This is a genomic window from Gilliamella sp. Choc5-1, from assembly GCF_001690595.1.
Classification (GTDB): Bacteria; Pseudomonadota; Gammaproteobacteria; order Enterobacterales; family Orbaceae; genus Gilliamella; species Gilliamella apicola_M.
Genome location: NZ_LZHH01000124.1, coordinates 1 through 44,056, shown reverse-complemented (window position 1 = coordinate 44,056; position 44,056 = coordinate 1). Strand labels below are relative to the sequence as shown.

Here is a 44,056-nt window from a genome sequence, read left to right as displayed (position 1 = left end):
AGCGGATTGTTTTAAGACATTTAATATCACGCATTCATTAAGCAAGAAAGGGTGTCCATATGACAATGCGGTAGCGGAAGCGACATTTAAAACAATTAAAACGGAATTTGTAAAAGGCCAACGTTTCAACTCAACGGCTGAGTTACAACGCGCTTTTTCGGCTTATGCTTATTGGTATAATCATAAACGATTACATTCTTCGTTAGGCTACTTGCCTCCCGTTGAATTTAAAAAACACTTACCCCTTAATTTTTTTGTTTGAAAATGTGTTGCCATTCCAGATTGATTTATCACCAATATAAGGAAATAAATGTAACTCTAACGATTCCCACGTTCTTTTTAAGGTGCTTTCAGTTAGTCCTTTGCCACTTTTAACTTTAAACCAATCAGCGGCTACCTTTTTAAAGGTGCTAGTAATTTCGTCATGCTTACGTTGTTCTTGTTCTGCTTTGTGCTCTTGAGGATCTCACCTTGCTTTATTAATTCTCGCGCTTCATCTCGTTGTTTTCGCGCTTGCTGTAGTGAAACTTCAGGATAACTACCGAAGCTAATTAATGCGCCCTTTTTGGTATATGGACGCGTATACTTAAAACGCCAGATTTTAGAATTATTCGATTTAACTAAGAGATACATACCACCGCCATCAAATAAAGAGTAATCTTTATCTCTTGGTTTGGCGGCTTTTATTTGGGTGTCTGTTAATGGATGTGTTTTCCTTGCCATAATTATTTTAGGTATACGATATATAGGTATATTGCGTCTGTATACCTAAGCATATACCTAAAAATTATGGTTGTAAATGTACCTTACTGATACTTAATGGGCAATAAAATAGACTTTAAGGCTTGTTATTACTGGGTTTGGTGTACTTTATAGGGTTTAAAAGAATGTTACTGATTATTGAATTGGTGGAGCCAAGGGGGATCGAACCCCTGACCTCAACGCTGCCAGCGTTGCGCTCTCCCAGCTGAGCTATGGCCCCAAATAGAATGGGATAAAACCGTGACTAATAATATGCAACTAAACAATAAGTGTCAATCAGTTCAGTACTATTTGTTTGAAAAATAGCCTAATAAAACTCTGCCAATCAATGGCAGAGTTAATATCATTAACGCAATATTGAAGGTTGATCTGCGCCTTCTGCTTCAATTTTAGGTGGCATAAAGTGTTCACGTTTTACGCCCAATTTAAGTGACATATACGCAGCCACATAAATTGATGAAATTGTTCCAAGCACAATACCAACACCTAGTGTTTCAGAAAAGCCTTTTAACATTGAACCACCAAAGATATACAGGATAATAACAACAACAAGTGTTGTGCCTGATGTCATTAATGTTCGATGCAATGTTTGTGTTAACGAGATGTTGATAACATCATAAGGGTCTGCGCGTCGAATCTTTCTAAAATTCTCACGAATTCGGTCGAAGACGACAATAGTATCGTTAAGTGAATAACCAATAATTGATAACATTGCAGCGATGATTGTTAAGTCTAATTCTCGCTCAAATAGTGATAAGTAACCTGCTGTAATGATGACATCATGCGCTAGGGCAACAACGGCACCCGTACCAAATCGCCATTCAAAACGAAAGGCAATATAGATTAAAATACACACTAATGCGGCACAAATTGCCAATATACCATCTTGAGCAAGTTCAGCGCCTACCGTTGGACCAACAAACTCAATACGTTTAATTTGTGCATTGGCATCAATATCTTTATGTATTAAGTTAGAAATTTTTGCACCTAATGCATTATCAATCGTAGATGAAATACTACCATCTTCTTGCTTATCTGAAGGTAATCTAATGATGATATCTTTACTGCTGCCGTAATACTGTACTATCGGTTCATGATAGCCTGCATTGCGTAAGCTGTTACGAAGGTCATCAAGGTTAACCACTTTTGTTACGGTGAGTTCTACTGTCGTACCGCCAGTGAAGTCTTGTCCTAGGTTAAAACCTTTAACAAAAATAACCACAAAAGAGGCTACCACTAATAACATTGAAATAACAAAAGCAATAAAGCCAAATTTTAAAAAGTCGAGGACTCTGCGACCATGATTAAGTTCTCTAACATCATGATTTTCTTTTTTATTAATAATCACAATAAACCTCTAAATTGATAACTTATTAACACGGCGTCCGCCATAAATAAGATTGGCTAATGCACGAGTACCAACAATTGATGTAAACATTGATGTTACAATACCGATGCCTAATGTAATGGCAAAGCCTTTAATTGAGCCTGTACCAACAGCATAAAGAATAACCGCTGTAATTAATGTGGTTAGGTTGGCGTCAAAAATACTGCTCCACGCCCCTGCATACCCTTCATTAATCGCATGTTGTACTCCTCGACCGTTGCTGAGCTCTTCTTTTATCCGTTCATTGATAAGTACATTAGCATCAACAGCCATACCAACGGTTAATACAATACCTGCAATACCTGGCATGCTGAGCGTTGCGCCAGGAAGTAAGGACATAACACCAACAATTAAAATTAAATTAGCAACCAGCGCAAGGCTTGCAAATAGACCAAATAGGCGATACATCACTAACATAAAGATAACTGAAACCGCTAATCCCCAAGCGCAAGATTCTAACCCTTGGGTTATGTTTTCTAGTCCCATTGATGGCCCAACAGTGCGTTCTTCAATAATTTGAATCGGCGCAATTAGAGCTCCTGCTCGCAATAATAACGATAAATTTTTAGCTTCATCAATACTGCCAATACCCGTTACCTGAAAACGGTCACTAAAAATACCTTGAATTGTTGCTACGTTGATAACACGTTCTTGCTTTTCAAGAATTGGTTTGTCGTTTTCATCACGTTTACCCGTGTCTTTATATTCAACAAATAAGGTTGCCATCGCTTTATTAAGATTCTTTTGGGTAAAATTCAACATTTTTTGACCGCCAGAGCCATCAAGCGTAATTGCAACTTCGGGTTGACCATATTGATTAGCACGATATGAAGAATCAGTTATATGATCTCCTGTTAATACAATACGCTTATAAAGTAGTACTGGGCGGCCACTTTCCATATATTGGATTTCAGAACCATAAGGAACACGCATGTCACCATTTAGGATGGCAGGCAAGTTAGGCGTACTTTCTTCATTAACTTGTCTAAATTCAAGTGTTGCTGTTGCTCCTAAAATACGTTTAGCTAATGCGGTGTCTTGTATACCCGGTAATTCAACAACTATGCGATCAGCACCTTGGCGTTGAACTATTGGTTCAGCAACACCCAACTGATTAACACGATTGCGTAAAATTGTCGTGTTTTGTTGTACAGCATCATTTTTGGCTTGTTGTAACCGTTGTTCACTAACATTAATTACAATAGCATTGTCACTTTGAGAAACAACTTTGAAATCTTGTATACCGTTGATCTTAGTGATGGCTTTATTGCGATCTTCAGTATTGTCAAATTGTATTATAATTTGATCATGACGGTCTTTGTTGATTGTTTTATAATTTAATTTACTAGTTGTAAATTCAGATTTTATGTTTTCAATAGATTGTTCAGTGAGCTTACTTAATGCTGTTGTCATATCAACTTCCATTAAGAAATGAACACCACCACGTAAATCAAGCCCTAGTTTCATAGGTTCAGCACCTAACATTGTAAGCCATGCGGGTGTTGCAGGTGCTAAATTTAATGCAACAATATATTCTTCACCTAACGCTTCAGATATAAGCTCTTTTGCTTTAAGCTGTGTATCGTTATCACTCACACGAATTAAAATCGATTTATTTTCATAAACTATTGATTTAAATTTGATATCATTATCAATCAAAATTTCTTTGACTTTATCTTGTGTAGTGACATTGATTTCAGCAGTAGTTGAGCCTGAAATTTGTATAGCAGGATCTTCACCATAAATATTTGGAAGTGCATAAAGTAGGCCGAGGCAAATGACAACGACCAACATAATGTATTTCCACAAAGGATAGCGGTTTAACACGACATATTCTCTTGTAGGATTAGGTAATTAATACAATGAATATAATAGATAAAACTCTATTATAGTGATTTCATTGTTCCTTTTGGTAAAACTGATGTGATAAAGTCACGTTTGATTACAATTTCAGTTGTATCATTTAATTCTAAAGCGATGTAACCATTGTCGTTAACTTTTGACACACGACCAACAATTCCACCACTGGTTAATACTTCATCACCTTTTGAAATTGACGCCATTAAATCACGATGTGCTTTGGCACGTTTTTGTTGTGGACGCATAATCATAAAATAGAAAAATAAACCAAACACAATCAGCATAATCATCGGAAAGTAATCACCACCTAGTTGATTACCATCTGCGGCATAAGCATTAGAGATTAAAAAGTCCATATAGGTCCTCTTGATTTAAATAAAATATTAAAGTTTGGAATTATAACACAATAAATAAGTCTATTATTAACTATTTCTTATCAAAAAGTTTTAGAAAAAATCATATTTAGCATAAAGTAAAGGTTTTAGCATTTTAATTAATATCTATCTGTTAATAACCTAATAAAGGTGAATAAATATTAATTATGTAGTTAAATATTGCGCCATACTAACTAAGTTAAATAACCATTTTGGATAAACTCCGCAAAGCATCGTTAGTAATGCACATAGTACGATAATTAATTCACTAATTCTAATATTAGTCCATTTCAATTTAATTGAAGAGCCAATTATCACTTGATCATCACGACTGATTGGCCTGATATAAAGATTGATAATTAAACGAGCATAAAAGTAAAGTCCTAATGAGCTGCCAATAACAATAGCAGCAACTAACCACCACAATTCAGCTGTTACACCTAATAACACCAGTAAAAATCGCCCAATGAATCCTGCAGTTAGTGGAACACCAGCTAAAGATAAAAAACCTACCCCCATAGCTAATGCTAGAATTGGCTTTCGCCAAAATAGCCCTGATAGGTCGATTTCATTTTCATGATCTTGAAGCTCATTAGAATGAGAATCTAAGCTGATTGCTCCTAAAATACAGATATTAGCTAAAATATATCCAATTAGGTAAACGCCAATGGTTTCTAATGCAAGTACTTGATATTGCACAGCAATGAGAGCTGTTAATAAATAACCAAAATGTGCTATTGATGAATAAGCAAGTAATCGCTTTAAGCTGCTTTGTATTAGCGCTAATAAATTACCCCACAAAATAGAGCAAAAAGCAACAATGACTAAAATAATACGGATGGTTTCATTGTTAACTATAGGCGCTAATAAAAATAGCCTTGCTATAGCACAAAAAACGGCAACTTTTCCGACTGTTGATAATAACAAAGCAACAACTGTTGGCGCACCTTGATAAACATCAGGCAACCAAAGTTGAAATGGAACGAGTGACAACTTAAAACCAATACCCACTAGCATTAAGCAAACACCTATCAATAATAATGTGCTTGGATAAGACATTGTTGAAAGTTGATAACTTAGCCCACTAAAAGTTAGCTCTCCTGTGGTTGCATAATAAAAGGCAATCCCCATCAATAAAAATACACTAGCAACAGCAGATAATATCATATACTTAACGGCTGCTTCTAATGAATGTGTTTGCGTATATTGATAACCAATTAATCCTACAAATGGAATTGATAACAATTCAATTCCAATAAAAAATGCAATCAAATGGCTTGAGTATACGAGTGTTACACCGCCTAATGCCATAAAAAGTAGAATTAAATAAAATAACCCGTGATGAGTTTGTTCTTGTTTAAACCAACGAAAAGAAAAACATGCAACAGCAATGGATATTATTAAAATTAAGCTGGTATAAAGTAATCCGTAGCCATCACAGGTAAATAGCGCTGTGATATGTCGAGCTTTCCATTCATCCATTGAAGATGCATCTATGTTTGAATTATCATCAATATTAGAATTAAAATTATCTGTGATACTTGTTGTACCTGTGTTTATGCTTACATCTGTATTTTGGGTCTCATTTGCATTATTGCTGTTATTATTATCAATACCTATGTTTTCGTTCTCATTTGGTGACTCAACTGATTCAGTAGGCACAGTATCAACAGCTATTGTTTTTTCGCTTGATGGATCAGTATTTTTTGTAGGATCTAAAGCTGGCACCGATATTTGCATATTATCATTACTGATATCAGTAATAACTTGAGTACTAAATGAAATTTTATAACCTACTGTTACAGCGCAGATCAAGGCACAGGTTAATCCACATATGGTTAAAATAGTACAATATTTGGTATTTATTTTTAGAATAAACAATGAGAATAACAAAGCAATGATGGCAAAACTTAATACAAAGATTGGTGATAAAGCTATCATAATTGATTATTCTCCACTCGCTCTGTGGCTATATATTGTTGGGTTTGATTCACGACAGAATAAGACATATCTAAGACCAGTTGAGGATACAAACCAATAAAAATAAGGACAACAAAAATGCTTGATAATAGTAAGAGATCTTTTTTTCTAAGCTTATGTTTTGTTGTATTTTCTTTATCAATAGAGCCATAAAAAATTGGCTGCATACGAACAATAAATGAAATAGATACCAATAATAAGCCAATGACTAATAAAATAGTATAAAAAGAGAAAGTATTATAACTACCAAGTAACATCATATAATTGCCAACAAAATTTGCCGTACCAGGAATACCTAATACAGCCAAAATAAAATATAAAGTAAACGAAGATAGGTAAGGTACTCGCTCTTTAAGCCCTACAAATTGGTTTATATTTCGTGTTGAATAACATTCAACTAATAATCCACTAATTATAAACATACCAACTATTGCTAAATTGATAGCTATCATTTGAATAACAACACCTTGATAAGCAATCATTGAGCCACTATAAATAATTGCTGTAACAAAGCTCATTAATGCAATATGAATATAAGCAATAAGTTTTTTAATATCAGTTTGATTAAATGCCAGTAAAGCTGCATAAACAATAGTAAGTACTGCAAAAACTAACATAACTGGCATAATTATGATTGATGCATTAGGAAATAGCGGTATTACAAAACGTAATAAACCAAATGCAGCTGTGTTAAGTAATAATCCACTAATCATCATTGACCCAGTTGTTGAGGATTCAATATGAGCTTGAATAAGCCAACTATGAAAAGGCACAAAAGGTATGCGTACAATAAAGGCTGCTAAAAAACCTAACATAAGTAAAAATTCAGTATTACTTGAGATAGGTGTTTTAGTTAATATTTGATAATCAAACGTCCAATGTCCTGTTAAGTTCCAATTAATCAAGGCTAATGAAACAATTGAGATTAGCATGAGTAAACTACTTAGTTGGGTGTAAATTAAAAATTTACTAGCACCATTAAAACGCAATTGTGAGCTTGAGTCCCGTCGCCCCCATAAAGAGATTAAAAAATAGATGGGAATTGCCACTGCTTCCCAAAATAAGAACATTAAAAATAAGTCAGTAATGACAAACAGCATTATGATGGCTGATGTCATAAATAATAAGCATAGGTAAAATAAGCCAAGATTATTTAGGTTTTCTTTACTAGAATAGACAATCGTCAATAGCACAATAAATAGGGTTGAGATGATAACAACCATAGATAGACCATCTAAAACAAGATGAAAATGAATACCTAGTAAAGGAATCCATTCTAGATTCACTTCTTTTATCCAATTTTCCCCTCGACTTAATGCATTTACGGCATCTATCCATAATATTATGGTCATTAATAATGTAAGACAAATAGTAATAAATGCCACAATGATTGGTAATTTTGACCAACTAGCTTGTACATTAACGGAAATGACTCCTCGTTGAAAACATACATGGCATAACCAACCAATAAATCCGCCTATTACAGGTAAAAAAACAAGCCATAATAACATGAATGATTACACCTTTATTAAATAAAAATCAGTAACATTAATATGATAATACTACCTATTACCATTGAAACCAAATACCATCGAATTTGCCCATTTTCTAGGTTAACGATAAATGAGTTCACTTTTTTGATTCCTCTCATTATCCAATCATCCCATAAAGCAAGAGGATCTTTTTTCAATAAACGGGCTAAATAGATATAAGGATTAACAAATAGCGTATGCAATAAATAGTTATAATGCCAATCACTATTACATAAACGTAAAAAAAACTTAAACATTGGTGCCTTTAGAACCTCTTGTACCTCGCTATTTGGATGAGCATATAAAATATAGGAGATAAGAAAGCTCAATAATATTACCGCAGCTAATAATAAGCGAAAATACGGTTGACCGTTAGTTTCAAGTTCAGCAATAGGAATAATACCTTGAACAGGTAAAGGGAAATAAATAAATATGGCTGTTGTAAAAACCACTAATATAAAGATTGGGTAATAACTTATCGGTTTAGTTTTAGCGAAATCAAAAATTTTTGGTTTGTGATGAAATACTATAAAAATTAAGCGCCAAATACTTAAACTAGATAGCAAAATACCTAATAATCCTATAGTTCCTGCCATTAATCGCTCTTTCGCCATTAATCCCCAAATAATATCCCCTTTGATATAAAATGATGCTGAAATCCATGGCATAGCACTTAGGGATAACATAATAAACAAAAATATTATATACAGTTTTGGGAATGATTTTATTAAGCCACCAAGTCTATTGATATTTCTTTCACCTTGACAATTTCTGATTAAAATTGCAGATGCAAAAATGAGTAAAGTACTTGTTACAGTATAATTAATTAAACAATTAAGTGATAAATTCCAATTTTGACAGGAAAAGGCATAAAATAAATAACTAATTTGTGCCAAATTGATATAAGTGACTATTCTTTTTATATCATTTTGTACTAAGGCTATTGAGCTGGCAAATAGTACAGTTAATGATGAAATGACAGTCATTATGGATAATGTATCGTTAGACATCATAAATAAATTGCTTAGCCTTAATATCAAATATACACCTGCAAATATGACTGTAGATGATTGCATTAAAGCTACTGCAGGCATTGGTGCTAATGTTGTTTCTGAAAACCATGAATGCATAGGGAATAGTGCTGACTTGCTCATTGCTCCAAGGAATAACATTAACGTTATCCAAAATATAATGTCTGAATCTACCGCCAAGTTATCATGCGCCCTAGTCAAAATATCACCAATGCTTAACGTTTCGGCGGTTTGATACAGTAAAAATATACCAATAATTAAAAAGATATCAGTTAAATGCATAATGATAAATGCCTTTACTGCTGCATAACCATTACGAGCCTGTTTATAGTAAATACCGATAAGCAAGTAAGTGCTTATACTTATACCCTCCCAACCAATTAACATTACAAATAAATTATCAACTAATATTATAGTTAAGATGCTAGCAATTAATAAATTACTGTAAGCGTAAAATGTGTAAATATCGTTTCTTAATGTTAAATAGCAGGCGGCAAAAAAGTAGATTAGAAAACCAAAGAATGAGATTAAAACTAAAAATATTAGTGATAATCCATCTAAGGTTAAAGAAATTGGCACAGTAAAATTATCTACAGAAAACCAATTCCATAATTGTCTAGTGTAAATTAAAGTGGTATCTGGTACTGTGTTTGAACTAAAATCAACACAACAAAATACTGCAATTAATGCAATGATTAGCATAGTAGTAACGCCAATAATCATCACGTTAATTGAGCGGATATACCTCCCAAAGCAAACCAATATTAAAAAAGAGATTATAGGAACAATAATAGTTAAATAAAGTAAATTCATCCTTTCATTTCGCTCAATGAATCAATATTAAAGATTTTTCGACGATAAAATAGTTTCATCATTAATGCAAGACCTACACAAACCTCTGCTAAAGCAGTTATTACCGCTAATATTGCAAGGACTTGCCCATCAGATTGCTGCCAATAGTTACTGGCAGCAAATAATGCGACTATTGCACCATTATTCATAATAATAAGACTAAGTAATAAAAAATAGAAATGTCGTCGGATCATTACTCCTAACAGGCCAATTACAAATAAAATAGAAGATAAAATGAGATAATGCATGAGTGGAATCATATTATTTCTCCGATATAAGCCTGTGCATAAAATGATAAGCAATCACGGCTGCACCCAATAATAAAAATATAGCTAATTCTGCTATCAAAAAATATGCGTATATAGACATTTCATGCATTAGTTCATGAGACTCTTTCAGTTCTAAATAGTTAGTATTTACTACACCATAGATAAGGGCGACTAGTAAAATAAAAGCTAAAATTAGTGGGCCTAACCAGATTTTAGGACTAATACCACGAGTTTTGTTTTCTACATTATCTACACTAATTTTCAAAATTGATGCGATAAGTAAAAATAGAGTTATTGAACCACCAACAAATAATAAGATATATAAAACAGCAGAAAAATATGTGTTGAGTAAAATAAATATTAATGCTGATGCAAAAAGTGAAATAATAAGGTATAAAATTGCTTTATCAATTCGTAAGCTGCTAATCGCTTTTACACTGGCAACGACAGCAATAATTGACGCAATATAAAAAACAGCGATCATTAAATAATCCAATGTATATTTATAATATTATTAGTATATACCCAAATGTTAGCAAGATACAGCATGTAAATATGGTGTGTATCTAAAATTAAAGTTTCCACTAGGTTCTATTGTTCTTTTTAATAGAAAAGCAATAATAGAAGGTATAAAGATGTTATTATAATATAATTGTGATAAAAATAATAATAACAATGCATTATACCTAAAACAATGTTAACAGATACTCACCGAAAAAAGCGACAAATCTTGGATAAATACCATCAAAACCAGTAAGTCACCTAAAAGTTTAAGCCTATTTCCTAAGTAAGCTAATTATTGTTACATTTTTTGGGGAGTAAATATTCCATAGTTATTACAAAGTTGTATGTAAAAGAAAATTATCCATTTATTTTTTAGTTATTTTATGACCAAAATTAATTCCTATTCTTTCAATGAAGTAGTAGGTAAAAATGCTAATTAACAATGTTATCAACATCGATACAAGGCTATTTAATAAAAAGTTTCCACTTTTCATTATTACACCATTTATTAAGAATAAAACAAGGCCATGTATTAAGTATAAACTGTAACTTAATTTTCCTAATGCTATGAAAATTTTTGATTTGAGTAAGCCAAATACACTGTTGTTGTTTGCAATAAGAATAAATATTAATCCTAATGCACTTTGAAATATTAATCCTGTATATCCAAATTGTAATTTAAATACAGTAAAGAGGAAAAAAATAAATATAAATAGTGAGGTAATAGGTGATTTGATAATACTTGATTTTAATGGAATTAAATAGTTATTAACAAATAGGCTTGCTAGCATTCCAAAGAAGAAGGGCAAAAATAATCTAATATCTTTTATTTTGCCGAAATTAAATAAAATAATTGTGATAGTTATTCCCAAAAAAACAAATAAAATTGCTGTTAATCGTGTTCGGGTGAATATACTTAAGATAGGTACACATGCGTAAAATTTCCATTCAATGGCTAATGTCCATAATACGCCAGCAACAACTAATGATGTAGGTATTAATGCCGATATGGTTTTTATATTTGATAGCCCAAATGTTGTCCATGATAAAAAAGCCTGGATTGCTTTTTTAAGTGTGGGAAACTCTGGAATCCCTGTTAAAAAAACCGTGATAAAAACGAGAGTTATTACTGAGTAATATAAAGGAGCGATTCTAAAAAAACGTTTAATAAAAAATTGGATTATATTTATTTTTCCTTTATTTCGAAGCAATTGATCAAAAAATAAGAATCCGGTTATCATGAAGAAAAAACTTACACCTATTCCACCTAAAGATAAAAAACCGATTGCAATTTGTTCATTTAAGTTTTTATCAAAAATTAAAAGTGGGGTATTATTAATCCAACCTCCATCCACAAAAAAATATCGCCATGATAATAATGAATGGGATATAAATACAAAAATAGCAGAGATTCCACGCAAACCGTCGATAGAAGTGTATTTATTATCATCTGTGCTTAAATTATCTTTTATACTTTTGGGTAATAACAATTTAAGTAAAGCAATAAATAAAAATGGACTTAAAATTATTGCTAATAAATCATAAAAATGGATAAAATCTTTCATTAAATTAAACCTTAATGATTTTTAAATCTGTACAAAATGTATAAATACTAAATTTTGATAGAATTGTTCATAATTAGTTAAGCGTAAGTACTTAACTATTTTTTAGTATCGAATATGATACAGGTTTTGGGTATATTATCTATAGGTATAATTAAATTTACTTAGTTAAATAGGATAAAAAAGCCTCATTTTTAAATTTTTTCCTATTCCTAATTAGGTAGATAATTGTGATATATGTTAATAAAATCAGAAAAAATAGCGTACAATGGTGCAATATTAATTATATGATAAATAGCTTGGGAATTTAGTATGGCAGGCAAATTTATTGTCATCGAAGGACTTGAAGGGGCGGGTAAAACGACTGCGATTAATGCCGCTGCCCAAATTTTAAATCAACACAATATTAACGATTTGCAATTTACTAGAGAGCCAGGAGGCACACCGATTGCTGAAGCATTACGCAATATAATTAAAAATGGTTTAGATAACGAACCGTTGACGGATAAGGCCGAATTGTTAATGCTATATGCAGCACGTATTCAACTGATTGATAATATCATAAAACCTGCACTTAAAGCCGGTAAATGGGTGATTGGTGACCGTCATGACCTATCAACACAGGCTTATCAAGGCGGTGGGCGTCGGTTAGATACAACTTTTATAACGACATTAAAACAACAAGTATTGGGTGATTTTAAACCTGATCTTACGTTATATTTAGATGTAGATCCTGAAATTGGCTTAATGCGCGCAAAAGCTAGAGGAAAGCTTGATCGTATTGAACAACAATCACTGCCATTTTTTGAACGAACTCGGCAGCACTATTTGGAACTTGCCAAGCAAGATAAGACTATTATAACCATTGATGCAGCTCAATCAATTGGCAATGTAACCAAACAAATTGAACAAATTTTAACAAAATGGTTAACAAAATAGGTTTAATATTCAATGATCTTAAATGACTATCCTTGGCTTTCACAACCTTATCAGCAATTAGCATCAGGAATTATAAACAAGCGTTCTCATCATGCTTTGCTAATTAATTATGTTCAAGGTAGTGGTGAAAACAAATTTATTTCAAAGCTCGCAAATCGTTTATTATGCCAATGTTCACAGCAATTAGAGGCGTGCTTAAGCTGTCATAGCTGTCAATTGTTTTTAGCTCATCATCATCCCGATTATTATGTAATAACTAATGAACAAGATAAATTGTCAATCGGGATTAATCAAATCCGTAATATATCTAGCAAAGTTTACGAAAAATCCCAACAAGGCGGTAATAAAGTCATTTGGATAAAACATGCTGGTTTAATGACCGAGGCTGCGGCCAATGCATTGCTTAAAACGTTAGAAGAGCCGCCACAAAATACCTATTTTATTTTAAGCGATGAACATAATAGTCAATTATTGCCAACAATTTATAGTCGTTGTTTTTCTTATTTTTTACCTGTTCCGAAATTGGAGCAGTCCATTAAGTGGTTAAAAAAAATACACAATCAGCAATGCAGTGATAATGAGCTTGCTTCGGCGTTATTATTGAGCGAAAATGCACCATTAAGAGCAGCTGTATTATTAGCACCAGAAAAGTGGCAAGAGCGAAAAGCATTTTGTGATCATCTATTAGATGCTATACCACAAAATAATTATTGGCAGTTGGCTAAAACCTTTAATAATGAAGACTTCATTGAACGAATCGTTTGGTTTTGTGCATTACTAAGCGATGCGCTAAAAGCAAAGCAGAAAGTAGGCCGCTTTATTGTTAATCGTGATCAAGTTTCTTTAGTTCGATTACTCGCAACTAAAAGTAATGAAAAACTTTGTGCACTTTATAATTTATGGTTGCAAGCAAGAAATCAGTTATTAACTGTTACTGGATTGAATAAGGAACTTATTATTTATAATGTGCTTGCTCAATCTGAATTAATTAGCGAAACGAAAAGTTAAAAAATTTATAATGGGTTTTGTTAAAAACTTTCAGGAAAGTATACCGTTAAGTAAAAAGGATTGCTGTGAGTTATTTATCTATTGAATTTGGTTTACTCTTTATTGCTTTTTTTGCCTTGTATTGGGGATGCTACCGATCACCTAAAATACAAAATATCCTACTTTTAGTAGCAAGCTATCTGGTTGTTGGTAGTTATAGCTGGCAGTTTTCGCTTATTCTTTTTATTTATACCTGTATGATTTATTTGTTTTCGGTGATGATTGTTGCATCGGAATATCATGCAAAACGATGGCTAGCTTTTGGGATATGTGTATCGGTCTTAAATCTTGCATTGTTTAAATATTTTGATTTCTTTCGTTACGAGTTGCAAGCTCTTCTTGATTTATTGAATGTGTCTGTTTCATTACCAGTTATGACCGTATTAATTCCTATTGGCATTTCATTTTATACATTTCATTCGGTAAGTTACTTAGTTTCAGTAAAAAAGAAAGAGCTTACGGTTGCTAAATTTTGGGATTTTGCGCTATTTTTGTCGTTTTTTCCTAGTGTTATTGCAGGTCCAATTAATCGTGCTAAAGACTTTTTACCGCAAATTAATGTGATTCAGCCTCGTCAAATTTTAGAACCATTTCGTGCATTTACATTAATTATTTTAGCAGTGACTAAGGTTTATTGTTTAGGTGGTTTAATTAGTGAATATTGGGTAACCCCCATATTTGCCAATCCATTAGAATTTAGTGTAATCGATTTATTAGTTGGACTTTATGCTTATGCAATACAAATTTATTTAAATTTTTCAGGTTACACTGATTTAGTTACAGGCATGGCTTTATTGTTAGGGTTTCGTCTACCAATTAATTTTAATTTACCATATTTAGCGTTGAATTTAAGAGACTTTTGGTCACGTTGGCATATTAGTTTATCAAGTTGGATTCGCGACTATATTTATATCCCTCTTGGTGGTAATCGCCGAGGTTTTACTCGAACTCAAATTAATGTCATTTTAGCTATGTTATTATCAGGATTATGGCATGGTGCAGGCCTTAATTTTATTATTTGGGGGGCATGTCACGGTATTGGTATTGTGGCACTTAATATAGGTGATCGCTATTTGGGTAAAAATTGGATAACGCTACGTTCACCAATAGTTGCTCGGTTATTAACATGGCATTATGTTTGTTTTACATGGCTCTTTTTTTATTGTGACAGTATGTCTGATGCATTGGATTATTTGACAGCATTATTGAATAGCTTTTGGATAGAGCCTCAATATGCAGGAGCTTTTTTGGTTATTGCTTTCATCTACTTTGCCTATCCAATATTTAAAAATTTTACTGCGTGGTTTATTATGCAGCTAAGCAAAATACCTCATTCATATTTACCATTGGTATTTATCTTCATTTTGTGGTTAGTAATTTATACAGCACCATCAGGTGTGCCAAACTTTATTTATGCTAATTTTTAATAATACTTAATATGATGATATCTAACAAAACGTTGTCAAAAAATCATAAAAAAAATAAATTGAATTTGAAACAGCAACGCTATAAAGAATTCAATAAAAATACGATTAAAAAAGAGCTTATAAAAAAAAAGAAAACAAAAAGAGCTCATGTTATTGCTAATGCTCCTTTATCCGCTTGTTATATATTTGTAATATTTTTTGTTACTGCCACTACATTAATAGCGATATATTACAAGTCAATATTGGTTTATTGCGAGCAAGCATATCATACTGATTTGTTTAATAGTAACACACTTGCAGTAGAAGAACTTTCAATACAAGAACTTGAAGAAAGCAAAAAATATGAGCAAGATACTCAAGAAGATGTAAATGTACAAATACTATCTTCATTGGCACAACCAATTGATGTTGCACTACCCGTTACTGAAAAGATAACATCTAACTCAGTAGTAACTGAAACTGAAGAGATAAAACCAAATAAAAAAATAGAAGTAGTAACAGGTTCCGAATTACAAATCACTCAAAGGGTAAATATAGAAAGTGGCGAAATAACCTCTGATCTTAAACCACATTCTGAACCTACTAATTATAATAAGTCCAAAACTGAGTTAATATTACAAGATGATCCTAAAAAAATACAAGAGGATACTGAGCAACCCCATGAGCTACTACCTATTATATTAACAAGTAATGATAAAGTGTTATTTGCTGGTGATTCTTTAATGCAAGGTGTAGCCCCATATGTTAAAAAAATGCTTTTCAAGCAATATAAAATAGAAAGCCTTGATTTAAGCAAACAGAGCACAGGGCTTGCTTATCCAAATGCTTTTAATTGGCCAAAAACAATTAATGAAAATTTAATTGCTGACCCTTCAATTAAACTACTTGTTATTTTTATTGGCGCTAATGATCCTTGGGATTTTCCTATTAAAGGCTATGCTAAATACGCTAAATTTAAATCTGCATTGTGGGAAGAACACTATCGTTTGCGTATTGAATCTATTTTAAATAGTGCTATAGAACATGAGGTTCAAGTGCTTTGGCTTGCAGCCCCTTGTATGCGTAAATCAAAATTAAACGATGGAATGGTTTACTTAAATAATTTATATGAATCTGAAATAGAAAAAGTCCAACAACATTTTTTATCAACAAACGAATTATTGGGTTGTACCTACGAAAAATTTAGCAATTTTACAAAAAGTGATAAAGCAAAAATTAAAGTAAGGGTTGATGATGGGATTCATTTTACACCAATTGGCCAGAAGATTTTGGCAAAGGCCATTATGGAGCAAATAATTTATAAAGAATTAGAGGATACCCATAGTGATTAAATTTTTAAAATATATTGCAGTCATAATAGTAATAACAATTACTGTTGGATGTAATGTAGCTGAAAGTAAAACTACTACTGCATCAGCGATAGTTGATTTTGGTGATCCTAATGCAAAACAATTTGCAACACGTTTAAAATCATTAGCGGATAAAAAAAAGGCTAATCAAGTGATTAATATTACTCAATTTGGTGATTCACATTCTGCAGCTGATTTTTTTACTGGCGAATTTAGAACATTAATGCAACAAAAATACGGTAATGCAGGCATTGGTTGGGTAACACCTGTAGCAATAAAAGGGCAAAACCATGCCGCTGTTACATGGCGAACTAAAAACTGGGATGTATTAAGTAGCCGGACTTTAAGTAATTTAGATTTTCCTATGGGTGGCTTCATTGCTAAACCAAGTAAAGATTTGGCCACTATCCAAATTATTCCAAGGACATCTAATAGTAAATATTGGCAAGTTACGTTAACTTTTAAAACACTTAAAAATAACTCAAGTTCGCTCGCAATTTATGATAACAGTGATAAAAAAATTAGTTTTAATTACAAATCAACTCCAAATGTTTGGCAAACAGCTTCGATTGTGTCGAAAATGCCTTTTGTAATAAAAAGTCAAAAAGATATAGAGCTAGGAGGAATTTGGTTAACTCGCTATAAACAATCAGGCGTTATTGTTTCATCGATTGCCACTAATGGTGCTAAACAGACAATTTGGCAGAAATGGGGGAAAAATTGGTTTAAAGAACTAGCCTTATCGCAAAGTGATCTTGTCATTCTTGAATATGGAACAAATGAAAGTTTTGATGAAACATTAGACGCTAGTCAATATAAAAAAAACTTAGTGAATAATATCAGACTGATTCGCAAAACATTACCTAATGCTACCATTTTAATAATGACGCCTCCAGACACTATGGTAAATGGAAATGATATACCCAAATCTTTTGCAAAAATAATGAATATTCAAAAACAAGTCGCTAAATCTGAAAAAACCCTATTTTGGGATTGGCAAGTAGCGATGGGGGGTAAGTTTTCAATTAAACAGTGGCAACAACAAGGGTTTGCCCGTCCAGATTTAGTTCATCAAACCATAAAAGGTTATAAAGAAAGTGCTCGTATTTTTTATGCTGATTTGAACGAATTTATTAGAAAAAATAGCTAAAACTTTTGATTAAAAGGAATACATAAGTCATGGTATCACCAATTATTGTTGCAGTTGATTTTGCGGATCTTAAATTAGCATGGAATTTTATTGATCGAGTCGATCCTAAAGATTGTCGACTTAAAATCGGTAAAGAGCTTTTTACACATGCTGGCCCTGGTTTTATCAAGCAGATTATGCAAAAAGGATTTGATGTCTTTTTAGATCTTAAATTCCATGATATACCTAATACCGTTGCAAAAGCAATTGCAGCTACAGCCGATCTGGGTGTTTGGATGACCAATGTACATGCTAGTGGTGGTTCGCGAATGATGACAGCAGCTAAAGATGCGCTTTATTCATATGGTAAAGATGCGCCAATTTTAATTGCAGTAACTGTATTAACTAGCATGGAATCAACAGATCTTCAAGAAATTGGTATTAATGTATCGCCCTTAGAACAAGCCACTAGATTAGCAATACTAGCTAAAAACTGTGGGCTTGATGGAGTGGTTTGTTCAGCTAAAGAAGTACAAAGTTTTAAAATACGGTTAGGCAGTGATTTTAAATTAGTGACACCAGGCATTAGACCTGCTGGTACTAATCCAGATGATCAGCGTCGAATTATGACTCCTCAGCGAGCTCAAGCTGCAGGCTCTGATTATTTAGTTATTGGACGTCCAGTAACTCAAGCAGAAGATCCCGCTAAAGCGCTACAAACAATTTTAGCAACACTTGAACCAAGTAAGAGTTAAAGACATGATGTCAGAAAATTTACTTGTCTATTCAACCGATAAAGGTCGCATAAAACCTAGTCAATCAGTGGTACCACGCCCTAAAGGGGACGGAATTATTCGAATCCAACGACAAACCTCAGGTCGTAAAGGTAAAGGCGTTTGTGTTATTACGGGATTTGATATGAATGATGCTCAATTATTACAGCTAGCTACCGAATTAAAAAAACGTTGTGGTTGTGGTGGAGCGGTTAAAGATGGTGCTATTGAAATTCAGGGGGATAAACGTGAGTTATTAAAATCCTTGCTAGAAAGTAAAGGATTTAAAGTAAAACTAGCTGGCGGATAATATTATTTCATAAAAATAGCGTCCTTAATAAACTAGACGCTATTTATAATACAATAGATTTTAACTAGATCGATAACTACGCATTTTTTTGCTAATTTCACGGCGTTCTTTAGAGATTTCAGCATTTTTGATAATATAATCATCAACACGATCATCATAATCACTTTTCATATTAGCAATAATGGCTTGAAGTTCTTCATAAGTCATATCTGGTTTAATATATTCACTTAAGTTTTCAAGTAAAAGTACGCGTTTTTGGTTATCACGAATTTTTTTCTCGTTGTCTGATATTTCACGCTTTAATTTATTTAAACGACGTGATAGACGAATATATTCTAATACATCTTGAAATGATGATGCGCTTGCTTTTTCCTTGTCCATCTATAACCCCTTATCTTAAAAAATGGAAAAATAAACTTTTACCAATTATATACTAATAATTTTTTTAGGTCATATTAATTATATTTTTAAACTATAGATGATATTTCTCGTATCCGGCATTTTGTGTTAACTGTTTAAAATTGGATTTTAAACACAGCCCTTTACTTGAAATTTTTTATTTAGGTATTATAGATTTTTGCAAAGTTGATTTACAAAATAAGATAAAAATAAAAACAACTATTAAGAATTGATTCAAAGTATTGTACAATAGCTCCAAATTTGTAAAGAGTGCCAGAATGAGAGAATCATAATGAGCTGGATTGAAAAAATTCTTAGTAAAAATAATATATCGTCAGATCATAAAAAGGCGAATATTCCTGGTGGTGTTTGGACAAAATGTAGTAATTGTGAACAAGTTATCTATCAAGCTGAACTTGATCTTAATTTAGAGGTTTGTCCAAAATGTGACCATCACATGCATATTCCTGCCCGTGTGCGTTTATACCGTTTTTTAGATGAAGGTTCAGATGTCGAAATTGGCACAGACCTTATGCCTAAAGATATCTTAAAATTTAAAGATACTAAAAAATATAAAGATCGCTTAACCGCGGCACAAAAAGATACCCATGAAAAAGAAGCAATGGTTGTCATGAAAGGGACATTGCTTGGCGTACCTGTTGTTGTAGCTTGTTTTGAATTTGCGTTTATTGGTGGTTCAATGTCTTCTGTTGTTGGAGCTTTATTTACACGAGCAGCAGAGCAAGCTATTGAGGATAAATGCCCTTTAATCTGTTTTTCAACAAGCGGTGGTGCGCGAATGCAAGAAGCATTATTTTCATTAATGCAAATGGCAAAAACCAGTGCTATTTTAGCTAAAATGCAAGATGAGGGTTTACCGTATATTTCTGTCATGACCGATCCCACAATGGGGGGAGTATCAGCAAGTTTAGCAATGTTAGGTGATATTAATATAGCTGAACCTAAAGCGTTAATTGGTTTTGCAGGCCCACGAGTGATTCAGCAAACTGTTCGTGAAACGTTGCCAGAAGGGTTTCAACGCAGTGAGTTTTTACTCGAAAAAGGCGCAATTGATATGATCATTCATCGCAAAGAAATGCGACCTAAAATTGCGAGTTTAATAGCTAAACTAATGAACTTACCCGATCCATTTAATAATGTTGCTCTTAACGAGACAGTTTAATCGAGTATGCAAAATAAACAACCAGATGCCGTGTCAGATTTAAATACATGGCTTTGTTATTTAGAGCAATTACACCCGACAACTATCGATTTAGGTTTAGAGCGAGTAACAGCAGTTGCTCAACGCCTTAATTTATTGCAACCAGCGCCTTATATCTTTACTGTTGCTGGCACCAATGGCAAAGGAACTACTTGCCGAACGCTTGAAATGATATTGCTTGAGGCAGGTTTACGAGTTGGTGTTTATAGCTCCCCGCATTTACTCCGTTTTACTGAGCGAGTACGAATTAATAATCAAGAGTCAAGCGAACAAGAAACCGTAAAAGCCTTTGTTGAAATAGAAAAAGCTAGAACTGATATATCACTTACTTATTTTGAATATGCAACGCTTGCCGCGCTTTATCAATTCAGACAAGCAAAATTAGATGTAGTTATATTAGAAGTCGGTCTTGGTGGACGGCTAGATGCAACCAATATTGTTGATGCTGATGTGGCAATCATTACAACTATTGGTATTGATCATGTTGATTATTTAGGTGATACCCGTGAAAGTATCGGGCGAGAAAAAGCAGGTATATTTAAATCTAAAAGTATTGCTGTTGTAGGTGAACCCAATATGCCTGAATCCATTTTAAATGTGGCAAAATTAGTTAATTGTCCGATCTATTTGGTAAATTGTAATTGGCATTATCAACAAGTTAATAACGATTCATGGATATTTCAATCGCCTAAAAAACAGTATAAAAACCTACCTATTGCCCATGTTCCTTTAGCTAATGCAGCAACTGCAGTTGCTGCATTAGGTTATTCATCAATTAAAATAACACAACAGCAAATAGTTAATGGATTAAAAAAGTCTAATTTAACAGGGCGTTTTCAAATCGTTAATACTTCACCACTAGTTATTCTTGATGTAGCACATAACCCACATGCAGCAGCCTATTTAACACAACAATTAGAAAAGCTAAAGGCAGAATATTTACATATAGGTAAAGTTAGATTTGTTGTTGGTATGCTTAAAGATAAAGATATTAAAAGTACCTTAGCCATCTTAAAAGGTGATAAATGGTATTGTGCTTCACTTTATGGTGAACGAGGTTGTAGCGCTGAAGTGTTAAAACAACACTTATTAAATAAAGGTGAACTTAATGTATCAGCATTTGATACGGTTTCTAAAGCTTATCGGCAAGCAATGCACGATGCTAATAAGGATGATATTATCGTGATATGTGGTTCATTTCATACGGTATCTGATGTTTTAGCTGAAACTCAGCATTTAAGTGGAATTAATCATGACGGGCAAACAAAAAATTAATTCAATAAATCAAAATAAAGTAAGAAATCGTCTTGTCGGTTTTGCTACATTATTGCTTATTATCGCAGTAATTGCACCATGGATCATAACCGATAAACCAAATTCACGAATACCAACAACGCCCATATTCCAACCAGAGGATGCCACTCATCAAGAGCAAGCTGTAATATCACCTAATGATGTTGATGATAATAATATTTCCAGCAATGTATCGGAAGTTCCTTATGTACCTGATTCAAATCAAAACACAAGTATATCAGTTTTACCTGATATTATTGATGATGTTGATACAATAATGAAGCCAGCTGCATCTGGACAAGAGACTAAATCTTATATGATCCAACTTACTGCTTTAAAAAATAGACAAAAAATAGAAGAGTTGGTTGCTTTGTTAAAGTTAAATAATTATAGCGTTAGAACATTACCTCAAAATCCAGATCCTAATCAATTAATCAAGTTACAGGTTGGTCCTTATGCTAAAAAAGAGCAAGTAGAACAAGTGCTTATTGACTTAAATAACCTAACAAAATTAAAAGGTATTGTTGTTGCTAATTAATCGCTATTTTATTTTTCGTGTCACAAACGATAATTAAGATAAAATATTTTTATATAAAATTATGAGCTATTATGATGAATTGGGTTGATTTTACAATTATTGGTGTGATTGCGTTTTCTGCATTAATTAGTCTTATACGAGGCTTTGTACGCGAAGCATTATCGCTCATTAGTTGGATTTTAGCTTTTTTTATTTCTAGCCAATTTTATAGATATGTAACTGATTATTTAACTTATTTTGATAGCGAGATGATGCGTATTGCAGTAGCAATTGTTATTCTTTTTGTTGCTACATTATTAGTATGTACTGTTATGTCTTATGTTATTGGTCAATTAATTCAAAAAACAGGCTTATCCGGTATTGATCGTGTATTGGGCACTTGTTTTGGTGTGCTACGAGGAATTTTAATTATTGCGGCAGTTCTTTTTTTGCTTGATACCTTTACGCCGTTATCTCAATCACCGTATTGGATTCAATCTTTGCTAATTCCGCATTTTCATTTTATTATCTGTTGGTTTTTTGATTTTATACAACATTCTTCTTCGTTTTTAGGTCAGTAGATTTGAGGTAACCATAGTATGTGTGGTGTTGTTGGTATTGTAGGATGTAGTGCTGTTAATCAATCTATTTATGATGCATTGACGGTTTTGCAACATCGAGGTCAAGATGCTGCAGGTATTGTAACTATTGATAATCAAAATCGCTTTCGTTTACGTAAGGCAAATGGTTTAGTGAAAGATGTATTTCAAGAGCACCATATGCAGCGGTTGCAAGGCAATTTGGGGATAGGGCATGTTAGGTACCCAACCGCAGGAAGTTCTAGCCCGTCTGAAGCACAACCTTTTTATGTCAATTCGCCTTACGGCATTACGCTTGCTCATAATGGAAACTTAACTAATACTGATCAACTTAGAAATAAAGTGTTTCAGCTTGCAAAACGTCATGTTAATACAAATTCTGACTCAGAGGTTTTACTCAATATTTTTGCTAATGAACTAGATAAGTTTCCTACTTTTCCATTGACTGCTGACAATATTTTTAGCGCAATACATAATGTTCATAGCATCATTAAAGGCGCATATGCTTGTGTTGCAATGATTATTGGTCATGGCCTTGTTGCTTTTCGAGATCCTTATGGAATTCGCCCTTTGGTAATAGGTAAACGAGTACTTGAAAACCAGAAAGTTGAATACATGGTTGCATCTGAAAGTGTTGCCTTAGATATTCTTGATTTTGAGCTGATACGTGATGTTGAACCGGGTGAAGCAATCTATATTACTCAAGATGGGCAATTACATTCTAAGCAATGCTCTGATAATTATAAATATTATCCATGTATTTTTGAATATGTTTATTTTGCAAGACCCGATTCGTTAATTAATGGTGTATCGGTTTATCAATCACGTATTGAAATGGGCAAAAAACTAGGAGAAAAAATAGCTAAAGAATGGCGGAATGTTGATATTGATGTAGTTATCCCTATTCCTGAAACATCTTGTGATGCAGCTCTTGAAATTGCACGTATTTTAAACAAGCCTTATCGACAAGGGTTTGTTAAAAACCGTTACATTGGTCGTACATTTATTATGCCAGGACAAAGTATTCGTAGATTATCAGTAAGAAGAAAACTTAATGCTAATCGTATTGAATTTGAGGGTAAAAATGTACTTTTAGTCGATGATTCCATTGTAAGAGGTACAACTTCAAAAGAAATTCTTGAAATGGTGCGTTCAGTTGGTGCCAAAAAAGTTTACTTAGCGTCAGCTGCACCAGAAATTAGATATCCAAATGTTTATGGTATTGATATGCCTGTTGTCGATGAGCTTATTGCTTATAACCGAACAGTTGATGAAATTGCCCAAGCTATTGGCGCGGATAAACTTATTTTTCAAGATTTATCTGATTTAATTGATTCAATCACAGAACAAAATCCAAATATTCACCATTTGGAGTGTTCTGTTTTTGATGGAATATATATTACTGGTGAAATTGATGATAACTATTTATCATCATTGGAAAAAAAAAGAGGGGAAAGTAAAAAATTCTTGGCTTCTAAAGAGTCAGAAAATTTAGAAATTTACAATGAAGGTCAATAACCTGCTATAATTAAAGAAAAAATAAAAATATAGAGGCCTAAAATACCAAATTTAGGCCTTTTTTACTAATATAAAGTAAGTTTCTTTAGCTCATTGTCTGTATCACTTACCAACACAAATAGAAATACCATTCAAATTCATTCACCACAATATAAAATTAAAAAAATGACATTTATTTTAATTTTATTAAATTATTGAATAATATAAAAAAAACATTATTAAAAATAAAAAAGGTCAAAAAAAAGTAATAAATTATTTTGATATATTACTTTTTTGTAATAGAATCACAAAAATCAAAATACTTTGTAAAGAAAGTTAAAGAAAATTAAAGGTTAAGAATAAATGGATTTTTTAAAATAAGTAGTCATATTGATATTAAATAAAGATTAATTGACATTAGCTATAAATTTTATGTTATGTACTTTGATTGGTGAAATATAAGGAATATTAAGATGAGAAAGGATCTTAATTTAACAATTATCTGCACATTTGTAATCGCTACGTTAGGATTGCAATCTGCCTATGCTAGCGAATCTCAGGTATCGCAAAGCTCTGTAAATAGTAAAAAGGTAATTGAATTAAAAGATGGTTTAAAAGTATGCGAGATGATTAACAACCAACAGCGTAGTCTTTATCAAGTTGCACTTTTAAGTGGTATCTCTGTTTCTGAATTACGGGCAATAAATGTAGGGCGTTTTGATAAAAAGGATTTTGTTGATGTTGGTGAGCGTATAGTTTTGCCAGAAAACTCCCCTTTATTGCCTGTAATTAAGATGCAAGATGACAAAAATGATAAACATGCTAGTTTGCCTCAGTTAGGGTCAGATGATAACTATGATGTAAAAAAAGACAAAGATGCACTTGCAAGTCAAATTGCTTCAACATTACAAACCTTAGCTAGCCAAGATTGGAAGCAATTAACCTCGTCAGATAATGGTGGTTTATCTGGGCAATTAAAAAATAGAGGTAAAGATTACGCAGAAAATTATGTACGTGATAGTGTAAAAAACCAAGTTGTTGAACCGGCTCGTAATCTTGTGCAAGACTTTTTAGGGCGTTTTGGTACAGCTCAGGTGCAATTTGATATAACTGATAAAGGCGAATTTAATAATGTTAATTTGAAGTTATTTAGCCCATGGTATGATACTGAAAACACATTAATATTTAGTCAAATATCATTTCAAGAATATGAACATAATCGCCGAATAGGTAACTTTGGTATTGGTCAGCGTTGGGATGTTGCCGATAAAAAATGGTTAATTGGTTATAACGTATTTCTTGATCATGATTTCCAACGTTCACACAATCGTTTAGGTATTGGTGTTGAAGCATGGACTGATTATATGAAGTTTGCGGCTAACTACTATCACCCTTTATCTGATTGGAAAGATTCTAAGGATTTTGAAGATTATCTAGAGCGAGCAGCAAGAGGATTTGATATTCGATTCCAAGGTTATTTACCACAATATCCGCATTTAGGTGGATCTCTTATGTATGAACAATACTTTGGTGATAAAGTTGCTTTATTTGGTAAAGACAATCTACAAAGAGATCCTAAGGCCATTACGGTAGGTCTTGATTATACACCTGTTCCTCTTTTCACTATTAAAGGCGAGTATAAACTAGGTCAAGATAATAAAAGATCAAGTAAAGCTGAATTAACGATGAACTATCGTATAGGCACGCCATTAAAAGATCAGTTAGATCCAGATATGGTTCAAGCTGCGCGCTCTTTAAAAGGTAGCCGTTATGACTTAGTCGACCGTAATAACTATATTGTTCTTGAATATAAAGAGAAAAAAATGTCTGTCGACTTAGGGCTTGAACAACCCCAATTAATTGAAGGACAAGCTTACCCATTAACTATTAGTGTTCATAACGCTAAAAAATTATCAAGTTTAGTATGGTCAGGTGACATGTTAGAAATTGATGCTAATGGCGGTTTTTTATGTGTAACAGCTGGGGTATGTAATGCTTCATCATGGCTTAATCCTCCTGTTAATACAAGTAATTGGCAAATTGTTGCACCTAGTTATGTTGACCAAAATGGCCAACGCCATCCAGTTAGCACAAATGGTAAATATTCTTTATCAGTATCGGTTACAGATTCGCGTGGTAAATCAGCAACGTCTAATGCAATTATTTTTGAAGTATTGCCAGATCCTGCTATGCGTAAAGTGGGGGTATGGGCAGTTGATGCTTCAGGTAATAAAACCACAATGGCAACACAACAAGCAGATGGTTTGAGTCGAATAACTGTATTAGCAAGCCTTGTTAAACCTAAGATTTATAATGGTGCAATCAACACCGCTCAAGATGTACACGGCTTTAGTGATAGTGAGGTAATGAATAGTGTACCTGACTCATTTGAAGGTTTTGCTGCGCTATGGACAGCAACGAGTAATGGTAGAAATATACCATTAATTGATGGTACTTCTGGTTCGGTTAATCAATGCCCTGGGCAACAGCCTTGCGTTATTGTGAGATCATTCGAAAAAGTTGCTCAAGGCCAAACCGTTTCCTCAAATGCTTCAACTGCTGCAGGTCTAGATATGATTGGTGACAGTTACGTACTTGATGTTGCTTCAAATGTTTCAGGGATGATTAATTTTTCAATCTCGTTAGATAAATATGGTTTAGGAAAATCATTTAATGAAGCATCAATTGATTTTGTTGGTGGTAGTGCAGGTAATATCGAGGTTTGGAATGCTAATGGAGTATTAGTTGCGCAAAGTTCTGGCTCTTTACTTCAATTTGTGCCTGGCGGTCCAAATGAATGGCGGGGAGATAATGAATATTATGTCAAGGCGTTTTCTGTAGACGGCACACCAATTGCTAATCCATTTGTGATTTGGTCATTAGTCGGTTCAAATACAGAGGCTTGCCATGGTGTAGTCACTTCATTACCAAATGATGCTATTAATCATCCTAATGGGCCATGGTTTAACGTCGCTATGGGTGAGAATGCTCACTATACCATAAAAGGTAAAAAGACAGGTAACTACAGTTATGCAACATCAGGCAGTAGTATTGCAGCAGTTGCAGATGCACCAAGCCATTTGGATTTAACTCCACAGTCAGTTTCTGTTCCTGCATGTGCAGGGGATCAAGGATTTAAATTACAAGTTGCAGTTTATAATAAATAAAGGGGGTGATTACCGATTAGTATCGGTAATCTAAAAGGGATACACAACTTGATGTTGTGTTTATGTAAAATACAAAACGTTAGTTTGTAAAAAAATTAGGAAGTTAAACGTGAAAAATCTTACAATTAAAAAGGTTGCATTAGGTTTGTTTTTAGCTGGTTATGCAGCAAGTAGTGCGTTTGCAGCATTAGAAGCAAGTTCTGTAAATGTTATCAAGGGTAACGCACCAGCTATAAAAGCTAATAGCGGGGCGAATGAACATACCATGACCCTTACTGTTACAACTGATCCTACTGGCAATAGTCCTATTTCTTCAGATAATGGTCGTCAAAGAGTTCAAGTTGGTGATTATATTCACATAACTTATGATTTAGTGGATAATGATGGTGATACAGATTCTACTGGGGCGATCAAAAGTACTTTAAAAGTTTATAAAATTGCGCAAGATGGAACACCTACTCAAGTGACAACAGTTCAGGTGCAAGATGATAGTACTGCGTCACAAGGGCACCTTTCTTTTAAAATAACAGATGCGTTTGCAGGTGCTAAAACAATTGGTTATACTCTTCAAGAGAAAACTAGTTACGGTTTACCAGATTATGGTCAATTTTTAATGGTAAGTGATATTTTTTCTTCTACATCCCCTGCCGGCTCTGATAGCGAACCGACACCAACGGGCGATCATGGTCCAGGAGTTACACCAAATCCAAATATCGTGGGACCTATTACGCCAAGTTCGAGATTCGTTGGTATTTTTGGATATGACCGTAATGGTGATTTAGATTTAACGATAAACTACGCTAATACCACAGACCCTGATGTGTATCCTAAATATGGCCAAACCTATGAGGCTTATGCCTGGGCTGGTGATGCCGCCGACCCAGAACATGGAATTAACATAACTGGCGATTTTGCTATCTATGAATGGAATCTAGATGGTACATATGGAACTGTTACAGCTCAAGATAAAGTTAATGGTATAGCACGTGGGCTTACAATTACGCTTGCGAATAATAATGCAGCTAGTATGTACCAACATCCAAGTGTAACTTACAAAGCTGGTGGTCAAGGTTATAAACTTAAGATTACTGCAAAAAACCCATAATTTTAATTTTTTATACGTAGTATAAACCACTCTTCGGAGTGGTTTTTTTATTAAATATAAACTATCACCTGTTATGCTTCATATTATTTCAGCTTTATTATAAAATAATCACAATCTTTATTTTACCTTTATAAATATGATTATTCCTTGGCAAGATCTTGATCCACAAACATTAAATAATCTAATTGAATACTTTGTATTGCGCGAAGGGACTGATTATGGTTTACAAGAAATATCACTACAAGAAAAGGTTAACAATGTTAAATTTCAATTAGCAAATGGAACGGTAGCCATATTTTGGTCCCAATTACATGAAACAATTGATATTAAGCAAATTAAATGATAGCTAAAATGATTGTTTATATATGATTTATTGCGTAACTTTGTTATAGTGTTATTGTTGTAAATAAAATGGAGAGGTAAGCGTAATGATTGGTAAACAACAATCGGATACAACGTTAGAATGGTTTTTATCTCATTGTCATATTCATAAATATCCAGCTAAGAGTACCCTTATACATCAAGGTGAAAAAGCAGAAACTCTCTATTATATTTTAAAAGGTTCCGTAGCGGTATTGATTAAAGACGATGAAGGTAATGAAATGATTTTGTCATATTTAAATCAAAATCAGTTTTTGGGTGAATTAGGTCTTTTTGAAGAAAATACCGAGCGAAGCGCTTGGGTTAAAGCAAAAACAAGTTGTGAAGTGGCCGAGATTTCATACAAAAAATTTAAACAACTTATCCAAGTCAATCCCGATATTTTAATGCGTCTTGCTAGCCAAATGGCAAGCCGATTACAAGTAACATCTGAAAAGGTGAGTAATTTGGCATTTTTAGACGTAGCAGGGCGCATTGCGCAAACGCTTTTAAACCTTGCTAAACAACCTGATGCAATGACACACCCAGATGGTATGCAAATTAAAATTACACGTCAAGAAATAGGGCAGATTGTTGGCTGTTCACGTGAAACCGTTGGACGAATTTTAAAAATGCTTGAAGATCAACATTTGATTTCTGCACATGGTAAAACGATTGTTGTTTATGGCACACGTTAATTGACTGAATAATAAATTGATAAAATGATTGATACAATACGAGATATTGCATGACTCAAGAAAAAAGATGTATTCCAAGTCATGTTGCTATAATTATGGATGGCAATGGTCGTTGGGCGCAGAAACGTAATCAATTGCGTGCTATCGGTCATCAAGCAGGCTTAAAAGCTGTGCGAAAAATTGTTGCTTATGCTGCAAGTTTAAAAATAAAAGTTCTTACTTTATACGCTTTTAGTAGCGAAAACTGGAAACGCCCACCTAACGAGGTTTCAGCCTTAATTTCTCTGTTTATTTATGCGTTAAATCGAGAAATAAAAAAATTGCATAAAAATAATGTTCGTTTGAATATTATAGGTGATATTTCTTACTTTAGTGAGCATTTGCAAAACTTGATTGTTTGCGCTCAAAATTTAACTAAGAATAATTCTGGTCTTGTACTTAATATAGCCGCTAATTATGGTGGTCGTTGGGATATTTTACAATCTGCCAAAAAAATGGCTATGCAATTTAAAAACGGAGAAATCACTTTAGATGAAATGACAGAAGAACATTTTAGCTCGGCAATGAGTATGAGCGAATTTCCTGAAGTTGATTTAGTTATTCGTACTGGTGGTGAATACCGAATCAGTAATTTTTTGTTGTGGCAAATTGCTTATTCTGAACTCTATTTTACTGATACTTTATGGCCTGATTTCGACCAAAATTTATTTGATGAAGCAATTAATATATTTAATACTAGAGAACGACGTTTTGGTGGTATTCATAATAAGGAACTCTCATGTTAATCCATCGTATACTTGCAGCAATAGTACTAATTCCTCTTGTAATAGTGGTGCTTTTTTTTGTTCCATTATCTGTATTTTCTTTAACAGTTATTTTAGTTTGTGGATTAGCAGCGTGGGAGTGGACCCAGTTTTTGAATATTAGTAACAAGTATTTAAAGTCAATATTTGCTCTTTCAATCGTTATTTTATTAAGTTTACTTTATTTTATTCCAAATTCAGTTGAATTAAAAATAAAGCTATATACAGTTATTTTATTTTTATCAGTCATATGGTGGTTAATTGCTCTGTTTTTAGTGGTTAGTTATCCAGTTACGGCTAAATATTGGGGTAATTCAGTTGTTATTAAATTATTGTTTGCTTTTTTTACACTAGTGCCATTTTTTATTGGTATGGTTAAATTAAGATCAATTAACTATAATTCTAATTTTTATACAGGCGCAATTTGGTTGCTTTATGTCTTTATGCTAGTATGGGCAACAGATACGGGGGCTTATTTTGTAGGGAGAGCGTTTGGTAAGCGCAAATTAGCTGCAAAGGTCTCACCAGGTAAAACGTTAGAAGGCTTTATTGGTGGGTTTATTTTTGCAATAGGGCTTAGTGTAATAGTTTATATGATAAACCAGTTTGATATCGCATTTAGCGTATTTTTTATTAGCTCTTTGTTAGCAATTTTAGTTTCAGTATTAGGTGATTTAACTGAAAGTATGTTTAAGCGTGAAGCTGGTATTAAAGATAGCGGTCATTTAATTCCAGGACATGGCGGTATTTTAGATCGTATTGATAGTTTAACTGCAGCTGTTCCTGTTTTTGTTGCTTTGTCTTTTTACTTATTATAAAAGGTAATAGATTTTGTTGTGGTCACTGTTATTATTTATTGTTACCATGGGTATATTAGTTACCATTCATGAGCTTGGACATTTTTGTGCTGCTCGCTTATGTAAGGTCCATGTCGAATGTTTTTCAATAGGGTTTGGTAAAAAACTGTGGTCTCATAAATTTTCAAGTGGAACTGAATTGGTAATTGCTATAATTCCACTTGGTGGTTATGTTAAAATGCTCGACGGTAGGGCAACAGAATTATCAAGTCATAATGAAAAGTTTGCATTTGATAGAAAAAAGATTTGGCAAAAAGCTGTAATTATTGTTGCAGGTCCATTTGCTAATTTTGTATTAGCCTTAATTGCCTATTGGATTATTTTTTTAATGGGGGTAGCGGTTTACCCAGTAAAAATAAAAGATGTAATACCTAACACGCCAGCTGCTACAGCAATAATTCCAGCAGGTGCTGAATTGAAAACTATTGATAATATCAAAATAGAAACATGGAATGATGTTAATTTAGCTTTAATTACAGCAATGGGGAAATCTAATGTAACTTTATCTTATATTGATAATATAGATAGTAGTGTTCAAAAAGAAGTTAAAAAAAGTATCGATATTAACAGTTGGCATTTTGATATAGAAAAAAAATCGGCTATTACTGCATTTGGATTTGTGCCTAAGGAGCAGGAAATTTATCCAATTGTGAGTAAAATTGTATCAAAATCGGCTGCAGAGCAAGCTGGTTTACGTGTTGGCGATAAAATTATTGGTTATAATGAGCAACCATATGTAGATTGGAACGATTTTTCCAATACCATTAAAAAAGCTCAAACAATGACGTTACAGATTAATCGAGAAAATAAAGATATTTATCTTAAACTTGTGCCAACTATTGGTATAGATGGAAAAGGCGTTGCTGGTTTGTATCCCACAACCGATACAAAAGTTGTGCAGTATGGTTTTTTAGAAGGTTTTAATAAAGGTATGGCGCAAACAGTGTTAACCACAAAGTTAACTGTTCGTTCGCTTTATCAACTAGTAACAGGTGTTATTGGCTTACAACATTTATCAGGGCCAATAACAATAGCAAAAAGCGCAGGACAAACGGCAAGTTATGGTATTACCCCTTACTTATACTTTTTAGCTTTTATTAGTATAAGTTTAGGTGTTATCAATCTTGTTCCATTACCTATATTAGACGGAGGACACCTTGCTTTTTTATTATTTGAAAAGATAAGAGGTGAAGCTTTATCAAATAAATCACAAGAGCGTTTTTTTCGTATTGGATTTGTTTTATTAATGGTAATAATGGGAATTGCGCTATTTAATGATATTTTACGATTGTGATGGGATGAGGTTATAAAACATTTACGATGAAAATAAATAAATTACTAATAGCATCTTTGCTGTTCAGTGCTACAGCTGTATATAGTTCCAATGCATTTTGTATTGATGATTTTGTAGTAAAAGATATTGAATTTGAAGGTTTACAGCGTGTCACTCTTGGAGCTGCATTACTTGAAATGCCAATCCAAGTTGGTGACTATGTTAATGAAGCTGATTTAGGCCGTATCATCAAATCACTTTATTCTAGCGGTAATTTTGATAATATTACCGTTTCTCGTGATGGGAATAGGCTAATTATTCATGTTGAAGAACGCCCCACTATTGCAAGTATAACGTTTTCTGGTAATAAATCAGTTAAAGATGACATGCTTAAGAAAAATTTAGATAGTTCTGGTATTCGTGAAGGCGAAGCGTTAGATCGCACTATGCTTTCAGGCATAGAAAAGGGCTTAGAAGATTTTTATTATAGTGTTGGTAAATACAACGCTCAAATTAAAGCTGTTGTAACTCCTTTATCCCGTAATCGTGTTGATTTAAAATTAGTTGTGGCAGAAGGGAAATCGGCATTAATTGATCAAATTAATATTGTTGGCGCTAAAGCTTATTCGTCGGAAGAACTTATTTCGCGCTTTACTTTGCGTGATGAGGTACCTTGGTGGAACATACTTGGCGATCGTAAATACCAAAAACAAAAATTAGCTTCTGATCTAGATGAATTACAAAGCTTTTATTTAAACCGTGGTTATGCTCGTTTTAATATAGAGTCAACACAAGTTAGCTTAACGCCAGATAAAAAAGGTATTTATGTTACAATCAATATTCATGAAGGCGAACAGTATAAATTATCTCAACTTGAATTGATGGGTAATTTTGCAGGTCATAAAGATGCGATAGCCAAAATTGCTAATGAAAAAGTATCAATTGGTGAGCTTTATAACGGTAAAAAAATTACCGAAATTGAAGATAATGTTAAGCGCTTGCTAGCTAATTTTGGTTATGCATATCCTAGAGTATCAATTCAACCTGAAATGGATGATACAGAACATACTGTTAAGTTAGTTGTTTTTGTTGATGCTGGTGAACGCTTTTATGTTCGTAATATTAAAATAGTCGGTAATACCGTAACAAGCGAAAGCGTAATCCGCCGTGAACTTCGACAAATGGAGGGATCTTGGTTAAGTAATGGATTAGTTGAGTTAGGTAAAGAACGTTTAAGTCGACTAGGTTTTTTTGATACAGTTGAAGCAAATACTGAACGAGTAGCTGGATTTGATGATCAAGTTGATATTATTTATAAAGTTGCTGAACGTAATACAGGTAGTATCAAATTTGGTGTTGGTATAGGCTCTGATAGTGGTGTTAGTTTTAATGCAGGTATTTCTCAAGACAACTGGTTAGGTACAGGCAATAGTGTTTCATTTGATGTTAACACTACAGATACTGATAAAACTGCATCTGTTTCTATCGTTGATCCTTATTTTACCGTTGATGGTGTAAGTCTAGGTGGCAGTATTTATTATAATACCTATAAAAATGACGATAAAGATGATGAGTCAGAATATTCAAGTAAAACTTGGGGGGCATCGGCTAATTTAGGATTCCCAATTAGTGAAAATAATTTTGTTCGTTTTGGAACTGAATATGCCAACCATAAGTTATCCGATATGCAAGCGCAATACGGCATGTGGCGTTATTTTAACTCTATGGGTGAAAACCTTAAAGATAAAAATTCTGTTTCTTTTAAGACGGATGATTTATTATTAAATGCTTATTGGACATATAACTCTTTAGACCGTGGATTTTTTCCTACTGATGGACTTAAAATGACTACGAGTGCTAAAGTTTCAGTTCCTGTGTTTGATAATCGATTCTATAAATTAGTTTCAGATCTATCTTACTATTATCCTATTGATAATGACCATAACTGGGTTTTCTTAACTCGTGCTCGATTAGGTTATGGAGGTGGTTTCGGTGGTAAAGAGTTGCCTTTTTACGAAAACTTTTATGCGGGTGGGGCATCAGTGTTACGTGGGTTTAAATCAAATACTGTTGGTCCTAAAGCTGTATACCTTAATAAAAGAGGCGTTTGTGATAGCTTAGATAACACATTAGGATGTACAAAATCAAAAGATGCGGTAGGTGGTAATGCAATAGCCTTTGCAAGTACAGAGCTGATTGTTCCAACGCCATTTGCTAGTGAGAAATATGCTGATAATATCAGAACATCACTGTTTTTTGATGCAGGTACTGTATGGGATACTAAATGGAATTTGAAAGGTAATAATATTCCTGATTATAGTTCTCCATCAGATATTAGAATGTCCACTGGGCTTGCTGTACAATGGATGTCGCCATTAGGTCCTTTGGTCTTTTCTTACGCTCAACCACTTAAAAAGTATAATGGTGATTCAGCGCAACAATTCCAATTTAATATAGGCTCTACATGGTAATTCCATGTTATAAATAAAAATAAATAGGTGATTAAAGTGAAAAAAATTATATCTGTTCTTGGCGTTAGTCTAGCATTGCTTTTTTCAAGTTTTGCAAATGCTGAAGTGAAAATTGGAGTAGTTGATGTTATGTCAGTATTACAACGCATGCCTCAACGAGAATCTGTCGCTAAAGCATTAGATAGTGAATTTGAAGCGAGAGCTAAGTCGTTACAAGCTGATGAAAAAAGGGCTAGTGAAGCGGCTGCCCGTCTAAAAAAAGATGGTTTAACATTATCTTCTTCTGAAAAAAGTAAATTAAATAAGACAATTTCTGATTTTGAAAATAAAGCTAAGGCATTTTCTGCAGATTATCAGAAACGCCAAAAAGAAGAATTTGGCAAATTATTAACTAAAATCCAAGAAGCTGTAAAAGATATTGTTGAAACAGAAAAATACGATATTATCTTAAATGCTGAAACAGTACTATCTGCTTCAGATGCAGTTAATATTTCAGATAACGTACTGGAACAGGTTAAAAAATAATGTTTTCCTTTCGTTTAGAGCAGTTGGCTAAGCAACTAGATGCTAAGTTACATGGTGATGGTGATTTAACCATCACAGGTATAGCATCGATGAAAAGTGCAGTATCAGGGCAAGTTACTTTTTTGTCTGACAAAAAATTACAAAATCATTTATTAGAATGCAAAGCATCTGCTGTAGTTTTAACAGAAGAGAGCCTTAAACATTGGCATGGTGCGGCACTTATTGTAAAGGATCCATATCTTGCCTACGCAAAATTAGCCCAGTTTCTTGATAGCACACCAAATCCAGCTAAAGATATAGCTCCTTCATCAGTAATTGATCCAACAGCACAATTGGGTGAAAATGTTTCAGTAGGTGCTAATGCAGTTATCGAAAGTGGCGTCGTATTAGGCGATAATTGTATTATTGGCGCTGGTTGTTTTGTTGGTAAAAATACAACAATTGGTGCCGGTACAAAATTATGGGCTAATGTCTCTATTTACCATAATTGTATTATTGGTGAAAATTGTTTAATTCAATCTGGAACCGTAATTGGTGCAGATGGATTTGGTTATGCTAATGATAAAGGTAAGTGGATTAAAATTCCTCAATTAGGTCGTGTTGTTATAGGTAATAATGTCGAAATTGGGGCATCAACAACAATTGATCGTGGTGCTCTTGATGATACTATTATTGGGAATGGCGTTATTATTGATAATCAATGTCAGATTGCTCATAACGATATTATTGGTGATCATACCGCTGTTGCTGGTGGCGTTATTATGGCGGGAAGCTTAACTATTGGCCGTCATTGCTTAATTGGTGGTGCTAGTGTTATAAATGGGCATATGGAAATATGTGATAAAGTTACTGTAACTGGTATGGGAATGGTGATGCGTCCAATTACACAGCCAGGCGTTTATTCATCAGGTATTCCATTGCAGGAAAATAAAGTATGGCGAAAAACAGCGTCATTAGTTTTACATATTGATGAAATGAATAAACGTTTAAAGGCACTTGAGAAGAAACAATTAAATGTCTCGACGTAAAGGATTGTGGTCGGTATAATGCATGCCTATTTTTTAATTTTTTAGCTCAGTTATCGTTTTTATATAATTATGGGCAGATAATATACAATAATTTCGAGGTATAAAGATGCAAGTTTCGGTAGAAACAACACAAGGGTTAGGTCGACGTTTATCAATTACAATTGAATCAGAAAGCATTCAAAAAGCGGTTGATAAAGAGCTTATTAATACTGCCAAAAAAGTGCGTATTGATGGTTTTCGTAAAGGAAAAGTTCCTTTAAAAATTGTTGAGCAACGTTATGGTGCTTCTATTTTGCAAGATGCATTAAGTGACTTAATGCAGCGGAATTTTATTGAAGCAATTATTCAAGAAAAGTTAAACCCAGCGGGTGCCCCAACTTATATTCCTCAAGAATATAAAAATGGTGAAGATTATACTTTTACTGTTGAATTTGAAGTCTATCCAGAAATCAAAGTTGAAAATTTAGATAAAATTGAAGTTGAAAAACCTGTTGCCGAAGTTACAGATGCTGATGTTGAAACAATGATCGAGACTTTACGTAAACAACAAGGTATTTGGAAAATCGTTGATCAAGCTGCGAAAGAACAAAATCGTGTAACATTAGATTTTTTAGGAAAAGTTGATGGTGTTGAATTTGAAGGCGGTAAAGCAGACGATTTTGCACTAGTGTTAGGCCAGGGTCGAATGATTCCGGGATTTGAAGATGCAATTATTGGTCATAAAGTAGGTGATCAATTTGATATTAATGTGACTTTCCCAGAAGATTATCATGCTGAAAATTTAAAAGGTAAACCAGCTATATTTGCGGCAACACTTAAAAAAGTCGAAGAGCTTCAATTGCCAGAGCTTACTGAAGAAGTTATTAAACGTTTTGGTATTGCTGATGGTACGATTGAAAGTCTACGAACTGAAGTCCGTAAGAATATGGCAAGAGAGCTTAATGCAACAATCCGTAATAAAATTAAAGTACAAGCAATTGATGGTTTAGTTAAAAATAATCAAATTGATATACCTAATGCACTAATTGACCGTGAAGTTGACGTATTACGCCAACAAGCAGTATCTCGTTTTGGCGGTAATGTAAAACAAAATATAGCGTTGCCAAAAGAATTATTTGAAGCTGAAGCTAAAAAACGTGTTGCTACAGGCTTATTATTTAGTGAAATAATTAAAAGTAATAAATTAACTGCAGACGAATCGCGTGTTCAAGCATTAATTGATGAAATTGCGACTGCATATGAAGATCCAAAAGAAGTTTCAGAATATTATCATAAAGATAAAAAAGCGATGGAGAATATTCGAGCTGTTGCATTAGAAGATCAAGTTGTCGATCTATTATTAGCTAACGCAAAAGTAACAGAAAAGAATTATTTATTTTCTGAATTAATGAACCAGCAAATAGCCTAATTCATTTGCTTTTCTATTTAATTTTAAAAAATTACTTTAAAGCCCAAATAAGGATTGTCTGTTTGGGCTATTTTATTTAATTAGGAGATAAAAATGCCTTTAGAATCATATATGGGTGTTATTCCAATGGTTGTTGAGCAAAGCTCTCGTGGTGAACGAGCTTACGATATTTACTCACGATTATTAAAAGAACGAGTTATATTTTTGACTGGTCAAGTTGAAGATAATATGGCAAATCTTATTATTGCTCAAATGCTATTTCTAGAAGCGGAAAATCCTGATAAAGATATCTATTTGTATATTAATTCACCTGGTGGTGTTGTGACAGCAGGCATGGCTATTTATGACACAATGCAATTTATAAAACCTGATGTTAGTACAATTTGTTTAGGTCAAGCGTGTTCAATGGGTTCATTGCTTTTAACAGCTGGTGCTAAAGGTAAACGTTATTGCTTACCTAATGCGCGAGTAATGATTCATCAACCGTTAGGTGGTTTCCAAGGTCAGGCTTCAGATATCCAAATACATGCACAAGAAATTTTGCAGGTAAAACATCGTTTAAATAATATTTTAGCAATGCACACCGGTCAAGATATCAGTGTGATTGAAAAAGATACCGACCGTGATAATTTTATGTCAGCTGATAAAGCGGTTGAATATGGTTTAGTCGATGCCATATATAGTAAACGATCTTAATTTTGGATAGGTGGTAAAAGTGAATAAAAAAAGTTCAGAAAAATTACTCTATTGTACTTTTTGTGGTAAAAGTGAGCATGAAATTCGTAAACTTATTGCTGGCCCGTCATCTATTTATATTTGTAATGAATGTATAAGACTATGTAATGACATCTTAAAAGAAGAGACAAAAAGTTTTCGCTCTCATGAAGAGTTTATTAGTAAACCGTTACCGACTCCACACGAAATTAGAGAGCATCTTGATGAATATGTAATTGGTCAAGAACGAGCAAAAAAAGTTTTGTCTGTGGCTGTTTATAATCATTACAAACGATTACGGAGTTATGCGAGCCACAGTGATGTTGAATTGAGCAAAAGTAATATTTTGCTTATAGGACCTACAGGTAGCGGTAAAACATTATTAGCTGAAACATTAGCTCGTTTTTTAGATGTGCCTTTTGCAATGGCAGACGCTACAACATTAACTGAAGCTGGTTATGTCGGTGAAGATGTTGAAAATATTATTCAAAAGCTATTACAGAATTGTGATTATGATATTGAAAAAGCACAAAGAGGCATTATTTACGTTGATGAAATTGATAAAATTTCACGAAAATCAGATAATCCATCTATCACTAGAGATGTATCAGGTGAAGGAGTGCAACAGGCTTTATTGAAAATTATTGAAGGGACTATTACTTCAGTTCCGCCAAAAGGTGGACGTAAACATCCTCAACAAGAATTTTTACAAGTTGATACATCAAAAATACTGTTTATTTGTGGCGGTGCATTTAGTGGTTTGGATAAAGTTATCGAAAATCGCGTATCAACTAACACGGGAATAGGCTTTGGTGCTGATGTAAAAAGTACCAAAAATAAAGTTTCCGAATCTGAATTATTAGCACAAATTGAGGTCGAAGACTTAGTCAAGTTCGGTTTAATTCCTGAATTTATAGGTAGATTACCCGTTATTGGTACATTGTCTGAACTAGATAAAAATGCCTTAATTAGTATTTTAACTGAGCCTAAAAATGCGTTGACTAAACAATTTCAAACTTTAATTAAGTTAGATAATGTTGAACTTGAGTTTACTAAAGAGGCATTGGATGCTATTGCTGTAAAAGCAATGCAAAGAAAAACAGGAGCGCGAGGGTTACGTTCAATTGTGGAAAATATATTATTAGACACCATGTATGATTTACCATCAATGACCACTATTAAAAAAGTGATTGTAGATAAAGAAACAGTTGAACGATCTCAATCGCCTAAATTAGTATCTCTTGAAAATACTGAACTTTCTGCTTAAATACAAGCTTGCCATCATAAACATGATGGCAACAACGATAATCCCAACTATTATTAGAGTAAAGTTCTCATAAATATTGCCAATCTGTTCTTGAAATAATATATTTTAAAATCCAAAAGATAGGCTTGAATATCTAAAAATAACCCCAATATTGAACAAATGGATTTATGCTACATAAGAGAGAATGAAATGAAAATGAAACAAACTAAACACATGACTATGCCTATTTTACCATTGCGTGATGTTGTTGTATTTCCACATATGGTAATCCCTCTCTTTGTGGGTAGAAGTAAATCAATACGTTGCCTAGAAAAAGCAATGGAAATGGATAAGCTGGTTCTTCTTGTAACTCAAAAAAATCCTTCTTTAGATGATCCTGATATAGATGATTTATATGAAGTTGGAACAGTGGCTAATGTTTTACAGCTACTTCAATTACCTGATGGAACAGTAAAGGTCCTAGTTGAAGGGGTTGAACGAGCTGAAATGGTTGATGTAGTTGAACAAGATAGCGATGAATTTTTTATCGCCGAAGTTAGACCATTAAACGAAGTAAAAAAAACTAATAATATAAGTGAAGCTATGATTCGCTTAACTTTATCTAATTTTGATGAATACTCAAAGCTTAACAAAAAAGTAACTCAGGAAGTTGTCGATTCTATCCATTTACTAAAGGAACCATCTCATATAGCTGATTCTATTGCGGCTACACTATTTTTAAAAGTCGAACAAAAACAAGATATTTTAGTAACAGCTAATCTTGTAAAACGGTTTGAGTTGCTTATTTCCTTGATGGAATCTGAAATTGATTTACTACAAGTCGAGAAAAATATACGGCAACGTGTTAAACAGCAAATGGAAAAAGCTCAAAAAGAGTATTATCTCAACGAGCAAATTAAAGCTATTCATAAAGAGTTAGGTGATATAGATAATAAACCTGATGAATATGAAGAGTTAAAAGAAAAGATTTCCAAAGCTAAAATGTCAAAAGAGGCTACAGACAAAGCATTATCTGAACTGAATAAACTAAAAATGATGCCAGCAATGTCAGCTGAAGCGACTGTTGTTCGAAGTTATATCGATTGGATGATTCAAGTTCCTTGGCATAAACGTAGTAAAGTTAAAAACAATATTGAAGACGCACAAAAAGTTTTAGATAAAGATCATTATGGCCTTGAACGTGTAAAAGATAGAATTTTAGAATATTTAGCGGTTCAAGGCCGTGTTAATAAAGTTAAAGGTCCTATTTTATGTTTAGTTGGACCTCCTGGAGTGGGTAAAACGTCGCTAGGCCAATCCATAGCTAAAGCAACAGGACGGCAGTATATTCGAATGGCTTTAGGTGGAGTGCGTGATGAGGCTGAGATTCGTGGACATAGACGGACTTATATTGGTTCAATGCCGGGGAAATTAATTCAACGAATGACAAAAGTAGGTGTTAAAAACCCATTATTTTTATTAGATGAAATTGATAAGATGGCATCGGATATGCGAGGAGACCCCGCATCGGCATTATTAGAAGTACTTGATCCAGAACAAAATAATTCTTTTAGCGACCATTATTTAGAAGTTGATTATGATTTATCAGATGTAATGTTTGTTGCAACTGCTAACTCTATGAATATTCCTGCTCCATTATTAGATAGAATGGAAGTTATTCGTCTTTCTGGTTATACCGAAGATGAAAAGGTGAATATAGCTAAGCAACATTTGATTACTAAGCAGATGGAAAATAATGGTTTAAAGTCAAAAGAAATTAGTATTGATGATTCAGCTATTATTGGTATCATTCGTTACTATACTCGAGAAGCAGGTGTACGAAGTTTAGAACGAGAGATTGCAAAAATTTGCCGTAAAGTTGTTAAAAAATTAGTGTTAGATAGCAAATTGAAAAAAGTCACTGTGACACAAGATAACTTAAAAGATTTCTTGGGAGTGCAGCGTTTTGATTATGGAAAAACAGATAACGAAAATCGAATTGGTCAAGTTGTTGGCCTTGCTTGGACAGAAGTTGGTGGAGACTTACTTACTATTGAATCAGTAAGTGTATTAGGTAAAGGAAAATTAACCTATACAGGTTCATTAGGTGATGTTATGCAAGAATCAATTCAAACGGCATTGACAGTTGTTCGATCTCGTGCTGAAAAATTGGGTATTAATAGTGATTTTTATGAAAAACGTGATATTCATGTGCATGTACCAGATGGTGCAACGCCCAAAGATGGGCCTAGTGCAGGTATTGCAATGTGTACTTCATTAATTTCAACATTAACGGGTAATCCTGTTCGTTCTGATGTTGCAATGACAGGTGAAATAACATTACGTGGCGAAGTCTTACCTATTGGTGGATTAAAAGAGAAGTTATTAGCAGCACATCGAGGTGGAATTAAAACGGTATTAATTCCAATGGATAATGTTAAAGACTTAGAGGAAATTCCAGATAACGTCAAATCTGAAATTGATATACATCCAGTGAAATGGATTGATGATGTGCTTACAGTTGCGTTACAAAACAATCCATTTGGTATTGAACCAATAAGTGAAAAAATGACATTAAAACGACCAACTAAAAAATCTATAAAGAAGTTAAAAAGTAATGTTGATAATCCTACTAGCTTAAATTAATTATTTTTAAATTAGAAAAAGATCAACTTTAGATCAACTTTAAGTTTAGTAGATCAAACTTAATCTGACAGACACATATTACTCATCGGCTTTCATTTTAACAAAATGCGTGTCCGATGAGCAAAATAAATTCTCCAATTGCTTTTCCTTAACCAACCCTTTTGCATCATTCCATGTTTTCCATGGTGTCTTCCCATAACAATATTTTCCTGAATGCGCTCTTTCTCGATTGTAAAATTCAAACCATTGCTCAATATCGTTTTGTATTTCACTCAATTGCGTGTAAATCTTACGTCGAAATAAAATATCATAACATTCTGTTTTCATCGTCTTATGGAATCGCTCACAAATACCGTTAGTTTGTGGGCTGTAGGCTTTGGTCTTGGTGTGTTCAATATCTTCTAGATTAAGATAAAGCTCATAAGCATGGCTCTCCTTATGGCCATTATATTCCGTACCTCGGTCTCTAAGAATGCGTAACAGCGGCACTTGTTCGCTGTCAAAGAAAGGAAGCACTTTATCATTGAGCATATCGGCAGCAATCAGGCTGTTTTTCTCGGTATAGACTTTAGCAAAAGCGAGTCTGGAATAGGTATCAATAAATGTTTGTTGGTATATTTTCCCTATGCCTTTAATGTGCCCTACATAATAGGTATCTTGTGCACATAAATAACCTGGATGATGTGTCTCAATTTCACCATGCGCTTCTTTTGATGCTTTGGCTTTTTCAAAGGCTTGTAATTGATTTTCAGTGAGCACACATCCTTCTAGTGCCACTTTGGTTTCTAGGGCTATTAAGCGTTTTTTAAAACTTTCTAAATCGTGACGTAGCCAAATAGAGCGTACCCCACTCCCTGACACCATGATGCCTTCTTGACGAAGTTGATTGGCAACTCGATGTTGCCCATAAGCTGGATATTCATAGGTCATATTGACAACGGCTTGTTCTATATGTGGCTCTACCCGATTTTTTTCGATAGGCTTTTTACGACTGATTTCTTGAAGTGCAAACTCACCCCCCTTGCTCATACAGTTTTTTAAAGCGATAATAACTATCTCGACTGTATCCCATGACTTTGCAAGCTTGTTGAACGTTACCGAGTTGATTAGCTAATTCTAAAAGTCCTAATTTAGGTTTAAT

General features: G+C 33.5%; 38 protein-coding genes, 1 tRNA gene and 1 pseudogene. 27 read left to right on the top strand and 13 right to left on the bottom strand.

The features are described 5' to 3' along the window. The coding region (locus A9G35_RS12735) for an integrase core domain-containing protein (protein WP_141672645.1) at positions 1 to 262 on the top strand (262 nt) is incomplete at its 5' end. A 131-nt stretch (positions 263 to 393) separates the two neighbouring features. Here A9G35_RS12735 and A9G35_RS12730 read toward each other — a convergent pair. The 11 genes from A9G35_RS12730 to A9G35_RS12680 all read right to left on the bottom strand — a co-directional run bounded on the left by A9G35_RS12730 (position 394) and on the right by A9G35_RS12680 (position 12,116). Continuing rightward, on the bottom strand, positions 394 to 723 hold the full coding sequence (locus A9G35_RS12730) for an integrase arm-type DNA-binding domain-containing protein (RefSeq protein WP_065637193.1): 330 nt from the start codon (positions 721 to 723) through the stop codon (positions 394 to 396). 183 nt (positions 724 to 906) lie between these two features. Then, positions 907 to 982, bottom strand: a tRNA-Ala gene (locus A9G35_RS12725). A 126-nt stretch (positions 983 to 1,108) separates the two neighbouring features. Beyond that, the gene (gene secF, locus A9G35_RS12720) at positions 1,109 to 2,104 is read right to left on the bottom strand and encodes a protein translocase subunit SecF (protein ID WP_065637196.1); all 996 of its coding nucleotides are present in this window, start codon (positions 2,102 to 2,104) and stop codon (positions 1,109 to 1,111) included. Positions 2,105 to 2,119: 15 nt separating this feature from the next. After that, entirely contained in the window at positions 2,120 to 3,976 is a 1,857-nt protein-coding gene (gene secD, locus A9G35_RS12715; protein ID WP_081300237.1) for a protein translocase subunit SecD, read from the bottom strand. Positions 3,977 to 4,035: 59 nt separating this feature from the next. Beyond that, entirely contained in the window at positions 4,036 to 4,365 is a 330-nt protein-coding gene (gene yajC, locus A9G35_RS12710; RefSeq protein ID WP_065637191.1) for a preprotein translocase subunit YajC, read from the bottom strand. Positions 4,366 to 4,548: 183 nt separating this feature from the next. Further along, positions 4,549 to 6,324, bottom strand: coding sequence for an NADH-quinone oxidoreductase subunit N (locus A9G35_RS12705; RefSeq protein ID WP_065637190.1), 1,776 nt, complete (start codon positions 6,322 to 6,324; stop codon positions 4,549 to 4,551). After that, positions 6,321 to 7,874, bottom strand: coding sequence for a complex I subunit 4 family protein (locus A9G35_RS12700; protein WP_081300235.1), 1,554 nt, complete (start codon positions 7,872 to 7,874; stop codon positions 6,321 to 6,323). Before A9G35_RS12700 ends, A9G35_RS12705 begins: the two co-directional genes overlap by 4 nt. A gap of 17 nt (positions 7,875 to 7,891) precedes the next feature. After that, positions 7,892 to 9,628: an NADH-quinone oxidoreductase subunit 5 family protein gene (locus A9G35_RS12695; protein ID WP_176701440.1), complete on the bottom strand. Its 1,737-nt coding sequence runs from the start codon at positions 9,626 to 9,628 to the stop codon at positions 7,892 to 7,894. A 107-nt stretch (positions 9,629 to 9,735) separates the two neighbouring features. Beyond that, complete coding sequence (gene nuoK / locus A9G35_RS12690; RefSeq protein WP_065637188.1) at positions 9,736 to 10,038, bottom strand: NADH-quinone oxidoreductase subunit NuoK; 303 nt, start codon at positions 10,036 to 10,038, stop codon at positions 9,736 to 9,738. 1 nt (position 10,039) lies between these two features. Further along, entirely contained in the window at positions 10,040 to 10,531 is a 492-nt protein-coding gene (locus A9G35_RS12685; protein ID WP_065637187.1) for an NADH-quinone oxidoreductase subunit J, read from the bottom strand. Between the two features lie 385 nt (positions 10,532 to 10,916). Further along, complete coding sequence (locus A9G35_RS12680; RefSeq protein WP_065637186.1) at positions 10,917 to 12,116, bottom strand: acyltransferase family protein; 1,200 nt, start codon at positions 12,114 to 12,116, stop codon at positions 10,917 to 10,919. A 309-nt stretch (positions 12,117 to 12,425) separates the two neighbouring features. Between A9G35_RS12680 and tmk the strand changes: the two genes are divergently transcribed. From tmk to yciH, 7 genes are all read left to right on the top strand, one after another. Next, complete coding sequence (gene tmk / locus A9G35_RS12675) at positions 12,426 to 13,052, top strand: dTMP kinase (RefSeq protein WP_065637185.1); 627 nt, start codon at positions 12,426 to 12,428, stop codon at positions 13,050 to 13,052. A gap of 12 nt (positions 13,053 to 13,064) precedes the next feature. Next, complete coding sequence (gene holB, locus A9G35_RS12670; protein ID WP_065637184.1) at positions 13,065 to 14,060, top strand: DNA polymerase III subunit delta'; 996 nt, start codon at positions 13,065 to 13,067, stop codon at positions 14,058 to 14,060. A 65-nt stretch (positions 14,061 to 14,125) separates the two neighbouring features. After that, entirely contained in the window at positions 14,126 to 15,526 is a 1,401-nt protein-coding gene (locus A9G35_RS12665; RefSeq protein ID WP_065637183.1) for an MBOAT family O-acyltransferase, read from the top strand. Positions 15,527 to 15,537: 11 nt separating this feature from the next. Next, positions 15,538 to 16,857, top strand: a complete 1,320-nt coding sequence (locus A9G35_RS12660; RefSeq protein ID WP_065637182.1) for an SGNH/GDSL hydrolase family protein — start codon at positions 15,538 to 15,540, stop codon at positions 16,855 to 16,857. Then, entirely contained in the window at positions 16,850 to 18,025 is a 1,176-nt protein-coding gene (locus A9G35_RS12655) for a GDSL-type esterase/lipase family protein (protein WP_065637181.1), read from the top strand. The genes A9G35_RS12660 and A9G35_RS12655 overlap by 8 nt, the downstream gene beginning before the upstream one ends. A 29-nt stretch (positions 18,026 to 18,054) precedes the next feature. Beyond that, positions 18,055 to 18,759, top strand: coding sequence for an orotidine-5'-phosphate decarboxylase (pyrF, locus tag A9G35_RS12650; RefSeq protein ID WP_065637180.1), 705 nt, complete (start codon positions 18,055 to 18,057; stop codon positions 18,757 to 18,759). 7 nt (positions 18,760 to 18,766) lie between these two features. Next, positions 18,767 to 19,087: a stress response translation initiation inhibitor YciH gene (gene yciH / locus A9G35_RS12645; protein ID WP_442903184.1), complete on the top strand. Its 321-nt coding sequence runs from the start codon at positions 18,767 to 18,769 to the stop codon at positions 19,085 to 19,087. 60 nt (positions 19,088 to 19,147) lie between these two features. Here yciH and tmaR read toward each other — a convergent pair whose 3' ends face one another. Beyond that, a complete protein-coding gene (gene tmaR, locus A9G35_RS12640; protein ID WP_065637178.1) occupies positions 19,148 to 19,468 on the bottom strand; it encodes a PTS system regulator TmaR in 321 nt (106 codons plus the stop codon). 310 nt (positions 19,469 to 19,778) lie between these two features. On the opposite strand from tmaR, the gene accD reads away from it, so the two are divergent. From accD to lon, 19 genes are all read left to right on the top strand, one after another. Beyond that, the gene (accD, locus tag A9G35_RS12635; protein WP_065637177.1) at positions 19,779 to 20,669 is read left to right on the top strand and encodes an acetyl-CoA carboxylase, carboxyltransferase subunit beta; all 891 of its coding nucleotides are present in this window, start codon (positions 19,779 to 19,781) and stop codon (positions 20,667 to 20,669) included. A 6-nt stretch (positions 20,670 to 20,675) separates the two neighbouring features. Beyond that, positions 20,676 to 21,983 carry a bifunctional tetrahydrofolate synthase/dihydrofolate synthase gene (gene folC, locus A9G35_RS12630; RefSeq protein ID WP_065637176.1) on the top strand — a complete coding sequence of 436 codons (1,308 nt, stop codon included), beginning with the start codon at positions 20,676 to 20,678 and terminating at the stop codon, positions 21,981 to 21,983. Next, positions 21,961 to 22,539, top strand: coding sequence for an SPOR domain-containing protein (locus A9G35_RS12625; RefSeq protein WP_065637175.1), 579 nt, complete (start codon positions 21,961 to 21,963; stop codon positions 22,537 to 22,539). Before folC ends, A9G35_RS12625 begins: the two co-directional genes overlap by 23 nt. Before the next feature lie 74 nt (positions 22,540 to 22,613). Continuing rightward, positions 22,614 to 23,099, top strand: a complete 486-nt coding sequence (locus A9G35_RS12620) for a CvpA family protein (protein WP_065637194.1) — start codon at positions 22,614 to 22,616, stop codon at positions 23,097 to 23,099. Between the two features lie 18 nt (positions 23,100 to 23,117). Then, complete coding sequence (purF, locus tag A9G35_RS12615; protein ID WP_065637174.1) at positions 23,118 to 24,635, top strand: amidophosphoribosyltransferase; 1,518 nt, start codon at positions 23,118 to 23,120, stop codon at positions 24,633 to 24,635. 452 nt (positions 24,636 to 25,087) lie between these two features. Continuing rightward, on the top strand, positions 25,088 to 27,781 hold the full coding sequence (locus tag A9G35_RS12610; protein ID WP_065637173.1) for an inverse autotransporter beta domain-containing protein: 2,694 nt from the start codon (positions 25,088 to 25,090) through the stop codon (positions 27,779 to 27,781). Positions 27,782 to 28,046: 265 nt separating this feature from the next. After that, on the top strand, positions 28,047 to 28,886 hold the full coding sequence (locus A9G35_RS12605) for a hypothetical protein (RefSeq protein WP_176701439.1): 840 nt from the start codon (positions 28,047 to 28,049) through the stop codon (positions 28,884 to 28,886). A gap of 136 nt (positions 28,887 to 29,022) precedes the next feature. Next, positions 29,023 to 29,229: a YheU family protein gene (locus tag A9G35_RS12600; protein ID WP_065637171.1), complete on the top strand. Its 207-nt coding sequence runs from the start codon at positions 29,023 to 29,025 to the stop codon at positions 29,227 to 29,229. An 85-nt stretch (positions 29,230 to 29,314) separates the two neighbouring features. Continuing rightward, on the top strand, positions 29,315 to 29,944 hold the full coding sequence (gene crp, locus A9G35_RS12595; protein ID WP_065637170.1) for a cAMP-activated global transcriptional regulator CRP: 630 nt from the start codon (positions 29,315 to 29,317) through the stop codon (positions 29,942 to 29,944). Between the two features lie 50 nt (positions 29,945 to 29,994). Next, positions 29,995 to 30,729, top strand: a complete 735-nt coding sequence (locus tag A9G35_RS12590) for an isoprenyl transferase (protein WP_065637169.1) — start codon at positions 29,995 to 29,997, stop codon at positions 30,727 to 30,729. Further along, positions 30,723 to 31,565: a phosphatidate cytidylyltransferase gene (locus tag A9G35_RS12585; protein ID WP_065637168.1), complete on the top strand. Its 843-nt coding sequence runs from the start codon at positions 30,723 to 30,725 to the stop codon at positions 31,563 to 31,565. Before A9G35_RS12590 ends, A9G35_RS12585 begins: the two co-directional genes overlap by 7 nt. Positions 31,566 to 31,578: 13 nt before the next feature. Next, positions 31,579 to 32,898, top strand: coding sequence for an RIP metalloprotease RseP (gene rseP, locus A9G35_RS12580; RefSeq protein ID WP_081300233.1), 1,320 nt, complete (start codon positions 31,579 to 31,581; stop codon positions 32,896 to 32,898). Between the two features lie 26 nt (positions 32,899 to 32,924). Further along, entirely contained in the window at positions 32,925 to 35,348 is a 2,424-nt protein-coding gene (gene bamA / locus A9G35_RS12575) for an outer membrane protein assembly factor BamA (protein ID WP_065637166.1), read from the top strand. A gap of 36 nt (positions 35,349 to 35,384) precedes the next feature. Continuing rightward, positions 35,385 to 35,873, top strand: coding sequence for an OmpH family outer membrane protein (locus A9G35_RS12570; RefSeq protein WP_065637165.1), 489 nt, complete (start codon positions 35,385 to 35,387; stop codon positions 35,871 to 35,873). Beyond that, positions 35,873 to 36,901 carry a UDP-3-O-(3-hydroxymyristoyl)glucosamine N-acyltransferase gene (lpxD, locus tag A9G35_RS12565; protein WP_065637164.1) on the top strand — a complete coding sequence of 343 codons (1,029 nt, stop codon included), beginning with the start codon at positions 35,873 to 35,875 and terminating at the stop codon, positions 36,899 to 36,901. Before A9G35_RS12570 ends, lpxD begins: the two co-directional genes overlap by 1 nt. A 106-nt stretch (positions 36,902 to 37,007) precedes the next feature. Next, a complete protein-coding gene (gene tig, locus A9G35_RS12560) occupies positions 37,008 to 38,309 on the top strand; it encodes a trigger factor (protein ID WP_065637163.1) in 1,302 nt (433 codons plus the stop codon). Between the two features lie 93 nt (positions 38,310 to 38,402). Next, positions 38,403 to 39,005, top strand: coding sequence for an ATP-dependent Clp endopeptidase proteolytic subunit ClpP (gene clpP, locus A9G35_RS12555; RefSeq protein WP_065637162.1), 603 nt, complete (start codon positions 38,403 to 38,405; stop codon positions 39,003 to 39,005). 10 nt (positions 39,006 to 39,015) lie between these two features. Continuing rightward, the gene (gene clpX / locus A9G35_RS12550) at positions 39,016 to 40,290 is read left to right on the top strand and encodes an ATP-dependent protease ATP-binding subunit ClpX (protein WP_065637161.1); all 1,275 of its coding nucleotides are present in this window, start codon (positions 39,016 to 39,018) and stop codon (positions 40,288 to 40,290) included. A 189-nt stretch (positions 40,291 to 40,479) separates the two neighbouring features. Beyond that, positions 40,480 to 42,915: an endopeptidase La gene (gene lon / locus A9G35_RS12545; protein WP_081300231.1), complete on the top strand. Its 2,436-nt coding sequence runs from the start codon at positions 40,480 to 40,482 to the stop codon at positions 42,913 to 42,915. 78 nt (positions 42,916 to 42,993) lie between these two features. On the opposite strand, the pseudogene A9G35_RS12540 reads toward lon, so the two are convergent. Then, positions 42,994 to 44,056: pseudogene (locus A9G35_RS12540) on the bottom strand (IS481 family transposase); the annotation flags it as partial.

Bases quoted from the DNA above. Each gene is read 5' to 3' on its own strand.
- A9G35_RS12730 (WP_065637193.1), bottom strand. From the start codon at position 723: ATGGCAAGGAAAACACATCCATTAACAGACACCCAAATAAAAGCCGCC.
- yajC (WP_065637191.1), bottom strand. From the start codon at position 4,365: ATGGACTTTTTAATCTCTAATGCTTATGCCGCAGATGGTAATCAACTA.
- A9G35_RS12705 (WP_065637190.1), bottom strand. From the start codon at position 6,324: ATGATAGCTTTATCACCAATCTTTGTATTAAGTTTTGCCATCATTGCT.
- A9G35_RS12700 (WP_081300235.1), bottom strand. From the start codon at position 7,874: ATGTTATTATGGCTTGTTTTTTTACCTGTAATAGGCGGATTTATTGGT.
- A9G35_RS12695 (WP_176701440.1), bottom strand. From the start codon at position 9,628: ATGCTAATCATTGCATTAATTGCAGTATTTTGTTGTGTTGATTTTAGT.
- nuoK (WP_065637188.1), bottom strand. From the start codon at position 10,038: ATGATTCCACTCATGCATTATCTCATTTTATCTTCTATTTTATTTGTA.
- A9G35_RS12685 (WP_065637187.1), bottom strand. From the start codon at position 10,531: ATGATCGCTGTTTTTTATATTGCGTCAATTATTGCTGTCGTTGCCAGT.
- A9G35_RS12680 (WP_065637186.1), bottom strand. From the start codon at position 12,116: ATGAAAGATTTTATCCATTTTTATGATTTATTAGCAATAATTTTAAGT.
- tmk (WP_065637185.1), top strand. From the start codon at position 12,426: ATGGCAGGCAAATTTATTGTCATCGAAGGACTTGAAGGGGCGGGTAAA.
- holB (WP_065637184.1), top strand. From the start codon at position 13,065: ATGATCTTAAATGACTATCCTTGGCTTTCACAACCTTATCAGCAATTA.
- A9G35_RS12660 (WP_065637182.1), top strand. From the start codon at position 15,538: ATGATGATATCTAACAAAACGTTGTCAAAAAATCATAAAAAAAATAAA.
- pyrF (WP_065637180.1), top strand. From the start codon at position 18,055: ATGGTATCACCAATTATTGTTGCAGTTGATTTTGCGGATCTTAAATTA.
- yciH (WP_442903184.1), top strand. From the start codon at position 18,767: ATGTCAGAAAATTTACTTGTCTATTCAACCGATAAAGGTCGCATAAAA.
- tmaR (WP_065637178.1), bottom strand. From the start codon at position 19,468: ATGGACAAGGAAAAAGCAAGCGCATCATCATTTCAAGATGTATTAGAA.
- accD (WP_065637177.1), top strand. From the start codon at position 19,779: ATGAGCTGGATTGAAAAAATTCTTAGTAAAAATAATATATCGTCAGAT.
- folC (WP_065637176.1), top strand. From the start codon at position 20,676: ATGCAAAATAAACAACCAGATGCCGTGTCAGATTTAAATACATGGCTT.
- A9G35_RS12625 (WP_065637175.1), top strand. From the start codon at position 21,961: ATGACGGGCAAACAAAAAATTAATTCAATAAATCAAAATAAAGTAAGA.
- A9G35_RS12620 (WP_065637194.1), top strand. From the start codon at position 22,614: ATGAATTGGGTTGATTTTACAATTATTGGTGTGATTGCGTTTTCTGCA.
- purF (WP_065637174.1), top strand. From the start codon at position 23,118: ATGTGTGGTGTTGTTGGTATTGTAGGATGTAGTGCTGTTAATCAATCT.
- A9G35_RS12610 (WP_065637173.1), top strand. From the start codon at position 25,088: ATGAGAAAGGATCTTAATTTAACAATTATCTGCACATTTGTAATCGCT.
- A9G35_RS12605 (WP_176701439.1), top strand. From the start codon at position 28,047: ATGACCCTTACTGTTACAACTGATCCTACTGGCAATAGTCCTATTTCT.
- A9G35_RS12600 (WP_065637171.1), top strand. From the start codon at position 29,023: ATGATTATTCCTTGGCAAGATCTTGATCCACAAACATTAAATAATCTA.
- crp (WP_065637170.1), top strand. From the start codon at position 29,315: ATGATTGGTAAACAACAATCGGATACAACGTTAGAATGGTTTTTATCT.
- A9G35_RS12590 (WP_065637169.1), top strand. From the start codon at position 29,995: ATGACTCAAGAAAAAAGATGTATTCCAAGTCATGTTGCTATAATTATG.
- A9G35_RS12585 (WP_065637168.1), top strand. From the start codon at position 30,723: ATGTTAATCCATCGTATACTTGCAGCAATAGTACTAATTCCTCTTGTA.
- bamA (WP_065637166.1), top strand. From the start codon at position 32,925: ATGAAAATAAATAAATTACTAATAGCATCTTTGCTGTTCAGTGCTACA.
- lpxD (WP_065637164.1), top strand. From the start codon at position 35,873: ATGTTTTCCTTTCGTTTAGAGCAGTTGGCTAAGCAACTAGATGCTAAG.
- tig (WP_065637163.1), top strand. From the start codon at position 37,008: ATGCAAGTTTCGGTAGAAACAACACAAGGGTTAGGTCGACGTTTATCA.
- clpP (WP_065637162.1), top strand. From the start codon at position 38,403: ATGCCTTTAGAATCATATATGGGTGTTATTCCAATGGTTGTTGAGCAA.
- lon (WP_081300231.1), top strand. From the start codon at position 40,480: ATGAAAATGAAACAAACTAAACACATGACTATGCCTATTTTACCATTG.